The organism is Segatella copri, assembly GCF_009494395.1.
Lineage (GTDB): Bacteria > Bacteroidota > Bacteroidia > Bacteroidales > Bacteroidaceae > Prevotella.
Map to the genome: position 1 here is coordinate 1 of NZ_VZCB01000082.1, position 57671 is coordinate 57671.

Sequence of the window (57671 nt, forward strand, 5' to 3'; positions counted from 1 at the left end):
CTTGATTTCTACCATAATCGTACATGGCTTGAACTTGCTGTAACTGAGTTTTTCTGGCTCCTATCAAGTCAGAGTCATTATACTCAGAACTTTGCAAGGCATACTTCATAGCCATTGCCGGTTGATTAACCTTTGCATAATACTGAGCCAAAGTTTTTGTTGTAGAAGCTTTGACGCTATATGATTTACACAACTTTAAGCTTAAGGAAAGATTGGCATAAGCTGAGTCTAACTTATTTACAAACAGATAATAACTCCCTTTTAGGCATAATACATAAGCCTTAGAATCTTCATATTCCAAATTTCCCTCATACCCTGTAGAAAAGTATGCTTCAAAAGCCTTTTTCGCTTTAATTGTGTCTTGCTTTTCTAAATAATAGTCAGAATTGCAGCCTAAGGCTATCATAGCATTATAGTCATCTCCTATTTGCTTGAACAGACTTGCAGCATGTAAGTTTATTGCAATAACAGAATCTGTATTTCCTAAATAGTAATATGCACTGCTTCGGTTTTGGTAATTCACAATGGCATTGAATGTATCCTTTGCCAAATAGGCATACTTCTCCGCCTTACCAAAAGCATCTAACAATTGATAAGGTAAGTATTGCTTATCAAACAAAATTCCCATCTGGCTGTATACTCTATAAAGCGTGCCATAGTCGCAATCTGTGGCTGTGGTATCGGCTTGCTCCGTCGCTTTATTATAATACTCCAATGCCATTGGTGCCTCATGCAAATCTCTATACACACATCCCAACACATAGTTGGCAAGCATCCGCTCGTTAGCCGAACCATGATGGTCATAATAATCCACCACTTCCTTCATCACGCTATCAGATGTGAACGTGATGCAAGCCTTGTTCATCGCCTTATGCCGCAACAACTCATAGCGCATTTTTTGCGATTGGGAAAACTCTGGCAGCTGGGGCTTTATTCCATCAAGCATCCGGATGGCAACCGTTGCAGAGTCGTCATCTACATCCATGATGCTATCTGCCCGCTTCATCAAATCATCATACTTCCTGTTTCCTGCACAAGATGCAAGAATCAGGAGGATTAACAACAAATATATGACCTTTTCTTTCATTCCTCTCTTTTTTTTGCAAAAGTACGAAAAAATAAAGAAACTACAACATAATGTCTCTATAAAATAAGGAAAAGATACTATCACAAACCGCACATCAGCCGAAAGACGCCCGCACAACAGCTGTTATGCAAGCGCACATCAGGTGATGTGCAAGCGCACAACAGCTGATGTGCGGTCTTAGATACTATATTTCCCAACAATTTCTACTGTCTTTTCCAACAACTTCTATCGTATATATAGAAGTCTTTTACTAGGTTCTTCCGTTAAATGCGAAGACGCTTACCATGTAAGACGTATAGCTTTAACGGAAGAACCTTTTTAAAAAACGTGTACTCTTTTTTAATGGATAATAATGAGTTTGGCAAACTCCCAGACAACAATGCCAGCAGTAACGCTGACATTCAGGGAATGCTTTGTACCAAACTGAGGAATTTCCAGGCAGCCATCACTCATATCTACGATGTTCTGCTTTACGCCTTTTACTTCATTTCCAAAAATAACAGCATAACCCTTCTCTTCTTCAGTGTGGGTTTCCGGCAAGTTCTGCAGCTTGGTAGAACCTTCTACCTGCTCAATACTATATACAAAGTAGCCTTTTTGCTTCAACTTCTCTACAGCTTCTTCTGTAGTCTTGAAGTATTCCCAATCCACACTGTCTTCGCCTCCCAGAGCCGTCTTATGGATTTCGGCATTAGGAGGAGTAGCAGTAATACCACAAAGATACACCGCCTCAACTCTGAAGGCATCGCAAGAGCGAAAGACACTTCCTACATTATATAAGGATCGCACATCATCGAGAACAACAACCAAAGGAAGTTTTTCAGCTTCCTTGAATTCCTCCAGGGTGAGGCGATTCATCTCTATCGTTCTTAATTTACGCATTGCCTTCTGCTTCTTTTGTTTTGTAAGCCAAGGCGTACATACGTATCTGCTTAATCATCGCCAGAAGACCATTACTGCGAGTAGGACTCAAATGATCCTTCAAACCAATCTTCTCTACGAAATAGAGATCAGCATCCATAATCTCTGTTGGAGTATGACCGCTCAACACGCGAATCAGGAGAGCGATGATGCCCTTCACGATAAGCGCATCACTATCGGCAGTAAAGACGAGCTTACCATCTACATAGTCACACTGCAACCAAACACGACTCTGACAACCGTCGATAAGGTTCTGCTCGTTCTTATATTTCTCTTCGAGAGGAGCCAGTTCATTGCCCAAATCAATGAGCATCTGATACTTGTCCATCCAGTCGGTAAAGTCCTGGAACTCCTCAACTACTTCATCCTGCAAATCATTAATTGTTGCCATTATTTTATTTCTTTAATTTCGTTTACTGTAATCAACTTATAGAGCTTATCGTTAGGGCGAACCTTGCCAGGCACAGGAACGGAAACTCTCCAACCCTGCTGCGCTGTTTCCACTGGCTTCAGGTCGTAACGGATTTCATCGGCATTGAGATACATCACGCCGGTAGTGTTACCCGTAATGAGAAGCTTCTCACCCTTATCAAAGGTTGAAGCCTCTACGGCAACCTCTGCTACGCCCAATTTAGAGAAGTATTTCATCACCTTACCCACAAGAACCTTCTTCTCTGTAGCCACAGAACCATAATGCTTATTCCACTCACCGAGAGTCTGACCCTGATAATAACCATCCCAGAAACCACGGTTGAATACGGTGGCAAGTTTTTCGTCCCAGGCATCCTTCTTCTCTTCTGTAAAGGTGCCGTCAAGAACTGCAGCTATCGCTTCCTTATAGCATTTCACTACAGTATATACATATTCAGGACCACGGGCACGACCCTCAATCTTGAAGACGCGAACACCAGCATCCATCATGCGGTCGATGAAGCGGATGGTCTTCAGATCCTTAGGACTCATCACATACTTGTTGTCGATTTCCAACTGGTTACCGGTTTCATTATCAGTAACGGTATAACTGCGACGGCAGATTTGCACACACTCACCACGGTTGGCAGAACGGTTGGCATTGGCAAGACTCATATAGCACTTACCGGAAACCGCCATGCACAAAGCACCATGACAGAACATTTCGATACGAATCTGCTTGCCCATCGGACCGCAGATATTCTGCTTCTCAATCTGCTCATGGATGTGCTTCACCTGATCCATGTTTAATTCACGTGCCAATACAGATACATCTGCAAAACGTGCATAAAACTTCAAAGCCTCTGTATTAGAGATGTTTAACTGTGTGGATAAATGAACTTCCTCACCTACCTCATTACAATAGCTCATCACAGCCACGTCACTGGCGATTACTGCAGAAATACCAGCCTCCTTGGCAGCATCAATGATTTCTTTCATCGTCTCAATGTCGTCATCATATATTACCGTATTAACGGTAAGATAAGTCTTGATGCCATGCTCATTGCAGGTAGCAGCAATCTCACGCAAATCGTCGATAGTAAAATGATTGGCAGAGTGAGAACGCATATTCAACTTACCGATTCCGAAATAAACAGAGTCGGCTCCAGCTTGAATGGCAGCAGCAAGGGATTCGCGAGATCCTACTGGCGCCATTACTTCAAATTCGTTTATCTTTGTATTCATGAATGCAATTTTTCTATTTGTGGGTGCAAAGTTACGCCAAAATAAAGACAATACAAAATTATTCAAGATTTATTTTATATTATAGGTGGCATTATGAAATCTTAACGCAAGAAATCAAGCTCTAGCTTACTCTAAATCAAATAATAATTGTATCTTTGCTGCCCAGATTACTTATACCAAATAAGTAAATCAACATAGAAGATTATACACCTATATTATATATAAAGAGGTATGAAGAAAATTATTATAGCATTTTTAGCAATAGTACTGATTGCAAGTTGTAACTACAAGAGAGATTCTGATCATCAACAGTCAGAGTATCAAATAGACAACCTGCCCGCATCAGTCAAGCTGATCAATACAACCCCTATCAAAGATCAGGGTGAAAGCGAACTCTGCTGGGCGTATGGCATGCTTGCAACCATCGAAAGCGAGCATATCATGAAGGGCGACTCTGTTAATCTGTCCATTGCCTACGTGGCACGCATGATGCTTCAGGAACAGGCACTGGAATATTACTTTGCTCAGGGAAAGAAAGATATCAGCCTTCGTGGCACCGCTTCCATGCTTATACATTATATAGATAAGTATGGCGCCCAACCATACGACAGTTACGAAGATCCCAAGCATGTAAACTATAAGGTGCTCTGCCGAAAGGTACAGAAGCTATGCGACAGTGCCATCTCCCAAAAGACGGGTATCGACAAACTCAAGGAAGATTTAAACAATCTCTTTGATGCAGAAATAGGATACATGCCCGCCAAGGCTGTCCACATGCTAGGTGCCGAATACACCCCACAGGAGTTTGCCCACAGCGTATGCTATCCGGAAGAATACGTATCGCTCACCAGTTTCTCCCATCATCCTTTCAGGGAATACTTCGCACTTGAGGTTCCAGACAACAGAATGCACGATGCCTTTCTCAACCTCCCTCTTGACGAGATGATGCTCCACATCCAAAAAGCAGTAGAAAAGGGTCACCCTGTCTGCTGGGAAGGCGACATCAGCGAACCAGGTTTCCAAACACCAAAGAAGAACTATGTAGATGTTCGACCAGCGGAGCGACCTGTAACACAATTGTCACGTCAGAAGGAGTTTGAACAACTCCGCACTACCGATGATCACGTGATGGAAATCATAGGTTCTTTCGTTGAAGGCAAGCAGCGCTATTACGTCTGCCGCAATTCATGGGGTAAGAAATGGGGAAACAAGGGACTCATCTATCTCTCGGAAGACTATATCAAGCTAAAGACCATAGCCGTCTACATGAGTGAAGATGCCTTCCTTTATGATAAGGTTTAAGATAGGTACGATAATACTTGATATAAGTCAAATATCTGCTTCATAACACTTGTGTGCGCACACACATAGTTGATTTACATCAAAAAAGCGGGCTTTTTTAGCATTTTCCGCATAAAAGATTTGGCTGGTTGGCAAAATCGTCGTACCTTTGCATCGTCAATAAGACAAAAAGGTTATTAGGTTTTTAGGTTAAGATTGTTAGTTGTTTATAGGTTATTAGTTAAAAGGTAAAAAAAAGATTGTTTATTCAAGGACGACAAAAGAAAATTTGTTTAGGTTATTAGGTTTTTAGGTTTAAGATTGTTAGTTGTTTAGTTTTTTTAGGTTATTAGTTTTAAGGTAAAGAAAAAAGATTGTTTATTCAAGGACGACAGGATAATTTTTCAGTAGGTTAGGCGTAACTTAAGGTAAAAAAGAAAAATGTATCGGATAACAAAAGATGAAGCCTGTGAGCAGTAAAATGACTGCTTCGGGCAACACAACGGAGGGGACTTGTGAAAGCAAACCTCCTTGAGTTATGAAAAAATTGGGAATATAGCATTAATGGTGCGCAATTTCGAGTACTCTCGAGGTTGCGCACTTTATTTTTATTGAAAATATCTTCGATTTTATTTTGTATTACCAATGAAAAGTCGTAATTTTGCAAAAGATTAATAAAGGCATTGAGAATATGGCAAGACATCCTTTGTGGAACGAAGATTACTGGCTGTTACTGTTACAGTTGTACCAGAAAAAGCCAATGGGCGTAAAACCTCTCTATTCGAAAGGAATGGTTGACTTGAGCCTGGAGCTCCACATTCAACCAGAATATCTGCATGAGCAGATGTTCAAACTGAGAATGGTTACTCCGCACATCAAGCGATTATGGGATAAATACGCCGATAATCCACGCAAACTGGCTCACGATATAGCTCTCGTCAGAAAGATGAGGGGATGTGGCAATGCGCAAGCTTTCTTCGAAGGAGTGGCTTTGAAAGAATCATTCGAGAAAGATTGGGAACCGCTAGAAGCAGAACCTTCACTCACTCCGGTGAAGCTGATCATTATTCTTGATCTCTATTTCCAGCTTACCCCTATCACCATGGTACCAGAAACCCCTGAGATTATAGACCTCGCCAAGTTTATCAAAACAACGCCGGAGATAATTGCAGAGGTGATGAGCGTATTCCGGTTCTGCGACCCTTATCTCAACAGAGAGGAAGAACCCGCAAGCCCACTCCTGGAACCATGCAGCGATATTTGGCAAAAATACGGTAATGGAAATCCGGATAAACTGTATCAGTTTGCCAATGAACTGAAAGAATATTTTAAGAACAAGTAATATACAATCAAATTATAGCTTAACTCAAAAAAGAAAAAAAATGGCTCAGAAACTCATTCAGACACAGGCACAAAAGCTGCAACAGCTTCAAAAGCTCACCGCACAGCAGATACTGCAGGTGAAGCTCTTGGAAATGCCTCTCACCGAACTGGAGGAAAGCGTAAATGCCGAACTGGACGATAATCCTGCACTGGAGAGTGAGAATCCAGACGATATGCTGAACGAAAGCTACGATGGAGATACTCCGATGGATACTGATACAGAAAACTATAATGACGACAGCAACGAAGAGGCTGCCTACGAGGCTCAATCGGAAAAAGAAGAAAGAAAAGATGAACTGGACCAGGCTTTGGAAAGCATAGGAAGAGACGACCAGATGCCTGATTATAATACAGATAGATACAGCAATCAGGACAATGCTGACTATGAAGAAATGGTGTATGGCGATACTACCTCCTTCTACGATAAGCTGAAGGAGCAGATGGATATGCACATACTCTCTGATAAGGAAAAGGAGATTATGGAATACCTCATCGGTTCGCTCGATGATGACGGTCTGCTACGCAAAGACCTAGACAGCATCTGCGATGAGCTTGCCATCTATCACAACATAGACGTAACGGAGAAAGAGATTGAACATGTGCTCCACATCCTCCAGACCTTCGACCCTGCAGGCGTTGGTGGCAGAAGCCTTCAGGAATGTCTCCTGCTGCAAGTCAAGAGATTGCCAAGAGGCGTTCTCCGCAAGACGATGGAAGAAGTTTTCACCGACTATTTCGAAGAATTCACCAAGAAACATTGGGATAAGATCAAGGCGGGACTCGAATTAAACGATACCCAGGTAGAAACCCTGCAGGAGGAAATCAGAAAGCTGAATCCTAAACCTGGTGCTTCAATGGGCGAAACGGAAGGCAGAAACATGCAGCAAATCACTCCCGACTTCATCATCGATACCAATGATGACGGTTCTATCACGTTCACCCTCAACCGCGGAAACGTTCCCGAGCTCACCGTGTCTCCATCATTTACTGATATGATAGACACCTACAAAAAGCACAAGGAAAAAATGAGCCGCCAAGACAAGGAGGCGCTGCTCTATGCCAAGGAAAAAGTAGACAAGGCTCAGGGATTTATCGAAGCTATCAAGCAACGTCGGCACACGCTCATCGTCACGATGAAAGCCATCATTGACATTCAGCGTCAGTTTTTCATGGATGGAGACGAAGCCGACCTGAAGCCGATGATTCTCAAAGACATAGCAGACCGTACAGGTTTGGATATCAGTACCATATCACGTGTCAGCAACGTAAAATATGCACAGACCAAATGGGGAATATTCCCACTCAAATTCTTCTTTGGCGACAGCTATGTAACGGAAAACGGAGAGGAGATGGCTACCCGCAAAATCAAGCTGGCCCTACAGGAGCTGATCAATAAGGAGGATAAGAAAAAACCACTAAGCGATGAAGCCCTTGCCAAGGCGCTCAAAGAGAAAGGTTTTCCTATTGCACGACGCACGGTTGCCAAATACAGAGAGCAGTTCGGCATTCCGGTTGCACGACTCAGGAAATAAGGAAAGATACGTTAGAGTTATGAAATATTAGAGTTATGAAAGAGAAAAATATCATATTGGCAGCTCAGATTATGAGTATGATCTTCACCCCGTTCTATCTTCCGCTGGTAGGACTCACAGTGCTGTTCATATTCAGCTACATGGCATTATTGCCCATGGCTTATAAATTGACGATGCTTGCCTTTGTGTATCTGTTTACGGTTGTTACTCCATCCCTCCTGATACATCTATATCGCAGAGTACAGGGATGGACAGCCAAGGAATTAGGCAAGAAGGAGCGTCGTATCGTGCCATACATCATCTCCATCGTGTGCTATTTCTGCTGTTTCTTCTGGATGGAATACCGCAATACGCCACGTGTCATCAGCATCATCGTGGTTGTAGCGATGGCAATACAGATGATTTGTGCCATCATCAATGTCTGGTGGAAAATCAGTACGCATACTGCAGCCATCGGTGGCGTGGCAGGCGCATTGGTATCCTATTCTATGGCGTTTTCCTTCAACCCGCTGTGGTGGCTCTGCTTAGTCTTGGTTCTGGCAGGAGCAGTAGGAACAGCCAGAATGATTCTGCGACAACATACGCTATCTCAGGTGGTTATGGGATTTCTGATAGGAATCGTCTGTGCTATTATGATTATCTAGCATCAGTATCAGAAAGCACATTCTGCAAAGAAAAAAGTTTATAATTATAAATAAATAAGAAGAAATGAAACCATTAGTAAGCATTATCATGGGCAGTACTAGCGATCTGCCTGTTATGGAAAAAGCATGTAAGTGGTTGAACGACAACCAGATTCCTTTCGAGGTGAATGCCCTCTCTGCTCATCGCACTCCAGATGCAGTAGAATCATTCGCCAAGGGAGCTAAGGAGCGTGGCGTGAAGGTAATCATCGCCGCTGCCGGTATGGCTGCCGCCCTTCCTGGTGTTATCGCAGCATCTACCCCACTGCCAGTTATCGGTGTGCCTATCAAGGGTATGCTCGATGGTCTTGATGCCATGCTCAGCATCATCCAGATGCCTCCTGGCATTCCTGTGGCTACTGTTGGTGTGAATGCGGCTCAGAACGCTGCCATCCTCGCTGCCGAAATGATTGCCCTTGCCGATGAGGAAGTGGCTCAGAAGGTAGAGGCTTGGAAGGCGGGTCTCGGTGCCAAGATCGAGAAGGCCAACAAGGATTTGGCTGAGGTGAAATACGACTTCAAGTGTAATTAATCTAATATGCCCCATTCTTTGGGGCATATTCTATTCTTATACATTATGGTAGATTTATTCAATTATACCCGCCGTGCCTCTTCTGTGGCACATATCGGAGCCATCGATCTGGGTGGCGATAATCCTATCCGCATCCAGTCGATGACCACCACCAACACCAATGATACCGAGGCTTGCGTTCAACAGGCTGAGGAGATTATCAAGGCTGGTGGCGAGCTGGTGCGCTTCACCACTCAGGGTTCCCGCGAGGCAGAGAACATGAAAAACATCAATGCCGGCATCCGTGCCGACGGCTATCAGACTCCGCTCGTAGCCGATGTTCACTTCAATCCTAACGTTGCCGACGTGGCTGCTCTCTATTGTGAGAAAGTACGCGTAAATCCAGGCAACTACGTGGATCCTGCCCGCAAGTTCATCAAGCAGGAATACACTGATGAAGAGTATGCTCACGAACTCAAGAAGATTGAGGAACGCTTCGTGCCTTTCCTCAACATCTGCAAGGAGAACCATACAGCCATCCGCATCGGCGTGAACCACGGTTCACTCTCCGACCGCATCCGCAACCGCTACGGCGATACGCCAGAGGGCATCGTAGAAAGCTGCCTCGAATTCCTGCGCATCTGCAAGAAGGAGAATTTCCACGATGTGGTTATCAGCATCAAGTCATCCAATACCGTTGTGATGGTCCGCTCTATGCGCCTCCTGGTAGAAGAAATGGAGAAGGAAGGCATGAACTACCCACTCCACCTCGGCGTAACCGAAGCTGGCGAAGGCGAGGATGGCAGAATCAAGAGTGCCGTGGGCATCGGTGCCCTGCTGGCTGACGGTATCGGCGATACAGTCCGTGTAAGCCTCAGCGAGGAGCCTGCTGCAGAGATTCCGGTGGCTCGTCATCTGGTGGATTACATCGGCAAGAAGAAGGGACATCTTCTGATTCCTGCCGCAGCTTGTCCTAGCTTCGACTGGCTGCGCCCTACCCGCCGCGAAACCGTGGCAGTAGGCAATATCGGCGGCAACAACGTTCCTGTAGTCATCAGCAACCGAATCAACGGCGAGAGCACCGTTTGTGAGAACAAGGATGCTACGCCTGATTATATCTACATTGGTGGCAAGATGCCTAAGCAGTTTGTGCCTGGTCAGAGCTACATCGTAGATTACAATGTTTACGAGACGCTGAACAGTAAGCCTGAAACCACAGGTGCCAAGCTCTACCCTATCTTCCCTGCCATGGCAATGCCGCTCATCGCCAGCATCAAGGCCGACGTCAAGTTCCTCACCCTGCAGTTTGGTACTCCAGCCGAGGAGTATATCGCCTGCCTGAAGGCTCATCCAGAGGTAGTGGTTATCTGCGTCAGCAATCATCAGAACCGCCTGGGCGACCAGCGTGCATTGGTTCACGAGATGATGAATGCCGGCTTGAAGAACCCTGTGATCTTTGCCGAGATGTACCAGCACAGCAAGGAGGAGAAGAGCGACTTCCAGCTGGAGGCAGCAGCCGATATGGGTGCCTTGATGATTGATGGTCTGACCGATGGTATCTGGCTGATGAACGATGGTGACATCCCTGCCCAGACAGTAGATGAAACCGCTTTCGGCATTCTCCAGGCAGCCCGTCTGCGCACCAGCAAAACCGAGTATATCAGTTGTCCTGGTTGCGGCAGAACCCTCTACGATCTCCGTGAAACCATCGCCAAAATCAAGGAGGCAACCAAGCATCTCAAGGGCTTGAAGATTGGCATCATGGGCTGCATCGTGAATGGTCCTGGCGAAATGGCGGATGCCGATTACGGCTACGTAGGCGCCGGTCCTAACCGAGTAAGTCTTTACCGCAAGCAGGTTTGCGTAGAAAAGAATATCCCGCAAGAGGTGGCAGTAGAGCATCTGCTCGCTCTCATCGACTCGGATAAGGAAGGATAATAAAGAGAAAAATCATAAAAAACAGAAAGGTCAAACTTGTGAGGTAAGACACGAGTTTGACCTTTTTGTTTTATTTTGCTACAAAAGCAACAACAGATTTCTTTAGTTTAATCACCAATTTGTTTTCACTAAAAGAAAGAACTGTTGCAAAGAAAAAATGTTATCTTTAAGTTAATAAGAGAAGAAAATCGCTATTATCTCAGAAAAAGTTGTATCTTTGCACAAGATTTAATAACCAACATAAAAGAGATTCTTATGAGTGATTTTTTAAAACCATTAAGTAGCAGAAGCCCCAAGTGGTGGTTAATTGTTGCTATTTTAGTTATAGACGGATTGGTAGCGCAGATTTCTGCGACTACATGCACTTCTGTTGCTAGCATTATCGCAATAGCCGCATTGCTATTGCTACTTTCTCTGTTCGTATATTGTCTGTATTTCAAGATTTTTTTAAATGGAAAAGAATAAGAAAAAGTCTCTCTTTCAACACCTTTGCCATGCAAAATGTCCAGAGTGTGGAGAACAAGTGCCATTCAGTACCGTAAGAAAATACTTTCTGCACGGCACGTCTTACTATACAACCTGCCCTCATTGTGGTCTGCAAATTCATCCTGCAAAAGAGCCAGTCAAGACATATACATGTTTTTGTTTGGGCGGCATGTCTATCATGATTCCAATGTATTCGTATTGGTACTTCGTAGCATGGGATTTCATTCCAGCCTTACTTTTCGCTCTTCCATTTGTTATAGCGATGGTTACTATCGTTGCTATTTTAATTATACGAAATATAAAATTTTCAAGTTAATAAAGAGAAAGCTTATGCCATTGCTGTGATATTGTCTTTTATCTTCGCCATATCAAGCACACTCCATGATAGTAGACTTGCCACGAATGATTCGTCCTAAAAATAATAGAAGGAAAGAATACTTTGCTGCCAGAGTTCACTATGTTATCTTTAAGTTAATCATCCCTTCTTTGCATTGTCGTTTCAAATAAAAAATGTATCTTTGCAATCGAAACATTGAAAAAGAAATACGATTATGGCTGATACTAAGTTGCTCCTGGTTGAGGATGACGAAAACCTCGCCTATATGGAGAAAAGCTGCTTCGAGGATATCATCGGAGGATATGAGGTGAAAACCGCCGTTAACGGCAAGGAAGGACTGAAGGCATGGAGAGACTTTCAGCCAGACGTCATCGTATCGGATATCGATATGCCCATTATGGACGGCATCGAAATGGTGAAGAACATCCGAGAGGTGGATGGAGAAACCATCATCCTCTTTACCACCGGCCTCACCTCACCCAAGGATCTGAAGGCAGGTTATGCCGCAGGAGCCAACAACTATATCAAGAAGCCTTTTATTCCAGAAGAGCTTGATGCCCACATTCATAGCCTCATCCAGCTGAAAGCCGGAAAACGCAGCGAGAATGCCAGCAGCCAGATCAAACTGGGAAGATATACACTGGATGCCAACCACGCCACCCTGAAAGATACGCAGGAAGGCAGCGAGAAAATGCTTACCGCACGAGAGGCTAAGATCCTCGAACTGCTGGCGGTAAACAAGAACGAGGTGGTACGCCGGGAAGCCGTACTAAGCCGTTTCTGGGGCGTGGAAGACAAAGATTACTTCGCTTCCAGAAGCCTGGATGTTTTCATCAAGAAAATCCGCACGGCACTGGAAGACGAGCCTGCCGTAGAACTGAAAACCATCAGAGGAGTGGGATTCAAGCTCATCGCAGAATAAACATCCCCCACCCCCTCATAACATCATACGAGAATCGAATTAGAATAAAGAAAAAAGACAGAAAAGACATCATTATGCTGAAAGCGATATTATACTACATACTGTTCCTGGCAGAATATCTCATCACCATCTTCCTGGGAGGATTCCTGGTGGGACTCTACATGGCAATGAACATGCATTCGGGCTCCCACAGCCAGCAGATAGGAGCCCTGAAGGAATCCGTCTATCCGTTTATAATAGTCATCGGATTTCTGGGCATACTCATCGTATGGTTCACCTTTGGACATTACAAATTCTCCAGGTTCTCGCTTGGAAAGGTGATTCCTGCCGCCAAATGGAAGGCGATGACCATTTGCACCATGCCGATTCTGGGCTTCACCATGGTCTTCTATTCCATCATGAATCTCTTCCATCTCGACTTCCTTCCCGAGCAGATGATGGAGATGAGCTATCTCGGCTTCCTGCCTTGGAACATCATCGGATCGTTTATATCTGTCTATATCTTCTTCGGCGCCATCCAGGAAGAACTGATCCGCTGCGGCAAGAAGAGTTGGGTGCAGCTGCTCACGCTCTCGATCATGATGCTGCCAGCCAGCATGATGTCGGTAACATCTAGTGGTGACATCAATGTAGATTTGACCGTGCTCGGTTTTATCTCCCTCTGCTATTGCAGCTGGATATACAGCAAGACGCGCAGCACCATCATTCTCATCGTGCTCTATTTCGTATCCAATCTGGTTCCCTTCCAGTTTGAATCGAAAGTGCTCGGCATATTGCTCCTGATAGCCGGTACAGCCTTAACTATAGGTGGATTCGCTGCCCTGAGCAGGAAACTGCCTGAAATGCTTGTGAAAGATGAAGACGAATAGAGCCAAGGCACTCAGCACCACGGCTCTGATAGCCGTGCTCTGCATGCAGCTGTTCTGGATGTGGAACTCTTTCGAGATGACCGTTCACCAGATGGGATTTGAAACGCCCTGGAACCTGGCACCGGATGTCAGGGCACAGGCATTGCTCGCAGCCTTCTACGAAAGCAAGTTCACGGTTCTCACCTCGCTCCTTACCACGGTGGTGATCATCCTGAGCCTCATCGACCAGATCAACTACATCGATGAGCAGGAAAGGGTGCGACTGCTGCGCGAGGACTTCTCCTATGCAATGGTTCACGACATGAAGTCGCCGCTCACCTCCATCATCATGGGAACCAAGTATCTGCACAGCGGCGTACTGGAGAAGAAGCCGGAAATGAAGGAGAAATATTTCTGCATCGTAGAAGACGAGGCGCAGCATCTGCTTGCCCTCATCAACCGCCTGCTCACCATCTCGAAACTGGAGCACGGCAAGCTGCATATTCAGAAGGCGGAAGTAGATTTGGAAACGATGATAGAGGATGTGGTGGATAAATACAAGGCGAAATCAGCGAAACCGATCCATATCATCACCCGGTTTGGAGCCACCTCTGCCCTAGCCGACGAGGAATATCTGAAGGAGGCGATCAGCAATCTGGTGGATAACGCCACCAAATACTCGAAGGAGGAAATCAACATTGAGATTTCCACCCTGGAAGATGACAGAAACGTGTATATCAAGGTTTTTGATGAGGGTATCGGCATAGCCAAGAGCGAACTGAAGACCATCTTCAACCGCTTTGAGCGCGCCGCTGAGCACGAAAAGGATGCCCGCAAGACCCGTGGCGGCTTCGGTATCGGTCTGAACTACGTGCTGCAGGTAATCAACGCCCATGGCGGCAAGATAAGCGTGAAGAGCGAGAAAGACAAATGGTCGGAGTTCACCATCTCGCTGCCGAAATAATCAGACAGCAGCTTATCTGTGGCTTATCTGTGGCTTATCTGTTATAAATGCCCTATATCTCTTCCTTTAAACTTAAATTCAGAAACTTATCGCATAGCTGATATACTCCCTCATCCTGCGTGATAAAATCCCTTTCGAGCAAGGTCTTCACGGCTCCCTGCACAGTGCTGGCACCCAGACGATATTTATGCAGGAACTCCTGCGACATCAGCGAGGAAGGGTTCTCCTCTCTGGCTATGGCGATGAGCACCTGCTTCTGCTTGCTGGTAAGCTGGAACAGCAGAGCCTGATAGGCAAAACGATGCTGCAAAAGAATGCTCTCTATGCAATATTCCACATCCTCTTTTCCCAGAACCCTGGAATCTGAAATCGAAGTATAGAGCATGTTGAGCACATACTGAATATACCAGGTAATGCCATCAAAACGATGATAAAGATAGGAGAACGCTTCCGCAGAAATCTCCTTGTTGATCTTAGACAGATGATGGTTGGCAAACTCCAGATAGGTCTGTTCGTTGATAGCCTCCAATCCCATGATGCTCGAACTGTGATAGAAAGGACGTGACCTGGAGGTAAACATCAGTGCCATCATGTGGCGCTTGGAACCAGAGAAGATGAAGTGGGCGTTATGACAGTTCTGGATGCGCTTTCGCAAAGTAGCCTCCACCGTTTTCTCGGGATAACCGGCAATAGTCTGAAATTCATCGATGGCTATCAGACAAGGCTTATCTGCCTGGGAAAGATAGGCAAAGATCTCATCCAGCGTAATATCAGGCGACTGAATATCTCCGATGCCCACGCTCCATTCCGGATTTCCATTGATATCGAAAGAAATAGTAGATTTCAACGACTGAAGCATATTCAGAAAGAACTCCCACACCTTTCTGCCCTTGGGTTTCAATGCAGCAAGAATCCCCTTGCCCAAAGCATAAACAAACTCTCCGAGATTTTTGGTATCGTAAATATCAATATAGATGCAATGATACTGCTCCCGGATTTCCTTCTGATAGAAACAATGATAAATCAACCCCGACTTTCCCAATCGTCGTGGTGCTATCAATGCCACATTGCATCGGTTGGTTAGATGCCGTGTAAGCAAGGCGGTTTCTTCTACCCTATCGCAGAAGAAATCTGGGGATAAATATCCTTCTATGAGAAACGGATTAGTCTGTACCATAAGCATTTACCGAATTATGAATTTTACGTAACGAAGATTTCATAATCTCCGGATGCAAAGATACATATTATATTTGAAACCCGCAAGTTTTTTGGGGGAAAAATCTAAAAGCTGCACAAATGTAAACCGCCATTTATATAAATGACGGTTTACATCTATGCAGCGGGCACATGATGAGATTGCCCTCATCATCACGAAGATGCATACCACTGCCCTGGCAGTATCTGAAGTATCTGCACTCGGCACACTCACCCTTCCGCATCCATTCACGGTTACGGTAAGGCAGGAAACGGTGCTGCCAGATATCCATGAAATCATCCTGGTAGATATTGCCCTGATGATAGTTGGAACGGATGCTGGCACAGGCTGAAATGGAGCCATCTACCAAGACCGAACCAACGGTTACGCCTGCATGACAACCATAGAAAGTATTGCGGATATCGCCTTCGAAGTTGCCCATGAATCCCTCGCAACCATAGCTGCACGCTATCCTACCCTCTTTTCGGGTCTGCTTGATAAACTCCAGGATGCCTTTGTATTCTTCCGCAGCTAGATGCATATCAGGATCTGAAGCAGCTCTGCCTACAGGAAATACGGCAACAACTCGCCAGTTTTTCACCCCTTTATCTATCAGAAACTGCCTGATGGCATCAAGATGGGGATAATTGCGGCGATTGACGCAGGTAAGGATATCAAACTTGATTTCGGGATGCGAAACCAGAAGGTCGATAGCTTGCGAAACCATCTCGAAACTATGCTTGTTGCCCCGCATCCAGTTGTGCTCATCGCCCAATCCATCCATGCTGATGGTCATGGTATGGAGTCCTGCATTCAGTAAGTCATTGAATTTCTGAGGAGTAAGATAGAGTGCGTTGGTTACCATTCCCCATGGAAAGCCCTTCTTGTAAATGGCAGCTCCACATTGGGTGATGTCCTCACGCATCAAGGGTTCTCCCCCAGTTACGATGACGAATACCTGATGAGGATCCGTATGTTGGCTGATGTTATCTAGCACCCGCAGGAAATCCTGAAGGGGCATATCGGTTATTCCTGCCTTTACCTTGCAATCGCTTCCGCAATGGCGGCAATGCAGGTTGCAGCGCAGGGTACATTCCCAGAAGAGCTGGCGCAACGGATGCTTCTCTACCATTTGCAGATACCCCTTGCGCCAAATCTCCAAAGCGAGTCTTCGGCGCAAGGATAAGGGTTCTATCTTCGTCATACTGAATAATCTTATTTAATCAAGAGGAAATAGTGAAAACACAGAAGCTGAAGATTACTTTTTCTTCTTCAGTTTCTTGTTGCCGATAACTTCATAAGTTCCATTGTCCCAGGCGTCGCTTCCTTCTGCTATTTTCTTAAAGGTCAGCTCCTTGCCTTCTATCGTATCATTGGCAAAGGTTCCACCATTCTTCTCACCATCCACATCTTCCAGGAAGATTTTGGTATACATTTCCGATACAGGCCACCTACTTCCCGATTTTATCGTGTAGTTACCATTTTTGTCTGTGTAAGTAGAATCGATATGAGTATAATGCATCTTGCCGGTAAAGCTACTTTGCTGGCAACCCGCAATGATGGCTTTGATGCCTTCTACAGGAGTACCATCCTCTGCCGTAATATTTCCTTTCGCCTCAAAGGCTGTAGATGGAGTACCATAGAGCACAGGTTCATCACCCCACGGTCCGTTCTCTCCACAAGATGAAAAACCGAGCAGTGACAGCAGACTTGCTGCCAGAGCATTGTACCAATTAAAAAACTTAGCTTTCATAAACTTATCTCTTTTTAAGTTACACTTTTCTCTTATAACGGTAAAAGTAGTGATATTTTGCACGATAAACACAAAAACATCTATCTTTTTAACATTATTTACACAAAGAAACCGCACGCTCCATCAATAGTTTTTTGAAACCACCACCTATATCATAGCCAAATCGATGAATTTTAACGCGATTTGGCTACAATATAGGCTATTCGATAGCCAAATCGGACAAAAACTCATCGATTTGGCTATTGAATAGCATGATTACCCATATTTACCTTGCTTCCCATGAGCAGGCAAAGCCCAGAGAGTTTTTTGCCGTTTTACACATTTTTAAGAGCCACTTTCCACCCATTTAAAAAAAAAGCAATACCTTTGCTGCTGAATAGGGAGAGCCTGAGACCTCTACATTCAGTTCTGATAATATTCAAACATAAAATAAAAATAGGAATTATGAACTTAAAAGGAATCTACACAGCCGATGCCAACCGCTATGGCGATGCAGAGGCGCTTTACAAGAGATGCGGCAAGAGTGGAGTCTTGCTGCCTAAGATTAGTCTGGGATTCTGGCACAACTTCGGAGGAGTGGATCCTTACGAGAGAAGCCGTGCCATCACCCACTATGCCTTCGACCACGGAATCACCCACTTCGACCTTGCCAACAATTATGGTCCTCCATACGGAAGTGCCGAGGAAACCATGGGCAGACTGATGAAGGATGATTTCCAGCCTTATCGCGACGAACTCTTCATCTCTACCAAGGCGGGATACGATATGTGGGAAGGTCCTTACGGCAACTGGGGCTCTCGCAAGTATCTGATGGCGAGCCTCGACCAGAGTCTCAAGCGCATGAATCTGGACTATGTGGATCTCTTCTACAGTCATCGCTACGACCCGAATACCCCACTCGAGGAAACCCTCCAGGCTATGGTAGATATCGTGAAGCAGGGCAAGGCACTCTATCTCGGCATCAGCCGATGGCCACTGGAAGCCCTGAAGTTTGCCGATAAATATCTCAAGGAGCGCGACTGTCCGCTGCTCATCTTCCAGGACAGACTCAACATGCTCGACCGTGCGCCGCAGGAGAACGGAACCCTCGACTACTGCCACGAGAACGGCATCGGATTCATCTCGTTCTCGCCTCTGGCACAAGGTCTCCTCACCGACCGCTATCTCAACGGCATCCCATCGGATAGCCGTATGGCAAAGGAGCATTTCCTGAAGCACAGCGCCCTGACACCGGAGTTGCTGGAGCAGCTGAAGCAATGGAATCAGGAAGCTGGCGAACGAGGCGAGACCCTTGCCGAGATGGCGCTAGCCTGGATATTGCAGCAGAAAGGCGTTACCAGCGTATTGGTAGGTGCCAGTTCAACAGCCCAGCTGGAAAAGAACATGAAGTGTGTTCATGCCAAGGCTTTTTAATATTGGATTAACCAAATCATTTCTCTGTTATTTTGCCAAATCGTAGTATTTTTACATAGATTTGGCAGAATAACAGTTCACTATTTTGCCAAATCGTGGTATTTTAATAGAGCATGCCAAACATCCATAACGGAATAATGTTTCCATAACCAGTCTCTATATCGTCCTTTACTACATATCCATGCTCTATGTTCTGCAGCTGATTTTGCTTTTTCTTTTTTCCTCCAACCTCGAATGTATATTTCCCGTCTATCAGGAAATCAGATATAGGTGATACTGTTACTGGCATGAATGAGCGTGTCTGATTGAAAAAGAAAGTTTCTCTCACAGTTCCTATCTCAACACTCTTTCCAGCAAGAGTATAGATAAGCGTTGGATTATCCAGATAAATCTTATCTACTTTTCCTAGTCCTTGAATACCACCAGTTGAAGTGCGGAGCTGCCCAATAAGTCCGGATTTCTCCAAGTAGGCGCAAAGGTCGGCAACATTGTTTCTAGAAACTTCCAACTGCCCTCCTATCTGACTCATATTAGGCTTGAATGGTGCACTCTGAGCAATGATGGCAAGTAGTCTTTTGAGTTTTCTTGCTGTTGAAACAGTAAGGTCAGCATATTGCGGAATATCGGTTTCTATCGTTGCATTGACCACTTGCTGAATATACATTCTGATGTCGCCATCAGAAAAAGGATAATATCCTCGTTGCAGATAGTCTGCGAAGTGTTCTAATGGCAAGAAGCCAGTCGGTATATTGACTTCCTGTTGCATAAGCTGTTCTAAAGTACATACAGGAAAGTGGATTCCATGAAAGAGTTCCAGATATTCCCGGTATGATAGACCTTGCATCTCGTACATAAGTGCACGACGGCTCAGGTCAAATGCTCCCTTAGCTATGTCGAGAACAGATGATCCGGTAAACATTACATGGAGTTCGGAATGGTAGTCGTATATTAATTTCAACTCTCTTGCCCAATCCTTGTATTTATGGATTTCATCAATGAAAAGATACTTTCCGCCCATCTTTGCAAATGAATCTGCCAGTTCGGTGAGCCTATGACTGGCAAAATAAAAATCTTCTGCCTGTACATAGAGTGAGTCTTTTCTTGGTAGTTGTTCTTTGATGTGTTGAAGCACCAAAGTTGTTTTACCTACACCTCTTGGTCCCATCAGACCTATCATACGAGCATCCCAATTGATGCGATTATACATATAGCGATGAAACGTAGTACTCGTTTCTCTCAGCAATTTGTCGAATGTTGCTTGTAATTGTTCCATTTTATGCCCGACTATGTTGTTCTTTGGCTGCAAATATACGAATAAATAGCGAAAGTGCACTGGGCTTAGTGCACTTTTTAACGAAAATTGCACTGAATAGAGTGCAATTTTCTAAAATTACATTATAATTGCCAAAAACTAGCAGATAATTTGCGCTTACTTCTCTACCAGCACATCCTGCTCTTCGTAGCTGTCGAATCCCAGACTTTCGAATTATAATTAATAAAGAATAAAAAAAGTGTATATATTTACATATATGCTAACTAATCTGTATTTTTGCATTATATTAAAAAAGAGAATATGTTTGAGCGACCGAAATTTTACACAGAAGACGAAGCTTTAGATAAAGTACTCGGTAAGGAAGGTACACCATTGCGTAATCAATATGAATCAGACATGAATGCTTTTCTGATGGGAGAAGCTATCAAAAAAGCACGCCAATCGAAGAATCTGACTCAAGAGGAACTTGGAGCACTAATTGGAGTAAAGAAATCACAAGTTTCTAGAATAGAAAAAGGAAACAATATCACATTTGCTACCATAGCCAAAGTTTTTAGAGCAATGGGAATCTCTGCCAGCTTTGAAATGGCAGGTATTGGCAAAGTCGCATTATGGTGACAAACTGTATGAGCAGAATCATAGGATATAATATGCTACAGACTCAGCAAGATAAACAAGTCCCCGCATTCAGCTACGAGGTTTTCGATCGTCAACTCGACAATTTTGCAATGATGCTCAAGGTGTTGATGGACGGATGGGAAGATTACAGCTCTCAGGAGATGACCTTCGACATCCACTCCCTATGTACCAAGGCTTCCCGACTCTGCTATCTGGCAGATCAGGACCTCGCCTTGCAGCATACCGATGTTTCCCATCATCGCAAGGAGCAGAACGAAACGTATTTTACCTCCTTCGAACTCATCATCACCACCCAGTTTACCAAATTCATGAAAAAAGTCCTTGCCCAGGTCAAGGCTGGCAAGAAAGTAGAAGGACACTCTTCCCCAATGTTCTCCTCAGAAGTCAGTACGCTCCTGCCTAAGTTGCAGGACCTGCTGGTGATGGATGGCATGAGCAAGGAATCGATACAGATAATGGTGGGAGATATTCTGAATACGGAGAAGCTGATTCAGAAAAATCATAAAATTACGAAGTTTCCGGGAGTGAGATACGAGGAACGTCTGTGGTATCTCATCCGTCTCTATTGCCTCGCCAGCTATTTGGTGCTGCATTTCCGCAGAGTTTGCCACGTTACCAGTTCAGAAATGCCACCCGAGGAAGCGGCACGATTAACGGAATGGGCTGTGCAGAAATACATCTCGGAAAAGGAAAGCAGCGAAAAGCTGGAACTGTATTTCTCCAATCTGCAGTATGACAACGATGGAAAACCGCTCAACGTGAACCAATGGCTCCAGGCAAGAAGGGAGTTGAAGCATCTGGTGCCCCAGAATCTGCTCCTGCTGTTTCTCAATAGTGCAGATGACGTGAGCCAGTTGGGTGCTTCGCTGATAGAAGTGAATTTCTCGAATGATGAATTCATGATGCTCGTGGATGCTGTGGCGAAATACCAGCTCATCACGGAGCATATCCGTGCCATAGAATTTCCGGAGGAATTCGAGCAAGACCTCCATAATGAGGTGTTCTATCTTACGGTGAATGGCCGTTCGGTGGATCTGGAGGAATTGAAGAAATCCATCTCCAAGATGGTGAATCTGGTTTCCAGGAAAAACCACTGGTTCTGCGTATGGAGCGTGCTGAAGCATCTCAACCTGATCAAGCATGAGAGCACCTTCGCCACTTTTGCCCATCAGATGATGAGTGACGACTGGTTTGGCAACATCGATCCTCGTCTCCGCTTTACGGGAGATAATCTGAGCGATTATTCCCGCTACTTCAATGAATATGATTATACCGAATGGAACGAGGAGATGTTTCTGGAGAAGAAGGAGCTGTATGGGATGACGAAATGGTCACCTAAGCTCTATCAGAATTTCTCCTCACTCTGTGCCAGGATGATGCAGGCCATCTGGGGCTACAGCTTCTTCAGCTAGCCCCTTTAATACTGGTTGATGGCAGCAAGAAAAACACATTTAAATGCCTGATTTACAAAATAATATTAAAAGTTCACAAGTTTGTGGTCCACAAACTTGTGAACTTTGTTTTTTTATCCGAATATTGCAGATACAGAATATAATGGATAATTGGCAAGCCAATCCTGCTCCCTGTAAGGTGACATGGATAGGCGCATACCTTTCAATCCCTGATTGCGCTCCACAAACACCCTCAGACTCTTAGCCTGTAAAGGTCATTGCTTGCTTTCCATTGATATAGGTATTTGATGGCATTTCTCTTCATAACTATCTGACTATTTGATGTTTCTGAATGCAAAGATACATTTTTTATTTCAATGAACACAAAAAGTCGTCCTTAAAAATGTATAAAACCACAAAAAGTCGTCCTTAAAAGTGTGGAAAATCACAAAAAGTCGTCCTTAAAAGTGTATTTACATCATACATCTAACAAAATCAAGCGGACTAGTTTGTTTAAAAGAAAGTCTCCCGACAGGCATCAAAAGAATATCTCCCACTAAGCATCCTGACGGGAGCAAGCGCCTAGCGGGAGCAAACAATTAAGATCTGTTCAGTTTTTCTATGATATCCAAAGGTAGCTGAGTAGCCTCGGCTACTTGTTCGGCAGAAAGCCCCATAGCCAGCAAACGCTGAGCTGTTGCGGTGTTAGCTTCTTTTCTTCCTTCTTTCTTACCTATTTCAATACCCTCGGCAAGACCTTCTTCCTTGCCCTGATTTTTCGCTGTATCAATAGAGTTCTTGATATCCCGATAAGCCTTCTTGCTTGCTTCATACTCCCTTACCTCCTGAGGCGTGAACTTGGCAATCTCGGCCTCCTTGTATCTTTCTTCTACCTGTTTCATACGATATTCATTTAAATTATATACAAATTATTTATATGCAAAGATAAACCGAACAAATCTTCTGCCTGTACATAGAGTGAATCTTTTCTTGGTAGTTGTTCTTTGCTGCAAATATACGAATAAATAGCGAAAGTGCACTGAATTCAGTGCACTTTTTAACAAAAAATGCACTCTACTCAGTGCACTTTTCTTAAATCACAGTAAAATCAAAACAGGGTGTTATTTCTTACTCTTAGGCGCTTTACTGAATTTATACATCAAATGCAACATCGCATAGCTTGGCAGCGTATTGTTCCATTTCTCTGTCTTGCCCTGGCCGCCCACCTCATACACGGTGCTCGACAGATTCTGAAGAATATCAAAAGCCTCTGCCTTCAGCGTCAGCTTGCCTTTGCAGAACGAGCGGGATAGCGAGGCGTTCCATACCAGATCACTGGTGTTAAACGACTTCTCACTGTAACCACGCCTGCAATATTCCTTCAGGTCGGTAGAGAGCGAAATGCCCAGAGGCAAGGTGTAAGTCATGTTGCCACCATACTCAAAATCATAGGCATTCAATTTCTCGAAATTGCTGCGGTCGCTCGTACCATGCTTCCACTCCACCTTTCCACCCAGGTTGATGCTCAACTTGTCTTTCTGATACTTGAAGTACAAACTGTTACCCAACTCAGTTCTGAGCACATAGCAGAGCTGGGTAGAATTATCATCGTAAGCTATATCAAAATCCTTGCGGCGCAAACCGTTAAACCACAGACGATAATCCAGACGGAACAATCTAGCCTTGTCAAGAGCCACACCATAAGATGTCGTCGTCCAGAAATCCCAGTTGCCGCCACCACCAATATTATCACTCATATAGGTGTAGCCACCCGTCTGCGAATTATAAGTAGTACGGGTACCCACAAGATTGTGATAGAAATTACCCGTAGCGAAGAATCCTATATACTGCTGATTCTTGAGTCCGTTGAAACGGATGTTTACATCGTAATGATGATACAGCGAATTCTCCAGGTCCGGATTGTTCACCCTCACCGCCAGCGGATTCGAATTGTCTCTGTATGGCATGATGCTGAAGAAATCAGGCGTCTGGCTCTGCATATAATAATATAAGCGGATAGACTTCTTACCGTCACTACAATCATACATGAACGATGGCTTGAACACCACACGGTTTCTCCGGGCTATCGTGTCGAGAGTCGAAGTATGGTAATAGAGACGCTCTTTTTCTTCAGAAATGCTCAGCGATAGAAACAGGTATGAAGATCTATCATTTCTTTGGAATACAAGTTCACCACCCGTATTCTTTTTCATCGTCTGATAGCTTCTACTCACATCCTCGTCTATCACCCCCGAAAGCTGCTCCATGTTAGAAGGCAGCGTGGCGAACATCAGTTCCGGATTGGCTATCCAGTCGCCGCCAAGCTCATCCAGGCGGTATTTCAAGCCCTTCACCGATTGATAGGTCTGCGCAAATTTGGGTTCTATAAACATTGCCCATTTAGAATATGGAATTGCTATTTCATAATACAAGCTGGCATTCATATCATAGCTGTTCTGTCTGCTGTCGTTGTAATAGTTACGCAAATCCTTCTCGCCAGTCTTGAAATACTCATTGCGGTTCAGGCTGAAAGACTCGTTTGGCTTGGAGCTGGTATACTTTCCAGACATGTCCAGAGTTATTCTGTCACCCCATGGCAACTTATACCATACCGAAGCAGTCTGACTACCTGTGAATGTATGTACTTTTGAGCGTGACTGATAGAGCGACCGGTTGGTGATGATGTCATGCAAGCTACCACTAACATTCTGTGCAAAGGTAGAATCGATGGTCTGCCTGATATCGCCCCATCTTTCAGGATTGGCAGAATAGGTAGCACTGAGGTTTGACGAAGATGACTTTCTGTCGGAGTAGTCGATACGGGTATCCAACCATACTCCCAACTTTCCACTCACCCCGAAGTTATTGTAGAGGTTGAAACTATGGTTGTCGCTGCGCGAATCACTGATACTTCTACCGAAGATATTGCCTGTAGAGGCAAAATTCTCCTGCGAACTGTGGGTCAAGTCATGCGTATTGTCCCAAGCAAACGTAACGTTTCCCTGCTCTCTTATTTCCTGGCTCTTCGATGTCGTATTAAAGTCAACGCCCACTTGGCGGGTAGTCTTTTGTCCCTGCGGACTGTTGGAAGGCGACCAGTCGCCCTGACTTCCCGGTCTTCGTGTTTCGTTCTTGTTATTCATGTTGCCGAATACCGAGATTCGAGAATTGTCAGTGTAGTAGAGACCGAAGAGACGAGCCAGATATCGGTCTTCGCTTCCCCCCGCCGCCTCCACGTTGGCGATGTATCCACGGGAGTACTCACGCTTCAGGGCCACATCCATCACATAGTCTTTCTTCTCCATCTCCTTCCCCATGAGTCGGCTTTTTTCAGAAGAACGGTCATACACCTTCAGCTCCTTTACGGTATAGTAAGGAAGATTGTCGAGCATCACCTGATTCTTCCCCTTGAAGAAGTCTTTTCCGTTGAGGAGCAGATAATCTATCTTTTTGCCGTTTACGTAAATATCGCCATTACTCTTCATTTCGGCTCCCGGCATCTGTCTGACCAGCGCATCGAGCATGGAGCCATCAGGCACATTGAATGCGCTGGCGTTAAAGACGAGCGTATCGCCACGGTAAGCCAGTTTCACCTTGGTGCCTGTCACCACCACGTCGTCGAGGGCAACATCCTTATTGAATTTCTTCTTGAGCAAAAGCGAAGGGAATGAGAAATCCTTATTGCGTCCAATGTATTTGATGGTATGATTGATGCACTTCGTCTCATAGCCATCACACGCTGCCTTGATGATATAAGAAGCGGGACGTGCTGGCACTTGAGTATGATAAAAGAGGTGTTTTTCCCATCCCCTCGTAGTCATGGTATCTATCACGTTGCTGTCCTTGTCCATCACCGTGACAAAGGCCTTCAGATAGGCTTGGGTAAACGAATCTTTCACGTCACCATAGACTTCTACTTTATGCTCTTTCTTTTTCTTGTCTTGGTTGTTTTGCTGTTGCAGCTGATAGCCGTAAGCATAATTTGGCAATACAGCCATCAAAAACAAGATAATCAAGTTAATAGATTTCATATTATTATCAGTTAGTTAGTTATTATTCACCACATTCTCTCATCTACCTACCGTTTTGCCCCATCAGGCAGCAAAGATACTGATAGACTTTGCAAAGATACAAAAAAAAACTCTACTCGCATTCCTTTTCTAAAAATAAATGACGATTTATTTTGTAATATGCTAAAATAAATGTAATTTTGCACCTTGAATGGGGTTATACCTTATTATATTAAAGAAAAGAAACAAAATAATTAGATAAAGACAATGGAATACAACTTCAGAGAAATCGAGAAGAAATGGCACCAGAAATGGGTCGAGAACAAGACCTACAAGGTGACTGAGGATGAAAACAAGAAGAAATTCTATGTGCTCAACATGTTCCCTTATCCATCAGGAGCTGGTCTGCACGTAGGTCACCCACTTGGTTATATCGCTAGCGATATCTATGCACGCTACAAGCGTTTGAACGGATTCAACGTACTGAACCCTATGGGTTACGATGCTTACGGTTTGCCTGCTGAGCAGTATGCTATCCAGACAGGTCAGCACCCAGAGGTAACTACCGTGGCTAACATCAACCGCTACCGCGAGCAGCTCGACAAGATTGGCTTCTGCTTCGATTGGGACCGCGAGGTCCGCACCTGCGACCCTAAGTATTACCATTGGACTCAGTGGGCTTTCCAGAAGATGTTCAACTCATTCTTCTGCAACAGCTGCCAGAAGGCTCAGCCTATCGAGAAGCTCATCAAGCACTTCGAGGAGAAGGGTTCTGCTGACCTGAACGTGGCTCAGAACGAGCAGATCGACTTCACTGCCGAGGAGTGGAACAGCTTCGACGACATGAAGAAGCAGCAGATCCTGATGAACTACCGCATTGCTTACCTCGGCGAAACCATGGTTAACTGGTGCCCAGGTCTGGGTACTGTGCTTGCCAACGACGAGGTAGTAAACGGCGTAAGTGAGCGTGGCGGTTATCCTGTCATCCAGAAGAAGATGCAGCAGTGGTGTTTGAGAACTTCTGCTTACTCTCAGCGATTGCTCGACGGTTTGGAGACCATCCAGTGGAGCGACAGTATCAAGGAAACCCAGAAAAACTGGATTGGCCGTTCTGAGGGTACAGAGGTAGTATTCTCTGTAAAGGACAGCGACGTGAAGTTCACCATCTTCACCACCCGTGCCGATACCATGTTTGGTGTTACCTTCATGGTTCTGGCTCCAGAGAGCGAGTATGTTCAGCAGGTAACTACTGCCGAGCAGAAGGAAGAGGTAGAGAAGTATCTCGACTACGTGAAGAAGCGTACCGAGCTGGACCGTATGGCTAACCACAGCGTAACCGGTGTATTCTCAGGAAGTTATGCCATCAACCCATTCACCGGTGAGGCAATCCCTGTATGGATTTCAGAATATGTATTGGCAGGATATGGTACAGGTGCCATCATGGCTGTGCCAGCTCACGATAGCCGTGACTACGCCTTTGCCAAGCACTTCAACCTGCCTATCATTCCTCTTATCGAGGGTGCTGATGTTTCAGAGGAGAGCTTCGATGCCAAGGAAGGTATCGTAACCAACTCACCTGTAGCAGGCAAGAGCAGCATGGACGGTTTTTCTCTGAACGGACTCACCGTGAAGGAGGCTATCGCAGCTACCAAGAAGTTTGTTACCGAGAAGGGCATCGGCCGAGTTAAGGTTAACTATCGTCTCCGCGACGCCATCTTCTCTCGTCAGCGCTACTGGGGTGAGCCATTCCCTGTATATTACAAGGACGGAATGCCACAGATGGTTCCAGAGGAGTGCCTGCCACTCGAATTGCCAGAGATTGAGACCTACAAGCCAACAGAAACTGGCGAGCCACCATTGGGCAGAGCCAAGAAGTGGGCTTGGGATGCTGAAAAGAAAGAGGTGGTTGACAAGAGCCTCGTAGATAACAAGACCGTATTCCCACTGGAGCTCAACACCATGCCAGGTTTCGCAGGTTCTTCTGCTTACTATCTGCGCTACATGGATCCTCACAACGACGAGGCACTCGTAGGCAAGAAGGCTGATGAGTACTGGCAGAACGTGGACCTCTACGTAGGTGGTTGCGAGCATGCTACCGGTCACCTGATTTACTCTCGTTTCTGGAACAAGTTCCTCTTCGACCTCGGCGTAAGCTGCAAGGAAGAGCCATTCCAGAAGCTGGTGAACCAGGGTATGATCCAGGGTCGCTCTAACTTCGTTTACCGCATCAACAGCGATGACCACGACAAGGCTCCTGTATTCGTAAGCTTGAACCTGAAGAAGGATTACGACGTAACTCCTATCCACGTAGATGTAAACATCGTAAGCAACGATGTATTGGATATCGAGGCATTCAAGGCTTGGCGCCCTGAGTATCAGAACGCTGAGTTCATCCTGGAAGATGGCAAGTACATCTGCGGATGGGCTATCGAGAAGATGTCTAAGAGTATGTTCAACGTGGTAAATCCAGATATGATTGTTGAGAAGTATGGTGCTGATACCCTGCGTCTCTACGAAATGTTCCTGGGTCCTGTAGAGGCAAGCAAGCCTTGGGATACCAACGGTATCGACGGTTGCCACCGCTTCCTGAAGAAGTTCTGGGGTCTGTTCTACGAGAACCGCACCGACAACTTCCTTCCTTCAGCCGACGAGGCAGCGAAGCCAGAGAGCCTGAAGAGCGTTCACAAGCTCATCAAGAAGGTAAGTGAGGATATTGAGAAGTTCTCTTACAACACTTCTATCTCAGCCTTCATGATTGCCGTGAACGAACTCGGTCAGCAGAAGTGCCGCAACAAGGAACTCTTGAAGGATCTCGTCATCCTCATCGCTCCATTCGCTCCACACATCGCAGAAGAGTTGTGGGCAGCACTTGGCGAGCAGGGCAGCGTCTGCGATGCTGCATGGCCTAAATATGATGAGCAGTATCTGAAGGAGAACGACATGCAGCTCACCATTTCCTTCAACGGTAAAGCTCGTTTCCAGATGACTTTCCCTGTGGATACTCCTAACGAGGAAATCCAGAAGCAGGTATTGGCAGACGAGAAGAGCCAGAAGTACTTGGAAGGATTCAACGTATTGAAGGTAATCATCGTACCGAAGAAGATTGTCAACGTAGTGTTGAAAAAGTAATTTATTGATAATATACAGAAGGTCGTCTCATCTAAAAATGGGCGACCTTCTGTGCTTTAAAAATACGAGGAAAATATTATGCAAATAGCAATCAGTCAAACAATTAAGAATGAGTGCAAGGATTATTTCTACATCACCCTTGGACTCTTGCTTTACACATTTGGATGGACCATTTTTCTGCTTCCATACCAGATAGTAACGGGTGGCGTAACGGGTATCGCAGCCGTGATTTACTACGGCACGGGGATACCTATCTATTTGTCATATTTTCTCATCAATGCTGCCTTGCTGCTTGCCGCACTGAAGATACTGGGATTCAAGTTCATGGTGAAGACCATCTATGCCATCATCATGCTCTCCGTGTTCCTGGCTGTGGCGCAAGACTGGATGATAGGTGAAGATGGAAAGATGATACAGGTGCTGGGCGAGGGACAGGACTTCATGTCGCTCATCATCGGCTGTCTGTTTACGGGATTATCGCTCGCCGTCGTCTTCCTGCACAATGGAAGTACGGGTGGAACGGATATCATCGCCGCCATCGTGAACAAATATCACAACATCTCGCTGGGCCGGGTGCTCATCTTCGTGGATCTCCTCATCGTGGGCAGTTCGTTCTTCGTCTTCAATGCCAAACCAGATTTCACTACGATTGATGCAGTAAGAAAGGTAGTATTCGGTCTCTGTACGATGGTAATAGAGAACCTGGTGCTCGACTATGTGATGAATGCCAAGCGAGAGAGTGTACAGTTCATGATATTCAGCAAGAAGTATCAGGAGATAGCCAACGCCATCGGTACGCAGATGGACCATGGTGTGACGATTCTGGATGGCCACGGCTGGTATACGGGCGATGAGATGAAGGTGCTCTGTATCCTGGCAAAGAAGAACGAGAGCGTAACCATCTTCCGTATCGTCAAGATCATCGACCCGAATGCCTTCGTCAGCCAGAGTGCCGTCATCGGTGTATATGGCGAGGGATTTGATGAAATGAAGGTGAAAATCAAGGAAAAAGACATTAAGAAACTGAATAGTGATTAATTATTAGTGATTATTTATTATGAAAATAGTTTTTGCAACAAATAACCAGCATAAGCTCCAGGAGATTCGCGACATCCTGGGCAGCGACTACGAGGTAGTATCGCTGAAGGAAATAGGATGCAACGTGGACATTCCTGAAACCGGAAACACACTGGAAGAGAATGCTTTGCAGAAAGCACAGTATGTTTACGACCATTATCATCTGAGCTGCTTTGCCGATGATACCGGACTGGAGGTAGAGGCGCTGGATGGTGCTCCGGGCGTTCATAGTGCCCGATATGCTGAGGGAACCGACCACGACAGCGAGGCAAACATGGCCAAGCTATTGAGAGAACTGAATGGGAAAGAGAACAGAAAGGCTCGCTTCCGTACCGTTATCTGCTACATAGAGAAGCAGGATGTATGTCCTTGCGGATGTACCAGCATCAAGAAAATCCATCAGTTTGACGGCATCGTAAACGGTTCTATCGCTACCGAGAAGCACGGCACGGAAGGCTTCGGCTACGACCCTATTTTCGTTCCTGAAGGCTACGACAAGAGCTTTGCCGAACTGGGCGAGGAAATCAAGAACGGCATCAGCCATAGAGCCAGAGCCGTGGCTAAACTGGCAGAATATCTGAAAAAGAAATAAGGTATGATTAATACCCTTTCGATATTAATCCCTACATATAATAATGTATGTCTTGAGCTTGTAAAGTCCTTACAGGCTCAAGCTTCATTATTGTCTTCTTCCTCGGAAACCCGCTCTTCTTCCCCGAAATCATCCTCCCGTTTCGAATACGAAATCCTGGTTGCCGATGATAGTTCTACCGATAAGGGAACCGTAGAGGAGAACCGAATCATCAACACCCTCCCCCATTGCCGATATATAGAAAGAGAAAAGAACGTGGGCAGAGCTGCCATCCGGAATTTCCTGGCACAGGAGGCAAAATATCCCTGGCTGCTCTTTATTGACAGCAATATGAATGTGATCAGCAGTCAGTATCTTGCCGATTATCAAAGAGAAAAGGAGAGCGACGTCATCTATGGCGGTTATCAGATAAAACGGGATGCTGAAACCATGGAACGGCTGAAGTATAACTTACGATATATCTTCGAATCAGCCGGCACGCAGAATGGAAATCATCTCCAGCGCCAGGCTAATCCCTATGCAGATTTCCACACCTCCAACTTCATCGTGAAGCAGAATATCATGCTCAGATATCCCTTCGACGAAAGGTTTATCCACTATGGATATGAAGATGTACTATGGGGTAAAAACCTGAAAGACAACCACATATCCATTCTCCACGTAGATAATCCACTGGGTTATGAACACTTTATCGGCAACATGTCGTTTATCCGCAAGACAGAGGAAAGCCTGCACACCCTCTATCAGTTCAGAACCGAACTGCAGGGCTATTCCAGAATCATCAGTTATGCCGGCAAGCTGAAGCGCTGCCGTCTCTATCCGCTCTGCCAGCATCTCTTCCCGCTGCTGAGTCTGCCAATAAAAGCAAGGCTCACAGGCAATAAACCCAGCATTTTTCTGTTTAATATATATAAGTTATTATATTATATACATCTGGATATATGAGCAAGAAAATATTGATACTCCTTACGTTCCTGATTCTGCAGGTTGCATCCTACCGCACATTCGCTGCCATCGGCGACTGGAAAGCCTATATGGCATATAGCGAAGTGCAGGAGATAGAACCTGCAGGAAACCTGATTTTCGTACAGGCTTCCAACAATCTCTATGTCTACAACAGGAACGACCAGAGTATCCAGACCTTCAGCAAGGTAGACTATCTGAGCGACTGCGATATCCAGCACATCGCCTACAACAAGGCTGCCGGACGCCTGCTGATTCTCTACAGAAATGCCAATATCGACCTGATGAACAGCAGTAATTTCGAAGTTCAGAACCTTTCTGATTACTATACGGCTGCTACCACCGGCGATAAATCGGTAAACGATATCTATATATATGGTAAATATGCCTATCTCAGCAACGGTTTCGGCATCGTCAAGGTGAACGTGGCAGATGGCGAAATCAGCGATACCTATCAGCTCGGATTCAAGGTTGACTGGTGCGAGATAAAAGACCGGTATATCTATGCCTACAGCCAGGCGAGCGGACAATACCGTGCCCCGCTCACCAGCAACCTGCTCGATAGGAACAGCTGGAGCAGGGTGGGAGATTATGCTGCCCGGAAGCAGGAAGACAAGAGCGAACTCAGGCAGATAGTAAGCACCCTGAAGCCGGGAGGTCCGAAGTATAACTACTTTGGATTCATGAAGTTCGACCGGGGACAGCTATATACCTGCGGAGGCGGCTATAACGTGATGCAGGACATGCGACGCCCAGGCTGCATCCAGCTTCTGGCCAACCAGGAATGGAACATCTATGAAGACAATTTTCATGAGGCAGCCGGAAATCCTTCCTATATGGACATCAACTGCATCGATTTCAATCCGCTGCATCCCGATACCCTTTTTGCATGCGGAAGAACCGGCCTCTACAAGTTTGCCGATGGCAGATTCATCAAGCATTACAGCTACGACAACAGTCCGCTGGTTTCCGTATTCGGTTCAGACAAGAACTACGTGGTCGTGCAGGGTCTTACGTTCGACAGCCAGGGCAAGCTCTGGCTCATCAACAGCATGAACAAGGAAAAGAACCTGCTCACCTATCAGGACGGAACCTGGACGGCGCTTTCGCAGAACGAGTTATCTACATTGCCCAACATGAGCCATCTGCTGATAGACAGCAGGAACATCCTGTGGTTCAGCAACGACAACTGGCAGAATCCGGCATTCTTCAGATATGACATGGCGAACAACAAGCTGTATTCTACCACCAATTTCATCAATGAGGATGAAACTAAGTTTACAACTTATTGGCTGAAGGATATCAAGGAAGACCGGTTACACAACATCTGGCTGGCAACGGATGCGGGTCCGATACTGATAGAAAAGAAGGAAACAACCCAGGAATCCCCGGTATTGACACAGGTGAAAATTCCAAGAAACGACGGTACCAATTTTGCCGACTATCTGCTGGGAGGCGTAAGCATCAGCGCCATCGCCATCGATGAGGGCAACAGAAAATGGTTTGGAACCAGCAGCAACGGTGTCTATCTCATCAGCGACGACAATATGGAGGAAATCCATCATTTCACGTCGGGCAACAGTCCTCTGCTCTCTGACAACATCGAGTCGATAGCCACCAACGATGCCACCGGCGAGGTATTCTTCGGCACCGACAAGGGTCTCTGCTCCTATATGAGCAACGCCAGCAAGACCAATGACGAAATGACCAGTGACAATGTCTGGGCCTATCCTAACCCCGTGAAACCTGATTATACGGGACTCATCACCATCACCGGATTGTCATTCCAGGCAGATGTCAAAATTGTCACTTCCAACGGTGTCCTCGTAAACCAGGGCAAGAGCAACGGAGGCTCCTATACCTGGGACGGCAGAAACAGGAAGGGAGAAAAGGTGGCTAGCGGTATCTATATGGTAGAAACGGCAACAAACGAAGGTAATCAAGGAACAGTATGCAAAATTGCAATCATCAGATAAAAGATATAAATACATATATTCTGTATGTGCTCTATTTTCTCATCAATGCTTTGTTCATCACGAAGTATCTGATGAGGATAAGCCTCTCTGTCACCCTTCTGGTGCTTTCTGCCTACCTTCTTGCCGGTCTGCTTCTCCCCCGTCTTGCTGCTCGTGTAGGGCATGTGGGCAGTCGCAGCCTCTGGTTCGCCATCCTCGGCTTCATCCTCGTTTTGGCGGGCATGCAATATCTCATCGACCCCTATCAGATACAGGTAGACAGATGGTCGGCAATCCACAATTTCATCAATTATCTGGTGCATGGCAGATACCCCTATATGGCTCCAACCCATCTGGGCGGCTACGGATCTCCCTTTCCCGTCTGGCAGTTTCTGCACATCCCGTTCTATTATCTCAACAATGTAGGACTCTCCCTTTTTGCGGTCTTAGCCTTCACGCTATATACCGTCAAACGCCTGTATGGCAACAGGGCAACACTCTGTTTCCTAGCGTGTCTGCTCTATTCTCCAGCCTTCCTATACGAGATATTCGTCAGGAGCGACCTGATGGCAAACTTCCTGCTGGTGCTGGCAGTCATCAACCTGCTGCTGATAAAGCAGGCAGGTTTATCCACCCGTCCCGTACTCTTTTCCCTCCTGCTGGGAATGCTGCTCAGCACGCGGTTGGCAGTCGCCATTCCGTTCTTCATCTTCCTGCTGCGCCCCTTCCTTTCATTAAACCTTCGGAGGAAAACAAGCTTCTTAGTGGGAATTTTCCTGACATTCAGCCTCACGTTTCTCCCCTTCCTGCTGTGGGATATGAAGAGTCTGCTGTTCTTCGAATACAATCCCTTCGTCCTGCAGACCCGCCAGGGCAGCCTGTCGGGCATCCTCCTGCTGATACCTGTCATGATCTATCTCGCATTCAGCTGGCAGGACAGCAGAAGAAGACTGTATGGCAACATAGGCTACGGACTCTTCCTCCTCACCGCCGTCACGTTCATCATCAATATGGCAACATCCGGCAACTACCGGCTGTTCAGTCCCACATACGACATCTCCTATTTCAGCATGTCGCTGCCATTCATCATCATAGCAAACATCAGAAAGTCATGAAACTGAGCATTATCATACCCGTATATCGCACGCAGGATACCCTGGAAAGATGCCTGGAGAGTATCCTGCAGCAATCATTCACCGACTATGAGATGATTCTCGTAGACGATGGATCAGACGACGGCTGTCCCCAGCTCTGCGATGAATATGCCCGGAAAGATGCCCGCATCAGGGTAATTCACAAGGAAAACGGAGGCTTGAGCGATGCCCGCAATGCCGGAATCAGAAAGGCACGGGGAGAATATATCACCTTTGTGGATAGCGATGATACGATGGTGGATAACACCCTGGAAAACCTGATTCAGGAAATCGGGAAGCATCCCCATGTCGACATTCTGGAGTATTCTGTATCAGAGAGATACGGCAACCGGAAGAGACAGTCAGAACTCACCTTCACGCCTGCCGAATATCAGAATCCGCTGGACTACTGGTTTGCCGAAAGGGGATATCAGCATACCTATGCCTGGAATAAGATCTACAGGCGTCATCTTTTCGACAACGTAGAATTTCCCAAGGGCAGGACCTTCGAAGACGCATGGACCACCCCGCTGCTGATAGGACTGGTTTCTGATAGGAAGGACGGGAAAGCCTTCCCCGTCATCAGGGTCACGGATATAGGGAAATACGTCTATCACTGGAACAGTCGGGGCATCACAGCCCAGGCAAAATATGGGGATTTGAAATCATTATACGATGCCCATATCCGCATCCTGACCAGCATCATGCACCGGTTCAAGGCGCATCCCGCCTATCTGCAGCAATACGGAGAACAGCTGCAGGACTATATGGCGCAGATACTGAACATCATGCTCGATCTCTACGACGTTTCCGGGAAGCTGGAACCTTCCCCGCCTCTCGTGGAATATCTTGCCGGGATAGATAAAGGAATCCATCCGTTCAAACTTCAACTTCTTAAAATATTAGGTTATCAACGATTATGCAAAGTCAATCATCTTATACATCAAATTCTCTGTCTGGGCAGAAAGCTCAGATACCACTGGTAAGTTTCATCATCACCACCTACAACCTGCCGTCAGAATATCTGGAATTCTGCCTGAAAAGCATCCTGCAGCTCTCGCTCAATCCCAAAGAGCGCGAAATCATCATCGTCGACGATGGAAGCGACCTCTCGCCCATCCACGACCTGATGGACTATCAGGACGATTTCATCTATCTGCGCCAGCGCAACCAGGGCTTGTCGATAGCACGGAACACGGGCATCAAGATAGCTACCGGCAGATTTCTGCAGTTTATTGACGGCGATGACTATCTGATCCAGCGGGGCTATGAACACTGTCTCGATCTCGTGAGATATCACAACCCCGACATCGTATATTTCGAATTGACGGATAAGGAGATTAAGGAGGTACCTTATTCATATACCGAACCGGTTAGCGGCAGTATCTTCCTGCACAACAACAACTTACGGGGTTCAGCCTGCAGCTATGTCTTCAGGAGAGATATCCTCCAGAACCAGCGCTTCACCCCGGGCATCCTGCACGAGGACGAGGAATTCACCCCGCTCCTCTTCCTGAAGGCTGAAAGAGTCATCACCACCGATGCCAGGGCATATTTCTACCGCACGAGGAAAGACTCCATCATGCATCAGAAGGAGAATATGCGCCACAATCTGAGGCGACTCGCCGATACCGAGCTCGTCATCTGCCATCTGCAGGAGAAGGCGGCGCTGCTGTCTGATACGGAGAGAGTGGCCCTCAACCGCAGAATAGCCCAGCTCACCATGGACTATCTCTACAACACTATCCTGCTCACCCGCAGCACCCGTCATCTGGAAGATGCCATGAAGCGGCTCCACGACAAGGGGCTCTATCCGCTTCCAGACAAGAAATACACCAAGAAATACCAGCTGTTCTGCAAGGCGATAAGAAGCAAGGTGGGCAGAAGACTCATGGTCATGACCCTGCCCCAGCTGAAGGGATAAAAATTCATTTTTAGATTCATAGGATATGAAAATACTACTCATGGGAGAATACAGCAACGTTCATGCCACACTTGCCGAGGGACTCCGACAGCTGGGGCATCAAGTTACCGTGCTCTCCAACGGCGACTTTTGGAAGAACTATCCGCGGGATATCGACCTGGTCAGGAAGCCTGGGAAATGGGGCGGAATAGCGTATATGGCACGGTTGTATGCGCTGTTGCCCAAGCTTCGCGGATATGATGTCGTACAGCTCATCAATCCCATGTTTCTCGAGTTGAAGGCAGAGCGCATCCTGCCCGTCTACCGCTATCTGAAACGGCACAACGGGAAGATCATCCTGGGCGGTTTCGGGATGGACTATTATTGGGTGAGTGGCTGCTGCAACGACAAACCGCTGAGATACAGCGATTTCAACATGGGAGAGACCCTGCGGACCAACGCTGACGCCCTGAAGGAAAAGAAAGACTGGCTGGGCACGGAGAAGGAAAGGCTCAACAGAATCATAGCCGGCGAGTGCGACGGCATCGTGACGGGACTCTATGAATACTGGGCATGCTATCACCCGAAATTTCCCACAAAGACTACATTTATCCCTCTCCCCATCAAGCCCCATGACCTGGAACCGGCTCAGGAGGATAGTGATAAGGTAAGGGTTTTCATCGGCATCAACAGAAGCCGGAGCGAATATAAGGGCACGGACGTCATGCTGAAGGCTGCCCAGGCGATAGCAGAAAAATATCCCGACAGGATGGAGCTGCGCCAGGCAGAAAACCTGCCCTTCCGGGAATACGTAAGGATGATGAACGGGAGCGATGCCATCCTCGACCAGCTTTACAGCTACACTCCCTCCATGAATCCGCTGGAAGCGATGGCAAGGGGCATCATCTGCATAGGAGGTGGAGAACCGGAAAACTACGAGATTCTTCATGAAACCCAGCTTCGTCCCATCATCAACGTAGAGCCCAGCTACGAGAGTGTCTACGGAGAACTGGAAAAACTCATCCTGCATCCAGAGCGGATACCTCTGTTGAAAAAGCAAAGTATGGAATATATAGAAAAGCACCACCATTATATAAAGGTGGCTCGCGAATATGAAGCCTTTTACAGAAAATAAAAAAAGAGCACTCAATCACTTGAGCACTCTTTTTTATAATTAGATTAAACTTTCTAATTTTATTTGTATAAGTAAAAGATGATGAAAAGACGTTTCACAACGTCCGTTTGTTTTAACTGATGCAAAGTTACAACATTTCGGATTACCAATGTCGTAAATTTTGTCTTTTCAGGAGGTTAAAAATATTGTTTAATATAAAAGAAAACAGTTTTCACCACCTATCAGCCAGTTTTTACCACCTATTTTAAACTCATCCGGTGTAATTTCTGATAATATTTACTGCATTATTTATTTGTTAATTACTCAAGTTTCGCCAGTAAGCTCCAAGCGCAAAGGATGATACACACGCAAAGGAACCCCCACACACCCTTTATCTTTCCGCTTCGCGTCGGTGACCATTGGACCAGGGCGTGTAGGGGCAAGTGAGTGTAGATATTTATTTTTTATATTATAGAACAATCAATGGAATAAAAAAGGGAAGAGGATTCATACTCTTGAAAATACATAAATACACTATCTCTATCAGGAAGTATCTGTAAGAAAGAGTTACTTGTCTAGAAACTGTTGAAAGAGCGATTTTTGACTCAGTGACTCAGTTACTCAGTGACTCAGTTTATTTCAGACCCCCTATCTGCCAATCTTGATTATAAATTGTAAGTATATAAATTATATTATATATATTATATATATAATATCTATTCTATAGAGAGAAAAGTATACGGCTTGAAATAAACTGAGTCACTGAGTCTCTGAGTCACTGAGTCATTTTTGCAGTTGATTGATTTTTCGGATAATAAGCTTGTTTGAAGACATTTAAGTCACAACTCTATTTTTTCTGCTCCGCAACTCTATGTTTTTCTTCTCTCAAAACTATGACTTGTAATTATTAACCAACTTACAATTTGAAAGCTGCTGAAAATCGGGCCTTATCACAACCCGAAATTTGGTGGAATCAAAAAAAAGTCATATCTTTGCATCGTGATTAGGAGAAAGGCATCAACCTCTCCTTCACACCATCAATCGGAAGATATAGGCGCCAATCGGAAGAAAAATGGAAACAATTAATAATTTACAATTAATATCTACACATGGGCAGCTCTTGTCTATATGCCACGATGAACAGGTGGCGTATAAACCCCTTTCTTTATGAGAGCGAAAGCATCTTCTCGATAGGTTGGACGGCATCCTTAAATCCAGTAAAAGAACATGCAAATACTGCTTAATGGTTCCGATTAATAGTTAAATAACAATAACAAGCAACTAATTGTTGCTCAAATATTTGGAATTATCGTTCAGAAAGATTATCTTTGTGAACGATAATAATAAAACATAGCATTATGGAATATGATAGATTAATAGATAGAAAGGCGGAGACAGACCGAATTACAGAAGCCCTGAAACGAGAGAACACTCAATTCATCGTTATATATGGTCGTCGCAGAATAGGAAAATCTACGCTCATCAAATATCTTGTGAATAGTCAAGAACAGGCTATTTACTTCTTGAGCGATACTTCTACAGAGGCAGTACAGCGATCTGCTTTTGCCAAATCTGTGGCAACAGTCATTGATGGGTTCGACAAGGTTATCTATCCCGACTGGGAATCACTTTTCCGCAGTATGAACAATCAACTATCTCAGAGAATCATGGTATGCCTGGATGAATTTCCTTATCTTGTAAAAAGCTGTGAGGCACTTCCTTCCATCATCCAAAAGCTCTTGAACGAGAAAATCTTAAAGTTTGATTTTGTTCTTTGCGGTTCTTCACAACAATTGATGCATGGCTACGTGCTCAATCGCCAGTCACCACTCTATGGACTTGCCAATGAGATTATCAAGATGCAACCGATTGCGGCTCAATATATGAGGGAGGCAATGGAGTGTGATGCCGTGCAAGCGGTAAAAGAATTTGCAATATGGGGCGGTGTGCCTCGCTATTGGGAATTGCGTCGTGATTATCCTGATACCAAAACGGCGATTCGCAAGGTGTTGCTTGATCCACAGGGTCCCTTGATGGAAGAACCTCAGCGACTGCTTCGTGATGATATGCGAGATACCGTCCAGGCATCAACCTTACTCACTATTATCGGTAATGGCGCTAACAAACTTTCAGAAATAGCATCCAGGGCTGGTAAGGAAGCCAACTCCTTGTCAGAGCCTCTAGGCAAATTAAGAGATTTAGGGTACATAAGCAGAGAGGTGCCTTTTGGCGACAATCCGAAAAAAAGCAAAAAGGGACTTTACCACATCAACGACTCACTTCTCAGATTCCATTATCAATTTATCGTGCCTTATCGTTCTATCCTTGAGTTGGGAAAAATTGATACGGTGATGCAGGTTGTGGAAAGCCAGCTGCCGCAGTTTATTGGCCAATGTTGGGAGTTACTATGCCGTGATTACGTAAGTGGCAATATCATAGATGGCATTGCCTACAATGTAGCTTCCCGATGGTGGGGTAAAATTTTTCCACCAGAAGAAAAGGATGGTAAAATGGTAGAATTGGACGTTGTGGCAGAATCAATAGACAAGAAACACATATTGATTGGCGAATGTAAATGGACACACAATGATAGTGCCGACCGCCTGATGGAAACTCTTGAGCAAAAGGCGAAATATCTTCCTTTTATCAAGAAAGGACAGCAGGTACATCTTGTCTTGTTTATGAAAGAAGCCCCTACTTATATGAACGAAGAAGCTAAGATACTTCTACCTGAAGACATCATGCAATAGAAAAAGGGTCTATATGCCACGATGAACGGGGCGGCGTATAGACCCTTTTATTTACTCTACGATGGCTGTCCAGCCACCTGCTGGAGCCAGATGTATCTGAAGCTTATCGCCGGCACTGATCTGCTGGTAAGTATGCTTATAGTCTGTGGCTTCACGGTCGGCATTGATGCCGTCGGCAAAGATGTTCGCCTTGCCGCTCAGCTTTTCAGGACAGTTGGTCTTTCCGTTCAGCTTCAGCAATGGAGAGAGATCGATGGTGAGGTCACGGGCCTGCCAGTTGTTCATCGCTGCAATATACCATCTGCTGCCCCTTCTCTTGGCTACAACCACGTATTCGCCCAGTTTGCCGTCCAATGGAACCACCTGGTCATAAACCGTCGGTATCTGGGCTATGAAATCGGTACACTCCTGATTCTGCATATACTTCGTAGGACTGTCGGCAAGCATCTGCAAAGGAGCATCAAAGATGGTATACATCGCCATCTGATGCACACGGGTGCCCTGGCTCATCGGATGGTCGTTGTTGCCGAAGAACTGCGAACGGACGGCATTCACCATGGCTCCAGGCGTATAGTCGAAACTGCCCGGCAGGGCACGGAGATATGGAATCGTCACGTCATAGCGAGGCTGGTCGTGCAGAGGACCATCGCCCACACGAGGCTCCCACTTGGAATTCTCCAAACCCTTCACGCCCTCGAAATTCACGATGTTGGGATAGGCAAACTGTACGCCAAACGGACGCATGCCATGAAGGTCGAGCAGAAGATGATGTCTGGCAGCACATTCAGCCACCTCGTATACGGAATTGATAGCCTTCTGGTCGTCACGGTCAAAGAAATCAACCTTGAATCCCTTGACGCCCATATCGCCGTAATGCTTCATGATTTCTTCCATCTTCTCATGACCACGCTGGATGAGATTGCGCCATGAAGACCAGAGAATCACTCCTACCCCATTCTGCTTGGCATAGTTGATGATGCCCGCCATATCCATCTTGTCGGAGAAGATGAGCAGGTCTTCCGGATCGCTCCAGCCTTCATCGATGATGATATATTCCAAGCCGTTCTTGCGGGCAAAATCCACAAAATACTTATAGGTATCGGTATTGATGCCGGCACGGAAATCCACGCCCGTGATATTGGTGTTGTTCCACCAGTCCCAAGCCACTTTTCCCGGCTTTATCCACGATGTATCCTTGATTCTGCACTGAGGTCCCAGCTGTCGGGCAATATCATTGCCTACCAGCTGTTTGTCTTCATCTGTTACGAGCACGATGCGCCAAGGCAGACGGGTTACCTTTTCTGCGATATAGCCGGCACGCTCAGTAGGAACCAGGTTCAGGCGGTTGTATCCACCTATCTTCTCCTTTAAAGGATAAGGAGGGAAGGCAGCCTGCAGCGAATGTTCCGAAGAAGACGCACCCTTCAGAAGATACATGCCCGGATAGTTTTCCACATCAGCCTCCATGACCACGGCCTTCTTTCCTTCAGGCAGACAGACAGCGAGAGGCGTGATGGCGAGGGAATCCTGATACATTCTGGACAGCGGAGCCTCGTCGTAATAGGACTCGAAGGAATAGCACCAGCGCTCTCCTTCACGGTTATCATTGACATAAGGTACGAAACTCTGATAGTCGCCGGCAAAGCGATATTCGGAAGTTTCATTCACCACCTTATTGATTGTCTTCTTAGGGATGATGCGATAGGCTGCAGCATTCAGGAAAACGCGGAATTCCACATCATATCCGTTGCAGGAAAGGAGCAACTGCTGATAGCCGCCTGTATCATCGTTTTTATAATTATGAACGGTAGCCTTGCGCACCTTCGGATTGACGCCAAAGGTCTGTCTATCAGTCTGTAAGGAGATGGCGGAAGGTTTCAGAACCTGGGTTTTCCCCTTGGTGATATCCCAGGTTATCGACTTATCCACATTGATGTTAACAACCATATCGCCCAATAATGATTGGACGGTATATACTTTCGCCGACAAAGGCAGGCAGCATAAAGCCAGGATTGGAGTGATTAATCTTGCATTCATACCTAAGTTGTTTTGTTGTTTATCTAATGGTTAAAGAGTTCCATTCCAAAAATGCAGATCATTCACGGAACGGAACTTCCGGGTCTTATGAGAGGGAAAGCATCTTCTCGATAGGCTTGACGGCTTCCTTGGCTATTTCCGGAGCCACTTCTACCGTAGGCCAGCCGAACTTCAGGCTATTGTAGATCTTCTTCAATGAGTTCATCTTCATATATTCGCACTCATTGCAGCTGCAGCCTACTCCACCCTCGCTAACCTCCGGCGGAACAGGATAGAAGACGACGGAAGGACAGTTGCGCTCCAGCTCGTGCAGGATACCAGCCTCTGTGGCGATGATATACTCCTTGATTTCCGGATGCTCCTGGGCATAATGCAGCATGGTAGCTGTAGAACCCTTCACATCGGCTACGGCAAGCACAGGCGCCTTGCACTCCAGGTGGGCCATCACGACGGCATCAGGATGCTCCTGCTTCAACTGGATGATAGCCTCTACAGAGAACTTCTCATGCACATGGCAGCCACCATTCCAGAGCAGCATGTTTCTGCCCGTCACGCTGTTGATATAGTTGCCCAGGTTGTAATCAGGACCGAAGATGATCTTCTCGTCCTGCGGGAAGGCATCAATCACCTTCTTGGCATTGCCGCTGGTCACCACACAATCGGTCAGCGCCTTCACGGCAGCGGTAGTGTTGACATAGCTCACCACCTTATATCCAGGATGCTCCTCCTTGTACTTCTTCAAATCTTCAGCCTTGCAGCTGTCGGCAAGCGAGCAGCCGGCATTGAGGTCTGGGCAGAGCACAGTCTTGTCAGGGCTCAGGAGCTTGCAGGTCTCAGCCATGAAATGAACACCACACATCACCATCACCTTGGCATCGGTCTCGGCAGCCTTGCGTGCCAGCGCCAGGGAATCGCCCACGAAGTCGGCAATGTCCTGAATTTCGCCTACGGTATAGTAGTGCGCCAGGATGATGGCATCCTTCTCCTTACAGAGTTTCTTGATTTCAGCTTTCAAGTCTAAGGCTTCGTCAACGGGTTCGTCAACGTATCCTTTCTCAATCCATTCTTTTTTCACCATAACATTCATATTTATATTTCTTTATTTCTAATTTTTAAAAAAGAATTATTAGGATGATGATATGACGTGGATAAGTGGATAAAAAACAGCCCGGATATTTGCTGTTTCCGTTATCCAAGTCTTCCTGTCAGTTATGAGCACGGGTCATGGAAATCTTTTTCCTGGCTCTTAATGCCTTAACCGTTTTATCAACATTTCCCCAATTCGCTGCAAAGTTAATAAGTTTATATCTTTTTCCGCTCAAAAAGTGCGAAAAAGTTTCTAAAAACTTATTAATAACCCTGTGGATATCCCTATTTTCACATTCATGACATGGGGGCTGTGGATATTTACGAAGTTATTAAAAAGTTATGAATAGGGTTTTCCGTACACTTATCAACGGTTTTTCGTGTATAAACAAAAAAGCAGAAACCGGTCAGGATTTCTGCTTGAATACGTTTTCTATTTTTTCGATAATCAGTTCGGGAGATATATTCTTCATGCAGGCAAAGTCGCCGCGCATGCATGGCTTGTTGCCGTAGATGCTGCAAGGACGGCAAGGTAGGTCGAGCTGAACGGCATTGTCGGGGCTCTGATGCCATCCCATGAAGCCAGCGTAAGGATGAGTGGCTCCCCAGACGCTGACGACAGGAGTATTGACGAGCGAAGCCAGATGCATATTGGCACTATCCATGCTCAGCATGACGTGGAGATGGCTCATCAGGATGAGTTCCTGCTGCAGACCGCCCAGATGGGAGGAAGCATTCACTACCTGCTTATAGTCTTCTGCCCATTTATCCATGACCGGAGTCTCGTTTTTGCCTCCTCCGAAGAGGAAGATATGGCAGTGGGGATGATTGTGGATAAGTTGCTGGATAACTTTTTCCATCAGCTGTACGGGATAAATCTTGCCTTCGTGGGCAGCAAACGGAGCGATGCCTATCCAAGGTTCGGTTATGTGCTTGTTTTCCAGACTGATAACGCTGTCGCCAGCTCTGAAAACTTCCTGTGGCAGGCTGGCGAGATTGCCTTTTCCTTCACCGAAGATGGATGTGAATTCCATCTTGACGGGATAGCCTAACTGTGCAAAAACATCTGCATAATTCTGGAAGGAGCTAGGCAGCTGCTGCAGTTTCTTGCCGGAAGATGCTACCAGCTTGCGCTTGCCGCTGCGATGCTTGTCGATGTGTGCCACCTTGAAATTGGCTAGATTGAAACGCATGCGCAGATAGCTGGAGCGCAATACGCTATGCAGGTCGGCTATCGCCGTGAACTGCTTGGCGATGAGTCGGCGATACAATGCATTCAAGCCCGTTACGCCTTTGTATTCACCCTTGATGTCTGCCTCCATGAAGCCTACGTTAGGGGCGAGGTCTTCGAAGAATGAGCGGGCGAATGGACGACTGAGCACTGTTATCCTGACATGTGGATATTGTCTGGCCAGCGAATATATCACAGGTACGGTCATGGCAACATCGCCCATGGCCGAGAATCTTATAACAAGTATATGCTCTGTCTTCATTTGTTTTTTCTTCTTTATATATATAATAAGGTGGGAATGGGGAGAAATAGCTCTCCCTCATCCTCCTCCTGTTTTATTTCTGGTTGTAGAGAACCGGATTGGTAGAAGGGTCGTTGTACATCTTCATCTGGCGATATACCTTCATGTACTTTCTTCCCGCCTCGATATCTTCCAGGAGCTGGTCGATGGCTGTAGAAAGGTCTACCTGCTGTTCGAGCAGCACGTTGAGCTTAGCCTGGCACTTAGCCTTGTGCTCAGCAGAAGCCTCAGGACGGTCTACCTGCTCCTTCATGTGATAAATCTTGAGGGCGAGGATGCTCAGGCGGTCAACAGCCCATGCCGGACTCTCGGTATTGATGCGCGCATCCGGCTGCACCTTTACGTCCTTATAAGTCTCACGGAAGTAAGAGTCAATCTGCTCCACGAGGTCAGTACGGTCCTGATTGCTCTTGTCGATACGGCGCTTCAAGACGAGCGCTTCAGCAGGATCAATCTGCGGATCGCGGATGATATCCTCGAAATGCCACTGTACGGTATCAATCCAGCACTTGAGGTAGAGACGGTTCTCGATGGTACCTTCGGCAAACGGATTATTGATAGGAGTATCAATATTGTCTTTGATGTGATAATCGGCTATCGCCTGATTAAAAATCCTGTTAGCGTTTTCTGTAAATGTCATATGGTTTGAAATGTTTAATTAAATACTGCACAAAAGTAACAAATTTCTCTCAAAGAGCCAACAAAAAAGCGAAAAAAGACCAAATTAATGCACAATTTAGGGGTGATTGTGCACCGAAAGTCACTTTTTTCGCCAAAATATTTGTTTATCTCAAAAAAAAAGTGTTCCTTTGCACTCAGATTTTTAATTAGAAATTAATTTATAAACATTTTAAAGGTTACAATTATGTCAGAAATTGAAAGCAAAGTAAAGGCAATTATCGTTGATAAGCTCGGTGTTGATGAGGCAGAAGTAAAGCCAGAGGCAAGCTTCACAAACGACCTCGGTGCAGATTCATTGGATACAGTAGAGTTGATCATGGAATTCGAGAAGGAGTTCTCTATTTCTATTCCAGACGATAAGGCTGAGAAGATTGCTACTGTAGGTGACGCTATCGCTTACATCGAGGAGAACGCTAAGTAATTTAGCACTAAAATTTTATAAATGGAATTAAAGAGAGTTGTTGTAACAGGTCTCGGTGCTGTGACTCCAGTAGGTAATAATCCAGAGGAAACCTGGAATAACCTTCTTGCTGGAAAGAGCGGTGCTGCTCCTATTACTCATTTCGATACAACCCTTTTCAAGACCAAGTTCGCTTGCGAGGTTAAAGACTTGAACATCAATGATTGGATTAATCGTAAGGAAGCTCGCAAGCTTGACCGTTATACCCAGTTGGCTATGATTGCTGCCATGCAGGGTGTAAAGGACGCTGAAATTGATCTTGAGAAGGAAGACTTGGATAACGTTGGCGTTGTATTCGGTGTAGGTATCGGTGGTATCAAGACTTTCGAGGATGAGGTGAAGTACTACGGTACTCACGAGGAGAATGGTCCTAAGTTCAATCCATTCTTCATCCCTAAGATGATTGCAGATATCGCTTCTGGTCAGATTTCAATCCACTTCGGATTCCACGGACCAAACTACACTACTACATCTGCATGCGCTTCTTCAAGCAACGCATTGGCTGATGCCTTCAACCTGATTCGTCTGGGCAAGGCAAACATCATCGTGAGCGGTGGTGCCGAGGCTGCTATCTGCGCTTGTGGCGTGGGTGGTTTCAATGCTATGCATGCATTGTCAACACGTAATGATGATCCTGAGCATGCTTCACGTCCATTCAGCGCAAGCCGTGATGGATTTATCATGGGCGAAGGTGCTGGTTGCTTGATTCTCGAGGAACTGGAGCACGCTAAGGCTCGTGGTGCGAAGATCTATGCTGAGATGGTAGGCGAGGGCGAGAGTGCTGATGCTTATCACATCACAGCTTCTCATCCTGAGGGCCTCGGTGCTAAGCTCGTTATGGAGCGCGCATTGGCTGATGCCAATCTGAAGCCAGAGGACATTGACTATATCAATGTTCACGGTACATCTACCCACGTAGGTGATATCTCTGAGGCTAAGGCTATCAAGGCTGTCTTCGGTGATGCAGCTTACAAGCTCAACATCAGTTCTACCAAGTCAATGACTGGTCACCTCCTCGGTGCTGCCGGTGCAGTAGAGGCTATGGCTTGTGTTCTTAGTGTGAAGAACGATATCGTTCCTCCTACTATCAACCACGAAGAGGGTGATGACGATCCAGAGCTCGACTACAACTTGAACTTTACCTTCAACAAAGCTCAGAAGCGTGAAGTTCGTGCTGCATTGAGCAATACTTTCGGATTCGGCGGTCACAACTGCTGTGTAGTATTCAAGAAGTATGCTGAATAATTTTATAGATAGAATAAAGCTCTCTTTCCGCAAGGATAAAGAGCTTTATTTTTCTTTGTACGAAATCCTTGGTTTCTATCCTCACGACATCAGTTTTTACAAGCTTGCCTTGATGCACAAGAGCATCATGCGCCGCAATTCAAAGGGTAAGCCGGTGAATAACGAGCGCCTGGAGTTCCTGGGCGATGCTGTTTTGGATGCTGTAGTAGGAGACATCGTGTACCAGCACTTCCCTGGCAAGCGTGAGGGATTCCTTACGAATACCCGAAGCAAGCTAGTGCAGCGCGACACGCTCAACAAGCTGGCGCAGGAGATGGGTATCAATCAGCTGATTTTATCTAACGGACACAGTTCTTCTCATAACAGCTATATGGGAGGAAATGCATTCGAAGCCTTGGTTGGTGCCATCTATCTGGACCGCGGTTATGACGTATGCATGTTTTTCATGAAGAATCGCATTCTGGCACAAATGATAAACATTGATAAGGTGGCTTACAAGGAGGTTAACTTCAAGAGCAAGCTTATCGAATGGAGCCAGAAAAACCGCGTACAGCTTGAATATGTATTGATTGAGCAGCAGAAAGATGACAATGGAAGCCCTGTGTTCACCTATCAGGTGGAAATTGAAGGCGTGAAGGGGGGTATCGGCAAGGGATATTCCAAGAAAGAAAGCCAGCAGCTTGCCTCTAAGGAAACTTTAGACAACCTGCGCAAGAAACCGCAGTATATTGACGAGGTCTTTGCTGCCAAGGCTAACCGTACAAAGATGGAGGAAGAGCCTGTGCTCAATGTGCCTAGCACAGAAGTGCAGGAGAATTTCATCATCTCGCAGAATCTGGACGAAAAACCCCTAGAGGAGAAGCACGTCAGCGTGTTCAAGGAAGAGGTTTTTTCGGACAAGCCTGCTGCAGAGGAGAATGAAATGGCAGAAACCGTCGTAGAACAGAACAATAGCGACGAGTTTGACTTGAGCGATATTACAGCAGAGCCTAAGGAGATGTCTAGAGAAGACATCATTGCAGCTGCCGAGGCGGCTGCCTTTGCTGAAGAATAAACTCTTTTACATATCGGAAAAAGACTCCCATAGAAAGGTAATATAAACTTATCTATGGGAGTCTTTTTGTATACATCAGGTAGGGCTTTTATTGCAGTTTTTCTCCTCATATATATCTATCTTGGATTTTTGTATTAAAAAAAAGTAAAAACTTTCTCTATATCAAAAGATTGAATTAATTTTGCATCTACTTTATAAGGTATATATATCTAGATATGAGTTTAACAACGATAGTAAGTAATGTCTTCAAACCCCGACAGAAGGAGTTGGAGAAGTATGTTAATGATGCAGAACATTTGCAGCATCATACACTCATGCGCCTTATTGAAAAGGGCAAGAATACGGAATATGGTGTAAAGCATCTATTAAATACTACCAATAGTTATGAGAAATTTGCGATGAATGTGCCTGTCAACACCTATGAGGAGCTGAAGGGGGACATCGACCGCATGCGCCATGGAGAAAAGGATATCCTGTGGCCGGGTACCGTGAAATGGTATGCTAAATCTTCGGGTACTACCAACGACAAGAGTAAGTTCATCCCTGTTTCTCATGATGGTTTGCATGGTATTCATTATGCGGGTGGATTTGATGCCGTAGCGCTCTATCTGCGTAATAATCCGAAAAGCAGGATTTTCGACGGCAAGAGCCTGATTCTTGGCGGTAGCCATTCGCCTAACTATAATGTTTCGGGCAGTCTGGTGGGCGATTTGAGCGCTATTCTCATCGAAAACATCAATCCGCTTGCCAATCTGGTGCGTGTGCCTAGGAAGGAAACGGCTCTCCTGAGCGACTTCGAGGTGAAGCGCGACCGTATTGCGCAGGAAACCCTGAACAAGAACGTTACGAATATCTCGGGTGTGCCTAGCTGGATGCTCAGCGTTCTGGTACGCGTCATGGAGATTTCAGGCAAGAAGCATCTGGAGGAAGTATGGCCAAACCTGGAGGTTTTCTTCCACGGTGGTATTGCCTTTACGCCTTATCGCAAGCAGTATGAGCAGCTCATCACTTCGCCTGACATGCATTATATGGAGACTTATAATGCCAGCGAAGGCTTCTTCGGACTGCAGAGCGATCCATCCGACCCGGCGATGCTCCTGATGATAGATTATGACGTCTTCTACGAGTTTATCCCTATGGATGAATTCGGCAAGGACAATCCTACCATCATACCTCTATGGGATGTGGAGATAGGCAAGAACTATGCGATGGTTATCACAACCTCCTGTGGATTATGGCGTTACATGATTGGTGATACCGTTCAGTTTACAAGCAAGAATCCATATAAGTTTGTCATTACCGGCAGAACCAAGTATTTCATCAATGCCTTTGGCGAGGAACTGATTATGGATAATGCCGAGAAGGGTCTGGCTTATGCCTGCGAGAAGACGGGTGCCCAGGTGGCTGAATATACGGCTGCTCCTGTCTATATGGACAGCAACGCCAAGTGCCGCCATCAGTGGCTTATCGAATTCTCCAAGGAACCGGAAAGCCTGGACGAGTTTGCCAGCCTGCTCGACCGGAAACTGCAGGAAATCAACAGCGACTATGAGGCTAAGCGATTCCACGACGTTACGCTCCAGCATCTGGAAATAGTAAAGGCAAGACCGGGAGTCTTCAACGATTGGCTCAAGAGCAAGGGCAAGCTGGGTGGCCAGCATAAGATTCCTCGTCTCAGCAACAGCCGCAAGAATCTCGACGAAATGCTGATGATGAACAAGTAAATTTTTATCGCTGCCTTCGAGATAGGGTAGCGAATATAAAGATAATATACAATGATTAATATGAACGACATCAAGGACAAGTTGAAGTTAAATTCCTTGTTTCTGCCTTTCTATCTGGCGGTCTTCCTCCTGTTGGCTTCCTGTGCACGAATGGGACAGCCTGACGGAGGATGGTTTGACGAGACACCACCTAAGGTGGTAGGTGCCTCGCCAGCTGACGGTGCTGTCAATGTGAAGGAGAAGAAGATAGATATTTACTTCGATGAGTTTATCAAGGTGGATAATCCTACCGAGAAGGTGGTGGTTTCGCCTCCTCAGCTCGAAGTGCCTGAAATCAAAGGCGCAGGAAAGCGTATTCATATTTCGCTTGTCGATTCTCTGAAACCCAATACCACTTATACCATCGACTTCTCGGATGCTATCAGCGACAACAACGAGGGAAATCCGATGGGCAACTATACCTATAGTTTTTCTACAGGTACCGTCATTGATACGATGGAGGTTGCGGGATATGTGCTGGAGGCTGAGAATCTGGAACCTATCAAGGGTATTCTCGTAGGTCTCTATGATGATCAGGCTGATTCTGCGTTCAAGACCAAGCCTATGTTGCGTGTAAGCCGTACGGACAGTAGAGGACGTTTCGTCATCAAGGGCGTAGCGCCGGGCTCTTATCGCATCTATGCCCTGCAGGACATGGACGGCAACTATATGTTCAATCAGAAGAGCGAGAAAATCGCCTTCACCCATGACATCATCATACCATCCAGCAAGCCTGATGTCAGACAGGATACCACATGGATAGACTCGCTGCACATCAAGTCGATTGACCAGGTGAAATATACCCATTTCCTGCCTGATGACGTGGTGCTCAGGGCTTTTACGGAACCGTTGACAGACAGATATTTCCTGAAGGCAGAGCGCAAGATGCCTAACTGTTTCTCGCTCTATTTCAGTTATGGAGATTCCATCCTTCCTGAGATAAAGGGACTTAACTTTGATGCCGAAAAAGCGTTCATCATAGAAAGTTCGGAGAAGAAAGATTCCATCACCTATTGGCTGAGGGATACTGCCCTGGTCAATCAGGATACGCTTCGCATGGATCTTACCTATCGCATGACCGACAGTACGGGTGTGCTGATATGTCATACCGATACGGCTATGGAGATTCTTTCCAAGGAACCATACGCCAAGCGAATGAAAGCCAAGGAAAAGGAGATAGCCGAGTGGACCAAGAAGCAGGAAAAACTCAAGAAGAAAGGTATGCCTTATGACTCGGTGATGGCCATCAAACCGCTTGAGGTCAAGGTGGGAGTTGCCTCAGAACTGGACCCGGACAAGAACGTTACGTTCAGTTTTGATACTCCGCTTGCCAAGGCAGATACGGCAGGAATGCATCTTTATGCCAAGCATGATACGCTCTGGTATCGGGCTCCTTTTGAATTTGATTCGATAGGAAACCGGGAATATGTGCTGAGAGGAGAGTGGAGACCTGATATAGAATATAGTCTTGAGGTGGATTCTGCTGCTTTCGAGGATATCTACGGTCTGGCATCCAAGCCTATCAAGCAGGGATTCAAGGTCAGCTCGCTCGATACATACGGCACTCTCCTGGTGAATATCACCGATAATTTTGGAGATTTGCCTCTCCTGGTACAGTTGTTGAATGCTCAGGACCAGGTGGTGAAGTCGGTGAAGGCAGTAAATGGGGTAGCAGAATTCTATTATCTTAAACCGGAGAAGTATTACATGCGCCTGATTGTTGATAGAAACGACAACGGCAAATGGGATACGGGCTGTTATGATGATGATCTGCAAGCGGAGGAAGTATATTATTATCCGGAACTCCTGGAATGTAAGGCTAAATGGGATTTGACGGAAAGCTGGAGCCCGAAGTCTTATGAACTGTCCAGGCAGAAGCCTTCTGCCATCACCAAGCAGAAACCTGACAAGGAAAAGAAAGTAAAGAATCAAAATGCACAACGTGCCAAAAAATTGGGCATAGAGTACATTCCTAAAATGTTATAGTTATGAAGACATTTAAATCTTTTTTGATAGCAGCAATGCTACTCTTGGTCAGCACAACCGTGTCTGCCCAGTGTACATTTCGTAATACGGCATTCAAATCGGGTGAGTTTCTCACCTATAACCTGTATTACAATTGGAAGTTCGTTTGGGTAAAGGCTGGTAATGCCAGCATGTCGGTTATCCAGACTACCCGTCATGGTAAGCCTGCTTATCGTGGTTCGCTCGTAACCAGAGGAAATAAGCGAGTAGACGATTTCTTTGTGCTTCGTGATACTTTGCTTTGCTATAGTGGTACGGATCTGGCACCGCTCTATTTCCGCAAGGGAGCCCGTGAAGGCAAGCGATATACCGTAGATGAGGTTTTCTATAATTATGCCGGTGGCAAATGCCATGTAAACCTGCATTATCAGAATAAGAATGGCGAGCATAAATGGAAGAAGGCTTCCTACGAGGATTGTGTTTTCGACATGATGAACATCTTCCTCCGTGCCCGCAGCTTTGATCCTGCCAACTGGAAGCGGGGACATTGCGTCAAGTTCCCTATCTGTGATGGCGGCGGTCGTAATCCGGCTCAGTTGAAGTATGGTGGCAAGGTTACGGTCAAGGCTGACAACGGCGTGAAGTATCGTTGCCTGCGTCTTGAATATATGGAGATTGACGATGGTAAATGGAAGAAAATCGTAGATTTCTATATCACCGATGATGAGAATCATGTGCCTGTACGCCTGGATATGTTCCTGAAGTTTGGTTCGGCAAAGGCATTCCTGGTTGGCATGAAGGGCACCAGAAACCCTGTTACTTCTATTGTGAAGTAATATAGATAAAAAAATAAAGGCATCAGGTTGTATTCCATTGATGGAAACAGCCTGGTGCCTTTTTTATGTTTATGCGGTAATCTTCCTTATTTCAGATATTCTCCGAAGTCGGTCAGTCTCATATCTCCCTTCTTCAGGAAGGTATCGTGCATGGCGAGGGCGGCACGCATGCTCTGTGGCTCGTGCCCCTTTTCTGCAAATTTCAAGTATTCGCGAAGCATTGGACGATAATCCGGGTGCGCACAGTTCTCGATAATCTCCTTGGCACGGCGCAAAGGACCCTTGCCGCGAAGATCGGCGACTCCCTGCTCAGTAACGATAACATCCACATCGTGCTCGGTGCTATCTACATGGCTGCACATCGGAACGATGGCTGAAATGCAACCGTTCTTGGTGGTACTCTGGGTGGTGAAGATAGAGATATAGCCATTTCGCTCGTAATCGCACGAACCACCGATACCATTCATCAGCTTGCTGCCGCAGATGTGGCTGGAGTTCTCGTTGCCATAGATATCGCACTCGATGGCGGTATTCATGGCGATGACACCCAGTCGGCGGATTACCTCCGGAGAGTTTGAAATCTCGCTCTGGCGGATGGTAAGATGCTTCTTGAAGTAATCTATATCATCATACACCTCTTTCAAAGTCTCGTTTGTTACGGTGAGCGAAGAGCAGGATGCATCCTTGATTCTTCCCTCACGCATGTATTTCACTACAGCATCCTGAACCACCTCGGTATAGACGCTGAATACAGGCACGTTAGGATTCTGTCCCAATGCCTCAAGAACGGCATTGGAAGTTACGCCCACTCCGCTCTGCAAAGGCAGGAACTGAGGAGGAATATGTCCCTTCTTCAGGTCGCTGACCAGGAAATCAGCCACATTATGTCCCATCTGTTCGGTTACAGGGTCGAGTGGCTTGAAGGCACGCGCCTCTTCCGGAATGTTGCATTCTACCACACCCACAATCTTATGTGCATCAATCTCCACATACTCTTTACCTATTCTATCGCCCACATTCAAGATTGGGATAGGTGTGCGGAATGGGCATTCTGCTATCTCATATACATCGTGAAGATAACGGGAAGCTGGACTGTGGAAGGTATTCTTCTCGATGAGCACCTTCTTTGCCAATCTAACGATGGTAGGAACAATGCCGCCGGCAGAGGTAAGGAATGCCTTGCAGGTGGTTTCGCCTTCTTCCAAATCAGAAACTTCGATGATGGCAAGGTCTATCTCGCCATAGAAACCACGGCGCAGGCGCTCAGCCATGTGGCCGAGATGCATATCCTCGTAGTCGATTTCACCGAGATTGGTATGGGTGCGGAAATCCTTGTTGGTAGAAAATGGCGCACGGAACTTGATGGCATGGGCTGCAGCCATGTCACCTTCGATACTCTGCGAGGTAGAAGCACCCGTGAGGATGCCCACCTGGAAAGATCTGCCTGCCTCATGCTCAGCCACGGCTCTCTTGGAGAGTTCGCGGAAGGTTGCCTTAGGCACGCCGTTTGGTGTGAAACCACTCAATCCGATTGTATCTTGATCGTTAATCATCGCTGCCGCTTCGGCAGCACTCAATCTTGTATATGCCATTTTCTTCTAACTTAATACTCATTAGCGGAACTTATAGCCGCCTTCTTGATAATTGATAACTGTTTGCGGCTGCAAAGTTACACATTATTTTCGATATACGCTAATAATTTGATAATTTTATGCATATATTAGGCAAAAAACTTACAAATAGTGAATAGATATACAGAAACTGATTACTTTATGCAAAAAGATAGCCGAAAGTTTGGTACTCTCTATTATTTGCTGTATGTTTGTCGTCATGAAGAGGCGGCGGAGATCGAGTGCGTGGCGGAAATGGTGGAATAAAGAATTTGCAATAATATTATCAGTTTGGATGACATTGCCCTATAAGCGTGAAACTCTTTACTTTCCCCTTTTGGGAAATTGTATAGCCATTATTAGCTTATATCTGTTTGCGATATAGTCCGTTTGGACTTCAATATTATAGACGAAACAACCGCAACAATTAAAACAAAAACAGCAATTCCGATAAATGATATATGTAAACCATAATGTTTCCCTACGAATCCGATTAGTACTGGACCGAGGAGTATCCCCGAATATCCAAGGGCATTAATGAAACTGATAATGTTGTGTACAGCCATTCCTTTGATATGTGCCGCAAAGGAAACCAATTGAGGAACAACATTGGCGGCACCGCAGCCGACAATCACAAAGCCAGCGACAGCAGCAACGGAACTATTAACTAATACTACAACCATGAAACCGATAGCAATGAGTAATGCTCCTCCGGCCACTACAAATCTTTGTCCCAATCGATTTACGGTTTTGTCTCCACAGAGCCTCATAATGGTCATTGAAACAGCAAATGCCGTATAGAAGAAACCTGCCATGGACATGTCAACGCCACGCTCTTGACTGACAAATATTGCCGACCAGCCCATCACAGCACCCTCCGAGGCATACATGATAAAGCACAACAATCCAACCACGATAACCATAGGAGGAATATACAATTTATTTTTTCTTGGCTTCTCAACAGGTACGTCAGACAACACAAATTCTTCTTTCGGCAACAAATCCCTACATCCGAATACCAGCGCCAGCAATATGAATATTATACAAATAACAACAGCCCATTTAGGCATGAGTCCTAAAGTAAACAGCACACTCATCGCTCCGGCACCAATCAGTGTACCCAACGAATAGCCACCATGAAAACCAGACATAAGATGCTGTCCCGTCATGCGCTCGACGGTAACACCATTCATGTTTGCCGCAACATCAATGGTGATGGTGCAACCTCCGAAAACCATAAGCATCACGCTTGTCAGCCATATATTTATAAGCAGACTTATGGCTAACAATGCGAAAGCCATCAGCAATCCCGATACATAAACCACCTTCTTTGCGCCAAAATGATTTACAAGAAAGCCGGAAAGCGGAAGTGCACAGATAGAGCCAAAGCCACTGCACAGCATAAGTAACCCAAGAGTACCCTCGTCTATTGCAAACGCTCTCTTGACGTATGGTACAAGCGGTGCCCACGCAGCCTCGAGAACCCCTATTATCATAAAGGCAACACGATTGGCGACAAGCAAATGTTTATGTTGATTATGAAGTATATTCATTTTATTAATCATTAAGATATATTGCGATGTCATATCAAGCAGGCAATCATTTTTTGCCTGCTTGATATTCCTTGATTCGTAGTTCTTTCGGCAATAGCCTGTTTATAATTTAAGTCTTTTTACTCCAGCTACATCCGATTTATTGGTTACTTCAAAGATACTGATGGCATAACCTCCTCCTGAAGCAGCTCTTAATTTTAAAACAGATTTCGAAGTAACTGTTCCTTTATGGATGGTATAAGCCTGTGGATTCGTTTTGTAGTTGGCATCGGGTGCATCGGCATACACGGTGGCTACATAGGTTTTATCAGCATCGAGAAAGTTTAACTTCAATACGGATTGATGCCCTTTTTCTCCACTCGTACATCCCACAAACCAATTGTTTGTGTCCTTAGCTTTACGGGCTACCGTAATGTATTGTCCAGGTTCCGCCTCAAGGTATTTAGAATCATCCCAATCGATTGCCACATCTTTGATGAATTGAAACGCATCCATATAACGCTCATAATGTTCCGGCAAATCTGCCGCCATTTGTAATGGACTGTACATTGTGACATATAAGGCAAGTTGACGTGCCAATGTGGAGTTGACGTGTGAACGATTGGGAGCCCATGTGCTGAGGTCCATTACGAAAATACCTGGCGTATAGTCCATCGGGCCTCCCTGAAGACGTGTGAACGGCAAAATGGTTGTATGGAAAGGTTTATTACCTCCAAAGGCTTCATATTCTGTGCCGCGAGCGGATTCATTGCTTATCAAGTTGGGATAAGTGCGACATAATCCGGTCGGACGTACTGCCTCATGCGCATTGACCATGAGATGATGCTTGGCAGCTTGCTTAATGGCATAAAGATAATGGTTTACCATCCATTGACCATAATGGTATTCGCCAGCAGGTTGTATATATCCAACGTATCCACTCTTCACCGCATTATAACCGTATTTGTTCATAAGACTATACGCCTCTTCCATATGGCGCTCATAGTTGCGCACAGATGAAGATGTTTCGT

At 45.8% G+C, this 57671-nt stretch carries 45 protein-coding genes and 1 pseudogene (1 of these 46 running past the window's edge); 29 read left to right on the top strand and 17 right to left on the bottom strand.

Annotation, left to right across the window (positions count from 1 at the left end; genetic code table 11):
* From F7D73_RS11360 to F7D73_RS11375, 4 genes and pseudogenes are all read right to left on the bottom strand, one after another.
* Window positions 1-1087, bottom strand: a pseudogene (locus F7D73_RS11360) (hypothetical protein); the annotation flags it as partial.
* Between the two features lie 339 nt (window positions 1088-1426).
* Entirely contained in the window at window positions 1427-1969 is a 543-nt protein-coding gene (locus F7D73_RS11365) for an RNA methyltransferase (RefSeq protein WP_153124803.1), read from the bottom strand.
* Window positions 1962-2399 (bottom strand): SufE family protein, encoded by a 438-nt coding sequence (locus F7D73_RS11370; RefSeq protein ID WP_153124805.1) that lies wholly within the window; start codon window positions 2397-2399, stop codon window positions 1962-1964. Before F7D73_RS11370 ends, F7D73_RS11365 begins: the two co-directional genes overlap by 8 nt.
* The gene (locus F7D73_RS11375) at window positions 2399-3664 is read right to left on the bottom strand and encodes a peptidase U32 family protein (RefSeq protein ID WP_153124807.1); all 1266 of its coding nucleotides are present in this window, start codon (window positions 3662-3664) and stop codon (window positions 2399-2401) included. Before F7D73_RS11375 ends, F7D73_RS11370 begins: the two co-directional genes overlap by 1 nt.
* 231 nt (window positions 3665-3895) lie before the next feature.
* Between F7D73_RS11375 and F7D73_RS11380 the strand changes: the two genes are divergently transcribed.
* The 10 genes from F7D73_RS11380 (at window position 3896) to F7D73_RS11425 (ending at window position 14549) form a co-directional block, all read left to right on the top strand.
* On the top strand, window positions 3896-4966 hold the full coding sequence (locus tag F7D73_RS11380; protein ID WP_153124809.1) for a C1 family peptidase: 1071 nt from the start codon (window positions 3896-3898) through the stop codon (window positions 4964-4966).
* A 670-nt stretch (window positions 4967-5636) separates the two neighbouring features.
* Window positions 5637-6287 (top strand): hypothetical protein, encoded by a 651-nt coding sequence (locus F7D73_RS11385; RefSeq protein WP_153124811.1) that lies wholly within the window; start codon window positions 5637-5639, stop codon window positions 6285-6287.
* 40 nt (window positions 6288-6327) lie between these two features.
* Window positions 6328-7860 (top strand): RNA polymerase factor sigma-54, encoded by a 1533-nt coding sequence (gene rpoN / locus F7D73_RS11390; RefSeq protein WP_153124813.1) that lies wholly within the window; start codon window positions 6328-6330, stop codon window positions 7858-7860.
* A 35-nt stretch (window positions 7861-7895) separates the two neighbouring features.
* Window positions 7896-8504 carry a phosphatase PAP2 family protein gene (locus F7D73_RS11395; protein WP_153124815.1) on the top strand — a complete coding sequence of 203 codons (609 nt, stop codon included), beginning with the start codon at window positions 7896-7898 and terminating at the stop codon, window positions 8502-8504.
* A gap of 64 nt (window positions 8505-8568) precedes the next feature.
* Window positions 8569-9075 carry a 5-(carboxyamino)imidazole ribonucleotide mutase gene (gene purE, locus F7D73_RS11400; protein WP_006848250.1) on the top strand — a complete coding sequence of 169 codons (507 nt, stop codon included), beginning with the start codon at window positions 8569-8571 and terminating at the stop codon, window positions 9073-9075.
* A 45-nt stretch (window positions 9076-9120) separates the two neighbouring features.
* The gene (locus F7D73_RS11405) at window positions 9121-10992 is read left to right on the top strand and encodes a 4-hydroxy-3-methylbut-2-en-1-yl diphosphate synthase (protein ID WP_153124817.1); all 1872 of its coding nucleotides are present in this window, start codon (window positions 9121-9123) and stop codon (window positions 10990-10992) included.
* A 451-nt stretch (window positions 10993-11443) separates the two neighbouring features.
* Window positions 11444-11794 (top strand): hypothetical protein, encoded by a 351-nt coding sequence (locus tag F7D73_RS11410; RefSeq protein WP_153124819.1) that lies wholly within the window; start codon window positions 11444-11446, stop codon window positions 11792-11794.
* Between the two features lie 235 nt (window positions 11795-12029).
* Window positions 12030-12737 carry a response regulator transcription factor gene (locus F7D73_RS11415; RefSeq protein ID WP_153124822.1) on the top strand — a complete coding sequence of 236 codons (708 nt, stop codon included), beginning with the start codon at window positions 12030-12032 and terminating at the stop codon, window positions 12735-12737.
* Between the two features lie 74 nt (window positions 12738-12811).
* A complete protein-coding gene (locus F7D73_RS11420; RefSeq protein WP_153124824.1) occupies window positions 12812-13606 on the top strand; it encodes a hypothetical protein in 795 nt (264 codons plus the stop codon).
* A complete protein-coding gene (locus F7D73_RS11425) occupies window positions 13593-14549 on the top strand; it encodes a sensor histidine kinase (RefSeq protein WP_153124826.1) in 957 nt (318 codons plus the stop codon). Before F7D73_RS11420 ends, F7D73_RS11425 begins: the two co-directional genes overlap by 14 nt.
* 52 nt (window positions 14550-14601) lie before the next feature.
* Here the strand turns inward: F7D73_RS11425 and F7D73_RS11430 are convergent, their stop codons facing one another.
* The 3 genes from F7D73_RS11430 to F7D73_RS11440 all read right to left on the bottom strand — a co-directional run bounded on the left by F7D73_RS11430 (window position 14602) and on the right by F7D73_RS11440 (window position 17497).
* A complete protein-coding gene (locus tag F7D73_RS11430) occupies window positions 14602-15726 on the bottom strand; it encodes an AAA family ATPase (RefSeq protein WP_153124829.1) in 1125 nt (374 codons plus the stop codon).
* A 133-nt stretch (window positions 15727-15859) separates the two neighbouring features.
* A complete protein-coding gene (locus F7D73_RS11435; RefSeq protein ID WP_153124831.1) occupies window positions 15860-16948 on the bottom strand; it encodes a TIGR04133 family radical SAM/SPASM protein in 1089 nt (362 codons plus the stop codon).
* Window positions 16949-17002: 54 nt separating this feature from the next.
* Window positions 17003-17497: a radical SAM-associated putative lipoprotein gene (locus tag F7D73_RS11440; RefSeq protein ID WP_153124833.1), complete on the bottom strand. Its 495-nt coding sequence runs from the start codon at window positions 17495-17497 to the stop codon at window positions 17003-17005.
* A gap of 444 nt (window positions 17498-17941) precedes the next feature.
* On the opposite strand from F7D73_RS11440, the gene F7D73_RS11445 reads away from it, so the two are divergent.
* A complete protein-coding gene (locus F7D73_RS11445; RefSeq protein ID WP_153124835.1) occupies window positions 17942-18910 on the top strand; it encodes an aldo/keto reductase in 969 nt (322 codons plus the stop codon).
* A 103-nt stretch (window positions 18911-19013) separates the two neighbouring features.
* Here F7D73_RS11445 and F7D73_RS11450 read toward each other — a convergent pair whose 3' ends face one another.
* Complete coding sequence (locus F7D73_RS11450) at window positions 19014-20183, bottom strand: ATP-binding protein (RefSeq protein ID WP_153124837.1); 1170 nt, start codon at window positions 20181-20183, stop codon at window positions 19014-19016.
* A 300-nt stretch (window positions 20184-20483) separates the two neighbouring features.
* Between F7D73_RS11450 and F7D73_RS11455 the strand changes: the two genes are divergently transcribed.
* The gene (locus tag F7D73_RS11455) at window positions 20484-20801 is read left to right on the top strand and encodes a helix-turn-helix domain-containing protein (RefSeq protein WP_118313522.1); all 318 of its coding nucleotides are present in this window, start codon (window positions 20484-20486) and stop codon (window positions 20799-20801) included.
* 8 nt (window positions 20802-20809) lie between these two features.
* Window positions 20810-22234 carry a hypothetical protein gene (locus F7D73_RS11460; RefSeq protein ID WP_153124839.1) on the top strand — a complete coding sequence of 475 codons (1425 nt, stop codon included), beginning with the start codon at window positions 20810-20812 and terminating at the stop codon, window positions 22232-22234.
* A gap of 578 nt (window positions 22235-22812) precedes the next feature.
* Here F7D73_RS11460 and F7D73_RS11465 read toward each other — a convergent pair.
* Window positions 22813-23115, bottom strand: coding sequence for a hypothetical protein (locus F7D73_RS11465; protein ID WP_153124842.1), 303 nt, complete (start codon window positions 23113-23115; stop codon window positions 22813-22815).
* Between the two features lie 219 nt (window positions 23116-23334).
* Complete coding sequence (locus F7D73_RS11470; RefSeq protein ID WP_153124844.1) at window positions 23335-26244, bottom strand: outer membrane beta-barrel protein; 2910 nt, start codon at window positions 26242-26244, stop codon at window positions 23335-23337.
* Window positions 26245-26490: 246 nt separating this feature from the next.
* On the opposite strand from F7D73_RS11470, the gene leuS reads away from it, so the two are divergent.
* The 10 genes from leuS to F7D73_RS11520 all read left to right on the top strand — a co-directional run bounded on the left by leuS (window position 26491) and on the right by F7D73_RS11520 (window position 40839).
* Window positions 26491-29352, top strand: coding sequence for a leucine--tRNA ligase (gene leuS / locus F7D73_RS11475; protein WP_153124845.1), 2862 nt, complete (start codon window positions 26491-26493; stop codon window positions 29350-29352).
* A gap of 78 nt (window positions 29353-29430) precedes the next feature.
* Window positions 29431-30390 (top strand): YitT family protein, encoded by a 960-nt coding sequence (locus F7D73_RS11480; protein WP_153124847.1) that lies wholly within the window; start codon window positions 29431-29433, stop codon window positions 30388-30390.
* A gap of 19 nt (window positions 30391-30409) precedes the next feature.
* Entirely contained in the window at window positions 30410-31021 is a 612-nt protein-coding gene (locus tag F7D73_RS11485; protein WP_153124849.1) for a non-canonical purine NTP diphosphatase, read from the top strand.
* A 3-nt stretch (window positions 31022-31024) separates the two neighbouring features.
* Complete coding sequence (locus F7D73_RS11490; protein WP_153124851.1) at window positions 31025-31966, top strand: glycosyltransferase family 2 protein; 942 nt, start codon at window positions 31025-31027, stop codon at window positions 31964-31966.
* A complete protein-coding gene (locus F7D73_RS11495) occupies window positions 31963-33960 on the top strand; it encodes a T9SS type A sorting domain-containing protein (RefSeq protein WP_153124853.1) in 1998 nt (665 codons plus the stop codon). The genes F7D73_RS11490 and F7D73_RS11495 overlap by 4 nt, the downstream gene beginning before the upstream one ends.
* Window positions 33936-35054, top strand: coding sequence for a hypothetical protein (locus F7D73_RS11500; RefSeq protein ID WP_153124855.1), 1119 nt, complete (start codon window positions 33936-33938; stop codon window positions 35052-35054). Before F7D73_RS11495 ends, F7D73_RS11500 begins: the two co-directional genes overlap by 25 nt.
* The gene (locus F7D73_RS11505; RefSeq protein ID WP_153124856.1) at window positions 35051-36058 is read left to right on the top strand and encodes a glycosyltransferase family 2 protein; all 1008 of its coding nucleotides are present in this window, start codon (window positions 35051-35053) and stop codon (window positions 36056-36058) included. The genes F7D73_RS11500 and F7D73_RS11505 overlap by 4 nt, the downstream gene beginning before the upstream one ends.
* Window positions 35992-36996 (top strand): glycosyltransferase, encoded by a 1005-nt coding sequence (locus F7D73_RS11510; RefSeq protein WP_153124858.1) that lies wholly within the window; start codon window positions 35992-35994, stop codon window positions 36994-36996. The genes F7D73_RS11505 and F7D73_RS11510 overlap by 67 nt, the downstream gene beginning before the upstream one ends.
* 25 nt (window positions 36997-37021) lie before the next feature.
* Window positions 37022-38110, top strand: coding sequence for a glycosyltransferase family 1 protein (locus F7D73_RS11515; protein WP_153124860.1), 1089 nt, complete (start codon window positions 37022-37024; stop codon window positions 38108-38110).
* A gap of 1337 nt (window positions 38111-39447) precedes the next feature.
* Window positions 39448-40839, top strand: coding sequence for an ATP-binding protein (locus tag F7D73_RS11520; RefSeq protein ID WP_153124862.1), 1392 nt, complete (start codon window positions 39448-39450; stop codon window positions 40837-40839).
* Window positions 40840-40890: 51 nt separating this feature from the next.
* Here F7D73_RS11520 and F7D73_RS11525 read toward each other — a convergent pair whose 3' ends face one another.
* The 4 genes from F7D73_RS11525 to F7D73_RS11540 form a co-directional block, all read right to left on the bottom strand.
* A complete protein-coding gene (locus F7D73_RS11525) occupies window positions 40891-42876 on the bottom strand; it encodes a glycoside hydrolase family 97 protein (protein WP_153124864.1) in 1986 nt (661 codons plus the stop codon).
* 85 nt (window positions 42877-42961) lie between these two features.
* On the bottom strand, window positions 42962-43954 hold the full coding sequence (nadA, locus tag F7D73_RS11530; RefSeq protein ID WP_153124866.1) for a quinolinate synthase NadA: 993 nt from the start codon (window positions 43952-43954) through the stop codon (window positions 42962-42964).
* Window positions 43955-44369: 415 nt separating this feature from the next.
* Window positions 44370-45455 carry a glycosyltransferase family 9 protein gene (locus F7D73_RS11535; RefSeq protein WP_153124868.1) on the bottom strand — a complete coding sequence of 362 codons (1086 nt, stop codon included), beginning with the start codon at window positions 45453-45455 and terminating at the stop codon, window positions 44370-44372.
* Window positions 45456-45528: 73 nt separating this feature from the next.
* On the bottom strand, window positions 45529-46134 hold the full coding sequence (locus tag F7D73_RS11540; RefSeq protein ID WP_153124870.1) for a DUF4254 domain-containing protein: 606 nt from the start codon (window positions 46132-46134) through the stop codon (window positions 45529-45531).
* Window positions 46135-46359: 225 nt separating this feature from the next.
* On the opposite strand from F7D73_RS11540, the gene F7D73_RS11545 reads away from it, so the two are divergent.
* From F7D73_RS11545 to F7D73_RS11570, 6 genes are all read left to right on the top strand, one after another.
* Window positions 46360-46596 (top strand): acyl carrier protein, encoded by a 237-nt coding sequence (locus F7D73_RS11545; RefSeq protein WP_004342032.1) that lies wholly within the window; start codon window positions 46360-46362, stop codon window positions 46594-46596.
* Window positions 46597-46617: 21 nt separating this feature from the next.
* Entirely contained in the window at window positions 46618-47880 is a 1263-nt protein-coding gene (gene fabF, locus F7D73_RS11550) for a beta-ketoacyl-ACP synthase II (RefSeq protein ID WP_153124871.1), read from the top strand.
* Window positions 47870-48934 carry a ribonuclease III gene (gene rnc / locus F7D73_RS11555; protein WP_153124873.1) on the top strand — a complete coding sequence of 355 codons (1065 nt, stop codon included), beginning with the start codon at window positions 47870-47872 and terminating at the stop codon, window positions 48932-48934. The genes fabF and rnc overlap by 11 nt, the downstream gene beginning before the upstream one ends.
* A 215-nt stretch (window positions 48935-49149) precedes the next feature.
* Window positions 49150-50658: a GH3 auxin-responsive promoter family protein gene (locus tag F7D73_RS11560; RefSeq protein ID WP_153124875.1), complete on the top strand. Its 1509-nt coding sequence runs from the start codon at window positions 49150-49152 to the stop codon at window positions 50656-50658.
* Window positions 50659-50709: 51 nt separating this feature from the next.
* Complete coding sequence (locus tag F7D73_RS11565) at window positions 50710-52683, top strand: Ig-like domain-containing domain (RefSeq protein ID WP_153124877.1); 1974 nt, start codon at window positions 50710-50712, stop codon at window positions 52681-52683.
* Between the two features lie 2 nt (window positions 52684-52685).
* Window positions 52686-53498: a DUF3108 domain-containing protein gene (locus F7D73_RS11570; protein WP_153124879.1), complete on the top strand. Its 813-nt coding sequence runs from the start codon at window positions 52686-52688 to the stop codon at window positions 53496-53498.
* An 86-nt stretch (window positions 53499-53584) separates the two neighbouring features.
* On the opposite strand, the gene F7D73_RS11575 is transcribed toward F7D73_RS11570, so the two are convergent.
* From F7D73_RS11575 to F7D73_RS11585, 3 genes are all read right to left on the bottom strand, one after another.
* On the bottom strand, window positions 53585-55090 hold the full coding sequence (locus F7D73_RS11575; RefSeq protein WP_153124881.1) for an acetyl-CoA hydrolase/transferase C-terminal domain-containing protein: 1506 nt from the start codon (window positions 55088-55090) through the stop codon (window positions 53585-53587).
* A gap of 377 nt (window positions 55091-55467) precedes the next feature.
* Entirely contained in the window at window positions 55468-56673 is a 1206-nt protein-coding gene (locus F7D73_RS11580; RefSeq protein ID WP_228117727.1) for an MFS transporter, read from the bottom strand.
* A 90-nt stretch (window positions 56674-56763) separates the two neighbouring features.
* Window positions 56764-57671, bottom strand: the 3' end of a protein-coding gene (locus F7D73_RS11585) for a glycoside hydrolase family 97 protein (RefSeq protein WP_153124884.1). Its footprint extends 1237 nt past the window's final position; 908 of the gene's 2145 nt are visible here — the last part of the coding sequence; its start codon lies off the right edge, out of view; its stop codon occupies window positions 56764-56766.

Excerpts from the sequence above, each read along its gene's own strand:
- F7D73_RS11365 (WP_153124803.1), bottom strand. The coding sequence starts at position 1,969 with ATGCGTAAATTAAGAACGATAGAGATGAATCGCCTCACCCTGGAGGAA.
- F7D73_RS11465 (WP_153124842.1), bottom strand. The coding sequence starts at position 23,115 with ATGAAACAGGTAGAAGAAAGATACAAGGAGGCCGAGATTGCCAAGTTC.
- F7D73_RS11575 (WP_153124881.1), bottom strand. The coding sequence starts at position 55,090 with ATGGCATATACAAGATTGAGTGCTGCCGAAGCGGCAGCGATGATTAAC.
- F7D73_RS11470 (WP_153124844.1), bottom strand. The coding sequence starts at position 26,244 with ATGAAATCTATTAACTTGATTATCTTGTTTTTGATGGCTGTATTGCCA.
- rnc (WP_153124873.1), top strand. The coding sequence starts at position 47,870 with ATGCTGAATAATTTTATAGATAGAATAAAGCTCTCTTTCCGCAAGGAT.
- F7D73_RS11510 (WP_153124858.1), top strand. The coding sequence starts at position 35,992 with ATGCAAAGTCAATCATCTTATACATCAAATTCTCTGTCTGGGCAGAAA.
- nadA (WP_153124866.1), bottom strand. The coding sequence starts at position 43,954 with ATGGTGAAAAAAGAATGGATTGAGAAAGGATACGTTGACGAACCCGTT.
- F7D73_RS11460 (WP_153124839.1), top strand. The coding sequence starts at position 20,810 with ATGAGCAGAATCATAGGATATAATATGCTACAGACTCAGCAAGATAAA.
- F7D73_RS11485 (WP_153124849.1), top strand. The coding sequence starts at position 30,410 with ATGAAAATAGTTTTTGCAACAAATAACCAGCATAAGCTCCAGGAGATT.
- F7D73_RS11440 (WP_153124833.1), bottom strand. The coding sequence starts at position 17,497 with ATGAAAGCTAAGTTTTTTAATTGGTACAATGCTCTGGCAGCAAGTCTG.
- F7D73_RS11425 (WP_153124826.1), top strand. The coding sequence starts at position 13,593 with ATGAAGACGAATAGAGCCAAGGCACTCAGCACCACGGCTCTGATAGCC.
- F7D73_RS11410 (WP_153124819.1), top strand. The coding sequence starts at position 11,444 with ATGGAAAAGAATAAGAAAAAGTCTCTCTTTCAACACCTTTGCCATGCA.
- F7D73_RS11525 (WP_153124864.1), bottom strand. The coding sequence starts at position 42,876 with ATGAATGCAAGATTAATCACTCCAATCCTGGCTTTATGCTGCCTGCCT.
- F7D73_RS11415 (WP_153124822.1), top strand. The coding sequence starts at position 12,030 with ATGGCTGATACTAAGTTGCTCCTGGTTGAGGATGACGAAAACCTCGCC.
- F7D73_RS11540 (WP_153124870.1), bottom strand. The coding sequence starts at position 46,134 with ATGACATTTACAGAAAACGCTAACAGGATTTTTAATCAGGCGATAGCC.
- F7D73_RS11435 (WP_153124831.1), bottom strand. The coding sequence starts at position 16,948 with ATGACGAAGATAGAACCCTTATCCTTGCGCCGAAGACTCGCTTTGGAG.
- F7D73_RS11490 (WP_153124851.1), top strand. The coding sequence starts at position 31,025 with ATGATTAATACCCTTTCGATATTAATCCCTACATATAATAATGTATGT.
- F7D73_RS11535 (WP_153124868.1), bottom strand. The coding sequence starts at position 45,455 with ATGAAGACAGAGCATATACTTGTTATAAGATTCTCGGCCATGGGCGAT.
- F7D73_RS11455 (WP_118313522.1), top strand. The coding sequence starts at position 20,484 with ATGTTTGAGCGACCGAAATTTTACACAGAAGACGAAGCTTTAGATAAA.
- F7D73_RS11505 (WP_153124856.1), top strand. The coding sequence starts at position 35,051 with ATGAAACTGAGCATTATCATACCCGTATATCGCACGCAGGATACCCTG.
- fabF (WP_153124871.1), top strand. The coding sequence starts at position 46,618 with ATGGAATTAAAGAGAGTTGTTGTAACAGGTCTCGGTGCTGTGACTCCA.
- F7D73_RS11420 (WP_153124824.1), top strand. The coding sequence starts at position 12,812 with ATGCTGAAAGCGATATTATACTACATACTGTTCCTGGCAGAATATCTC.
- F7D73_RS11580 (WP_228117727.1), bottom strand. The coding sequence starts at position 56,673 with ATGATTAATAAAATGAATATACTTCATAATCAACATAAACATTTGCTT.
- F7D73_RS11520 (WP_153124862.1), top strand. The coding sequence starts at position 39,448 with ATGGAATATGATAGATTAATAGATAGAAAGGCGGAGACAGACCGAATT.
- purE (WP_006848250.1), top strand. The coding sequence starts at position 8,569 with ATGAAACCATTAGTAAGCATTATCATGGGCAGTACTAGCGATCTGCCT.
- F7D73_RS11375 (WP_153124807.1), bottom strand. The coding sequence starts at position 3,664 with ATGAATACAAAGATAAACGAATTTGAAGTAATGGCGCCAGTAGGATCT.
- F7D73_RS11560 (WP_153124875.1), top strand. The coding sequence starts at position 49,150 with ATGAGTTTAACAACGATAGTAAGTAATGTCTTCAAACCCCGACAGAAG.
- rpoN (WP_153124813.1), top strand. The coding sequence starts at position 6,328 with ATGGCTCAGAAACTCATTCAGACACAGGCACAAAAGCTGCAACAGCTT.
- F7D73_RS11480 (WP_153124847.1), top strand. The coding sequence starts at position 29,431 with ATGCAAATAGCAATCAGTCAAACAATTAAGAATGAGTGCAAGGATTAT.
- F7D73_RS11545 (WP_004342032.1), top strand. The coding sequence starts at position 46,360 with ATGTCAGAAATTGAAAGCAAAGTAAAGGCAATTATCGTTGATAAGCTC.
- F7D73_RS11430 (WP_153124829.1), bottom strand. The coding sequence starts at position 15,726 with ATGGTACAGACTAATCCGTTTCTCATAGAAGGATATTTATCCCCAGAT.
- F7D73_RS11385 (WP_153124811.1), top strand. The coding sequence starts at position 5,637 with ATGGCAAGACATCCTTTGTGGAACGAAGATTACTGGCTGTTACTGTTA.
- F7D73_RS11445 (WP_153124835.1), top strand. The coding sequence starts at position 17,942 with ATGAACTTAAAAGGAATCTACACAGCCGATGCCAACCGCTATGGCGAT.
- F7D73_RS11515 (WP_153124860.1), top strand. The coding sequence starts at position 37,022 with ATGAAAATACTACTCATGGGAGAATACAGCAACGTTCATGCCACACTT.
- F7D73_RS11495 (WP_153124853.1), top strand. The coding sequence starts at position 31,963 with ATGAGCAAGAAAATATTGATACTCCTTACGTTCCTGATTCTGCAGGTT.
- F7D73_RS11565 (WP_153124877.1), top strand. The coding sequence starts at position 50,710 with ATGATTAATATGAACGACATCAAGGACAAGTTGAAGTTAAATTCCTTG.
- leuS (WP_153124845.1), top strand. The coding sequence starts at position 26,491 with ATGGAATACAACTTCAGAGAAATCGAGAAGAAATGGCACCAGAAATGG.
- F7D73_RS11500 (WP_153124855.1), top strand. The coding sequence starts at position 33,936 with ATGCAAAATTGCAATCATCAGATAAAAGATATAAATACATATATTCTG.
- F7D73_RS11395 (WP_153124815.1), top strand. The coding sequence starts at position 7,896 with ATGAAAGAGAAAAATATCATATTGGCAGCTCAGATTATGAGTATGATC.
- F7D73_RS11450 (WP_153124837.1), bottom strand. The coding sequence starts at position 20,183 with ATGGAACAATTACAAGCAACATTCGACAAATTGCTGAGAGAAACGAGT.
- F7D73_RS11380 (WP_153124809.1), top strand. The coding sequence starts at position 3,896 with ATGAAGAAAATTATTATAGCATTTTTAGCAATAGTACTGATTGCAAGT.
- F7D73_RS11570 (WP_153124879.1), top strand. The coding sequence starts at position 52,686 with ATGAAGACATTTAAATCTTTTTTGATAGCAGCAATGCTACTCTTGGTC.
- F7D73_RS11405 (WP_153124817.1), top strand. The coding sequence starts at position 9,121 with ATGGTAGATTTATTCAATTATACCCGCCGTGCCTCTTCTGTGGCACAT.
- F7D73_RS11370 (WP_153124805.1), bottom strand. The coding sequence starts at position 2,399 with ATGGCAACAATTAATGATTTGCAGGATGAAGTAGTTGAGGAGTTCCAG.